Consider the following 51,815-nt stretch of genomic DNA (forward strand, 5'->3'; position numbering starts at 1 on the left):
TACCCTAGCCCGGATAGTCCCACTTTGTTTCCAACTTGATTGCCTATCAGGCAAGTCCTTTTGTCAATAGGGTTTGAGACGCGCTAACCCTGTTGGTTGATAGTCTCTAGATATGGTCGCGGTTGGTGAAAACCTTGAAGTGAAGCATCGACGATGAAGCAAACTTCGATATGCATACCATCAGGATCGGAAAATGACAAGTTAAGTACTGGGCCGAGGTCGGCAATCGCGCCATCACTCACACCTCGATCTATGAGTTTGCGGCGGATAATCTGAAATGCTGATTCTGTTGGGGCATTCAAAGCTAAGTGGTCGATGTGTCCTCGCCCAAACATATCCGGCAATCCAGAACTATGAATATTATTAGGCATCTCTGCTGCGTGAAGCACGCTCTGCGATCCAGCTAGCAGAAGTACGTGACGAAAGGCTGGGGTCGTCTCTTGAAAGATTACTGGCATCTCGAATACATCAGTATAGAAGTCGATAAATCGATCGATATCTGCTGTCACCACTGCAACATGGTGGATACCTGATACAAGGTTCATGGTGTTACTCCAGTTGGATTGTGCAATTTCCTTTCTATGAATAGGCAGCGATAACTTCTCTATGAGACGCTGCGCGTAGCTTGCTTAAGATTAGGGATACGTTAAGCGAGATTAGATCATTCAAACCTTTGATTTCTCGCATAATTAAGGTGCGATGCGCCCACGGACAGGCTAAGGAAACGTAGAGGTGATAGCGTCCTGCTTCTGCCTTAAACCCACTAGAACCATCGGCGGTTATGGGATCGCAAAACGTTGTTGGCGTTTCATTGAACCTATCATTGGGATCTGATTTATTCCCATCAGTTGTCCATTTGCCTTCGATCATCATTCCTGACGCCATAATTTCCTCCTAACACTAGGGCGTGTCTATAAACTTTTGAGGATTACTTCAGCATCACGTCTTTCCTTTTCTGAAGGATGTTAATTTCTTAAAAATTCTTGACAAAATCGACTTTGCAGACAGACTACAGTTCGGATAAGCAGGAGATTCCCCGTATCAACTCGTTGTCGCCAACCAAGCACGCAAAACCTCTGCCACTGTCCACGCTTGGGCAATGCATCCCCGTGGAGTCATCGGGGCATCACCATCAAAAATTTCGCTGAGACTACCAACACCGTGCGCGTTGAGGTGATTAGCCATTGGTTCCAAAAATTTACGAGCCTGCTCAGGATTTTTGTAGACGTGCAGGTGTGCTAAGACGAACGGCCCCAACAACCAACCCCAAACTGTCCCCTGGTGGTAAGCTCCATCACGTTGATACTGGTTTCCTCCGTATTTACCCTGATATTGGGAACGATCGGGGGCTAGCGATCGCAACCCATGAGAAGTCAGCAGCGTTCGCCCGCAAGCTTCCACCACACCCCTTTGCTGGGTAGGTGTAAGCGGACTTTCTGGTAATGACACAGCAAATATTTGGTTAGGACGTAACGACGAATCATCACCATCAGGACTGTCTAAAACGTCATAGCAATAACCTGTCTCGTCATTCCAGAAGCGAGAAAATCTATACTTAGCCCGGTCTGCCATTGCCTCATACTCTTGATGTGGTTTACCAAGTTGACGGGCAAACTTTGCCATTGTTCGTAAAGCATTATACCAAAGGGCGTTAACTTCAATCGGTTTGCCAATTCGGGGCGTAACTACCCAATCGTCAACTTTGGCATCCATCCAGGTCAGTTGTACACCTGCAACGCCTGCATAAAGTAAGCCATCGGCTGCATCGAGGTCGATGTTGTAGCGTGTACCGCGACAGTGCCAATTAATGATGTCTGCAAGTATGGGAAAGAGTTCACCAAGCAAAGTATCATCATCTGTAGCGCTGTAGTAGGCGCGGACTGCTTCAAAGTACCAAAGAGTGGCATCGACTGTATTATATTCTGGTTGCTCACCCGCATCGGGAAAGCGATTAGGTAACATTCCCTGGTCTACATATCTGGCAAAAGTGCGAAGAATTGAACGTGCTACCTCTGGGCGACCAGTGGAAATTGTCAAACCAGGTAGACTAATCATGGTGTCGCGTCCCCAGTCGCTAAACCAGTGATAACCAGCGATGATGGTTTTACCCTGCGGGTCTTCTGGTAATGAGCGATCGACAATAAACTGGTCAGCTGCTAATACTAAGTGGTCGATCCAGCTAGGTGATTCCTTAGTCTTGAGGGGTCGATTATTTTTCCAAAATCCTGTTAACTTCTGCTCTTGAGCGCGACGTAACTTTAATGCCGCTTCACCATTGAGATTTGGTTGTTTTTCTGTACTGGCTACAAACGCGATCGCTTCCCCAGGATTCAGTGTAACTTCAAAAGTCGCGGCGTGGAGGTGGTCTTCTTTATCTCTCAATCCCCGATAGCGTTCAATTGCCAAGTCAAAGCTATGATACCAATTGTGAACAACAGATGCACTAGCGCGTGAAATGCTGCGATCGCCTTTAGATGAATCACTCAGTAGATATAGTGGTACAGCACCCGGATAAGCAGTTACACAAATTCCTTGTTCTACCTCCTCTACAGACATCTGCCAACCATTGCTTTGAGTGTCGCTGTGATAATCGCGGTAGTTGACTATTGCTTTGAGCGTCAACTTTAGCGGTTGAGTGGCACGATGCAAAGTATATTGGACATAAGTTGTGTTCGCGCCTTGTTGCATCCACACCCGTTTTTCTAATAAGGCATCAGCAACAGCAAAACACCATACAGGAATTGTACCTTCCAGAGAAAAATGTTCAATATGCTGATAACCTTGCGGACTGACAATCCCATCTGCCCAACGATTAGTGTCTAGAGAATAAGAGCGGGTATCATACAGGACAGTTTCATCTAGTTTTGCCAGCAGTAAGGTACGACCTAGAGGTGGTTTCAATGCTGCTACCAATAGTCCGTGATAGCGCCGGGTCAATAAACCAGCCACAGTCCCAGAGGCGTAACCACCAATACCGTTAGTAACTAACCACTCCCGCGATTCTGCAATGTCAAGATTGCCGCAAATTTCCCGCCCAAATTCTATAGACATAAGTCACGTCGCTTTGCTCTAAATTCAAAAGTAACAATCGCCATCATGCTTTTCTCTCTGCGTTCTCTGTGCCTCTGCGGTTTAAAAGTAATTTCTTGAACCACAGAGACGCAGAGAACACGGAGAAAAGAGGAATTATTGTCCAAAAATTTTACTCACTTTGAAAGGATTACTCCTAACTTTTGTTAGATTGGAGACTACTCCTCAGTTATTTGAGATTCATTTACTAGAGGATTGAGGACGACTTCATTAGCAACACTATCAGGTTTACGGGCACGAATTGCTGGACGCGTAGGCGTAGCCCGTCGTAGACATCGCCTGTAACCTGCTCTTTCAGCTTTTTGGTGTTCGTAATCAATCAATCTGCCATAATATTCGTGCTTGCTTAAATTCATCGACAAGAAAATATGCTGGCGGATATTACCAAAACCTTTGCGGTTAAAAAACTTTAATGCTGAAGTATTCGTGGGGTCAGTATCTACCAGCATAAACCGCGCTCCATCTTCAATCATCCGGGCGACGACTTTATCAACCAACTTGTCTGCAACTCCCCGACGCTGATACTTCGGACTAACTCCCAGCCATAAAATATATCCATAAGTCCAGGATGCTTTGGTGATGATGGTTCCCAAAATGAATCCTGCTAATTCCCCATCTGTTTCGGCCACAAGACAGTATTCTGGATCGGTGTTGTAAAGTCCAATCACTTCCCATTCGTCCCAGGTGCGGTATAAATAAGGATATAAATCGCTGGTAAATAACCCTTCTCCCAAGTGGTAAACGGGAGCAATGTCATCAATTCCTAATTCGCGTACATAAATTGCTTCAGTTTCATCAAAAGTTGACATAAATTTAGAAATTGTGATTGATTTACATAGATGATTACGGACTTTTAGCGTTCTCAACTATTTCAGAAGATTTATTTTGTCAGCTAACACCACTATGTTAATTTTGGCGACAAGGAATTTTTAAAAAATGTCAATGGAACATAAAGCATTTGTCTTTGATTACGATGCGTTTATTCAAGAATTAGCTGATATTTTAGAAAATGCACTTATTGTTAACCAAAAAAACGAGTTAATTACTTTTATCGAAAATAACTTTTCATACCTTAAATATCCTGATGAAGGCGAACCTTTAGATTCTTCATGGAAAGAAATGCTCGATACAGAGGATATAAGCCAGTATGGTGATTTTGCAATTACCAAGTATTATAATCCTCAATGTGATATAGGACTTGGCTATGATTGGTTGCCTCTCTATGATATGCTATTCAATGAACTGGATAAAGATACGTCTCCCTTGTTAGGTAAAAATTTCGGCATTCCAGGAAACTATTTTAACCCTGGTCAAATGGGATCGTATTTTCAATCTCTTGAGCAAGTGAAAAATAACTTTGAATTGCTTAATTGGTTATTGAATGAAAAAAAAGAGCATTTACCGAATTTAGCTCTTTTAATAAAAATGCTTTCAAATGCTTTAGAGTAAAAAAAAGGGCTATACATTACTTTTTGATTTTTTACAAGAGTCTACAGGTATAAGTAATCTGTTTTAGCAACACAATCCTGCGGATCAAATCAAAGTGAGACTTCTTGAATGCTGTCAAAAGTTGGCAATGAATCTTTTATTGCTTCTTCAGTTGCTTGGATGCGTAGTTTACCGCCGTAGGCATCGCAACGTTTGGCAAACTGACAATAATCACAGTTTTTACTACCCTCCACTACTTGGGGAAACTGCTGGTTATTTTGGTAATTTTCTAACCAATTAGTTAACTGACTTAATAGTTGATTAAGTTTCTTTCCTGTTTGTGCGTGTTGAACAGTACTGTAATTAAATTTAATATTTTGCGGTTTGCCTTCAGATTGGACAAACCAATAAGTCATGGAAATCTTTTCTGGCAAATAGTCGCTAGTTTCTGCCAATACATACAGATAAAGCCGTGTTTGCCAGTTGGATTCTAACTTGCGTTTATTGGGTGGTTTAGGATATGTTTTCCAGTCGAGAATTTGCGCTTGTTGGTTATCTGCAATCAATAAATCATAGACAACTGTCAGCAAATAGTCCTGAACTTGCAGAGTGCGGTAGTGTTCGCTTTCACGGAAAGTTTGATTATCAGATCCAGCGGTTAAGATTTCTGGGGCTGCATCGGCAAAACCCAGCATCCAGCTTTGCAGTTGAGCATCTGCTTCTAGGAAACTATCAATTGGCAAACCCATTTCTCGTTGCTGCATTAGCAAGTGAAAACGACTACCCAAAGTTAGCCGTTCTTCTTGTTCTGGATTTGAGGGGGAATTGAGTTTTTCGAGGTAAGTATGTTGAAATTTACGCGGACAAGCTTCTAGTAAGTTAAGTTGTCCTTGAGACAGTCGCAGTAGTTGAGTGGAAGTTGACAGCATTCTTCTATTTTAGAAGTAAATTAGAATCTGCAACTCCCCTTTGGTAGACTATCTGTAAAAACAGTTATTTTTTATTGCCTTCACAGATAGTTCTTACGTCTGCTACTTCAACTCGTCTACAATCTTCTTCATCCTGGCGATTGGAATGTTTACTTTTTCCTTGGAACTTGATTGAGCCAAAGCTTAGGCCATAGTTATTTTAACTATGTCAAAATATGCCGGGTGATTAGCTTTGTTGACAATTGCCAAAAAAATTGACCCTGCCACTAAGATGACTAAAAGTGGCGAAAGTGTTTCTAAGAGGATGTCTGAAAAGTTTTTTTGTATACACCTAACCCTTGGAGATCCCCCTAAATCCCCCTTAAAAAGGGGGACTTTAAGACTTTTATTCCCCCCTTTGGGGAGCCAGCGCGGTCTTGGGGGTTTCCCCCATGAGCGACTGGCGTGGGTTAAAGGGGATCAACAAATATTTGATACTTCTCAGACATCCTCTAACTCAGAGCCGTTTTGTTGGGCATGATATAATCTCCAAATGAAAAGTTACGAAGCCTTTAGCTGACCTTCACTCAGCTAAAGGCTTAGTTTTAACCCCAAGACTCATAGATCATGGCGATCGCAAATAGACAGACTAGGGAAATCGCTATCCTCGCAACCCATGACCGTAGACTTGCGGATAAAAGCATCCCAACTATCGCATTTGCCCCAAAAGTGTGAGACACAACAAAAGCTATTCCCAGCCCCAGCAGCGCCAGCAGAAAATATTTGAGTCCTATACAAAACCACTTGAACAACAGATTATCGTTATCTTTTAGACTGGGTTTCATAGTTTTTTCCTGTTTTGAAAGTTGAATCTAGGTAGCAGTTTGCACTCCCCCGACCACACTAAAGAAACAGTGAATTTCCACAGCTTTGCTCCCACCAAATCAAGGTAGACAACAGTCCCACTCTATTCAGGAGTGGGAATACCAAAAAAGCTGGTCTTGATATTTGCAGATTATGAAAAATTAAGCTCTTTGATGAATTCCCAGAGCAATCTGGATATCAAAAATCAGGCGCTCAATGCGCGTAATCGCATAGAAGGCATACTACGCACATTGAACCCTCGAAATTCCTACAGGTAATTTGTATACAAATTGCCTTTTTCAGAATTTGCAGTTCCAGCCTTTGCCTTTATCTTTTGCTCACTAAGTTTTTTTAATTCACCCGTAACCTTACTAAGTCACCGTGGTTTCTACTGTTAAACTCACTATAAAGTAACTTGGTTACTTAGGTCAAGGTAAACTGTAGAGAAAATTATTTAAACAGCATAAGATACTACAAATCCCAATACGCTTGGGTTGAGCGTAAGCGTTATTCAACAAAGTCTCGATAATGTTGGGTTTCATTCCTCGAACGCCACTTGCTTCTCCCTAGGGGAGACGCTGCGCGAACAACAACGGGAATCCCCGCAACGCAGTGGCTCCCCAACCTACGTTAGTATAATTTTTAGGCTTAACTGAACTGTATTGCTACAAATCTGGCTGAAGTCTCCAAATGAATCCTCACTTTTGGCACTAAGGGACTTTCAAATAAAATAATACTCAACTATATAAGTAAGTGGGCAGAATAAAACCGAATTATGTGAAGAAAAGTAAATAAGGCTCAAACCCTTTTTCTCCCTGCTCCCTGCCTCCTGTTCCCTGCCTTATACTAACGATAATTATTTACGCCCACCTACTTATACCTCTTGTGAGGTGGGCGTCTCACTTGTCCCTAACTAGCCCACAGCTAACTTATGCGGCTTCGCCTTTACGGTATCACAGAGAATTCTGACAATTGAACCTTAAGTACTTGGCTAAAAAGGCTCAATTTGATATTGTTGATCGACATATCAAATTGATATATCAAAATGCTGAAGCTAGCAGTATTAGGTCTATTACAGCGAGAGCCTTTAAATGGTTATCGGCTCAAACAGCAACTAGAGATGTTTATGAGTTGCAGTATTTGTGTCAACTATGGCGCGATTTATCCTCTTTTGAAGCGCATGGAAGAACAAGGTGAAGCGATCCTATGTGCAGAACAAGTAGAAGAAGGTGGACAGTGTGGAAAGGTATATGAGATTACACACCTCGGCAAAACCACTTGGTATGAAGAGATGCTGGCATTTCCTCATGAAAGCTGGGTGAATATGCGATCGCGATTCTTTATCAAATTTTTTTTCTTTAGTCATTTATTACCCGAAGAACGAGTCGAGTTAATCGAACACCGATTGATGTTATGTCAGTTACGCCTTGCAGAGAAAAAAGCACTTGAAGTTACTGATGATTTATATCAAGCGAAAGTGCAAAAGCGCGCAGTTGAAGTGATCAAATCAGAAATTGAGTGGCTAGTTGAGCAACTCCAAACAGAACAACTTCAATTAGCTCAAACGCCAACCTCAGTCAGCTTGAACACAAAAAACTTTTGAAGTATCCTAACTAACTATGTGGATCGTCAAAATTGCTTTACGTCTTCCGTATACATTCGCGATCGCCGCTTTGATGATTGCGATCCTGGGTGCAGTCACGATATTTGGTACACCAGTTGACATTTTTCCCGCAATTAACATTCCGGTTGTCAGCGTAGTTTGGACTTACACTGGTACCACATCTGAGGAAATGGCACAGCGAATCGTCACCATTAGCGAACGCGCTATGACCACAACCGTTGGTGACATAGAACACATTGAGTCTCAATCTTTAAGTGGTGTGAGTGTCGTCAAGGTTTTCTTCCAACCCAACGCTAATATCGCCTCAGCAGTTGCTCAAATTACCTCTGTCAGCCAAACAATTCTCCGGCCTTTGCCACCTGGGATTACACCGCCATTCATCATTCAATACAATGCTTCTTCGGTGCCGATTATCCAGATGAGTGTCAGTAGCAAAACCTTACCGGAAGAAGCACTCTTCGACTATGCTACCAACTTCGTCCGCACCCAATTAGCAACAGTGCAAGGAGCGAGTATACCTCTGCCTTATGGTGGTAAACCTCGGCAAATTATGGTTGATATCGATCCCCAAGCGATGTTGGCTAATGGCATTTCTGCTCAAGATGTGACTAATGCTGTCAGTGCCCAAAACCTGGTTTTGCCCGCAGGTGATATGAAGATAGGCGATCGCGACTTCGCCGTACAAATCAACAATAGTCCAGATGTGGTGGCAGCACTCAACGACTTACCGATTAAGCAAGTTAATGGTACTGTCATTTCCATTCGTGATGTCGCGCAGGTAAGAGATGGCTTTGGTGTGCAATCAAACATTGTGCGTCAGAATGGCAGACGATCGAGCTTACTTAGTATCCTAAAGAGTGGCAATGCCTCGACGATAGATGTGATCGATCGGGTAAAAAAAGCTTTGCCTCGCATCCAATCCACCTTGCCCCCAGAACTGAATTTAGCGTTTTTATTCGATCAATCTATATTTGTGAAAGCTTCGATTCAAGGCGTTCTCAAAGAAGGATTGATTGCAGCCTGTCTCACCGCGGTGATGATTTTGATTTTCCTGGGAAGTTGGCGCAGCACCCTAATTGTGGCCGTATCGATTCCTCTCTCGATGCTAGTTTCAATTATTGTGATGAGTCGTTTGGGACAAACTTTCAACATCATGACCTTAGGTGGTTTATCCTTAGCTGTTGGTATTCTTGTAGATGATGCCACCGTAGAAATTGAAAATATCCACCGAAATCTTGGACAAGGTAAACCCATCAAGCGAGCAATCTTAGATGGGGCACAGCAAATCGCCACTCCAGCACTTGTAGCAACATTATGTATTTGTATTGTCTTTGTGCCGGTCGTGTTTTTAAGTGGAGTGGCAAAGTACCTATTTGTCCCCCTAGCAATGGCGGTAGTATTTGGGATGCTTGCTTCATATCTGCTATCTCGGACTGTAGTCCCGACAATGGCAAGCTATCTTTTACCATCTGAAGTAGACTGGCATAGAGAAAGCGAGGATCATAATGGTCATAGCGATAACCATCATCTAGATTCGCCAGTCCAAAACAATAATGGTCGCGACAACCACCATACTGATTCGCCAGTTCAAAACAATAATGGTCGCGACAATCGCCACAGCCATTCTTCACTAGTCGAAATCCATGATAATCGCGACCACCACACCCATTCGTCAGTTCAAAACAATAATGGTAACGACAACCACCAGCAAACAGAAGAGGCAGCAACGAAAACTGCCAAACCTGTGAAGAAAGATTGGATATGGCGGCTACATGAAAAGTTTAATCGACAATTTGAGAAATTTCGCAGTTGGTACTACAATGTCCTGACCTCAGCATTAAATCACCGCCGCATAGTCTTTGTGCTGTTTGGTGCTTTTATCGTCAGTGCAGGAGTTTTGTTGCCGTTCGTCGGTCAAGACTTTTTCCCTGAAGTCGATGGTGGTCAGTTTAGCCTCCATGTTCGAGCCTTACCTGGTACTCGTTTGGAAGAGACAGAAAAAATTGTCAGCCAAGTCGAAGGCGTTATCCGCCAGACTGTACCGAAGGAGAATCTCTCTCTGATTCTGGATAACATCGGCTTACCCACCAGTGGCATTAACCTTACTTATGGCTACAACGGTGCCACAATTGGGCAGGCTGATGCTGATATTCTTGTGTCTCTAAAAGAATCTGGTTCAACTTTTTCTTACATCAAACAACTCCGCCAGAGATTGAAAGCGACATTTCCCAGCTACACCTTCTTTTTTGAGCCTGCTGATATTGTGACTCAAATTCTCAATTTCGGTTTGCCTGCTGCTGTTGATGTGCAAATATCTGGCCCTCTGAAAAACTCAAAGGGCAACTTTGAAATTGCCCAACAAATCGCTGCCCGGATGACGCGCATTCCTGGGGCTGTAGATGTACATCTTCAGCAAGTTGTCGATGCCCCAAAATTACGTCTAGATGTAGATCGCACCGAGGCTCAACAACTGGGTATGACCCAGCGTGATGTTGCCAATAGTGTCCTCACTTCCTTAAGTTCAAGCGGTCAAGCTGCAATTAACCAATGGCTCGATCCTAAAAAAGGCGTGAGTTACACCCTTGCCGTACAAGTTCCCCAGTACAAAATTGACTCTATTGACAGCCTAAAAAATACGCCAGTTGGCAACGGTCAAACTGCACCCCAACTTTTAGGTAATTTGGCTAGTGTCAAACGCGACACAGTAATGCAAGTTGTGAATCACTACAACATTCAGCCAGTTTTCGATATCTACGCTAACTCCTCTGGTCGCGACCTTGGGGGAGTTGCCGGCGATGTAAATCGAATCATCGCTGATTATCAGAAAAAATTGCCTAAGGGAAGTCAGATTAATGTCCGCGGGCAAGTGCAAACGATGAACTCTTCCTTTCTGGGACTTGGTTTAGGACTTGTGTTTGCAATTGTACTGGTTTACTGCTTAATGGTGGTGAACTTCCAATCTTGGCTCGATCCCCTGATTATTATGATGGCACTGCCAAGTGCCTTAGCTGGTATTGTCTGGATGCTGTTTGTCACCCGCACCACTTTCAGCGTTCCTTCGTTAATGGGTGCAATTATGAGTATCGGTGTAGCGACATCAAACAGTATTCTAATGATCGCTTTTGCTAATGAGCAACGTCAGGAAGGGGAAAATGCCTATAAAGCAGCGCAAGCGGCAGGCTATACAAGGTTGCGTCCTGTGTTGATGACTGCCTTAGCCATGCTTATCGGTATGGTGCCAATGTCTCTCGGTCTTGGTGAAGGTGGTGAGCAGAATGCACCTTTGGGTCGCGCTGTAATTGGCGGCTTGTCAGCTGCAACAGTCGCGACTCTCATTTTTGTACCTGTTGTATACAGCATTATGCGGCGTCAACAACCTCGTCCTATCGATCGGGATGATGACGATTTAAATTTCTCAGATTCACAGACAGAATACTCGTTGTCATCATCTCAAGGCAAGTCATGAGCAATTCAAACTCTGCCCTATAGGCAGGTTACAAAGAACAAAATTGTCAAAGCCAATGATGGTAATGATTCTAGCTGCTAAATTTCTGCTTTCTTAGATAATACAGGACAGTTTACCTATGGATTCTCAACATCGTCCATCTCCTGATTCTGAACAACAAACGACTTCTAAAAAACACAGGCGCGGCATCGGTGCAATTGGTTGGGCTGTAATTGGTGCTGTTTTTTTTGGTAGCTTACTGGCCATAGGCATTCTACCCCGATTAAGCCAAAAGTCAGAATTACAAGCAGCAGTCAAGGAAGCAAGCACCCTACCCTCTGTCAACACGATCGCTCCCCGTCGTGCTACTGGTGCTACGAAAGTGGAACTACCTGGCAGTGTTGTAGCCCTGAATCAAACGACCATCTACGCTCGCAGTACTGGGTATTTACGGCGGTGGTACGCAGATATTGGCGATCGCGTCCGAGCCGGTCAGTTGTTGGCAGAAATTGATTCACCAGACACCGATCAGCAAGTTCTGCAAGCGAAGGCAGAGGTAGTGCAAGCACAAGCCAATGTATCTCAAACTCGTGCTAATTTGGCTAAAAGTATTTCTGATTTGAAGCAAGCCCGCGCTAATCTATTGATCGCACGTCAGAGCTGGCAGCGCTGGCAACTTCTTGTCAAGCAAGGTGCAGTACCTCAACAAGATGCAGATACAAAATATGCTACATATCAAGCTAATCTTGCCAGCGTTGAGGCAGCACAAAACACTATTAATTCTGATTCTGCCAACATCAAAGCAGCACAAGCTAACGCCTACGCAAGTCTTGCAAACTTCCAGCGTAATACCGTATTGCAGTCTTATAAGAAAGTCACTGCTCCTTTTGCAGGAGTGATTACTGCACGTAATGTCAATACAGGTGTTTTAATTTCAGCAGGTAATGGCAACACCAGTACCAGCAACACTAACACTAGCAATACCAGCCTTTATACTATTGCTGCTTATGACAATCTAAACGTAAATGTGAGTGTTCCCCAGAGTTTATCACAGTCACTTCAAACTGGACAAACAGCACAAATTACAGTCAGAGAGTTACCCCAACGAGTGTTTACGGGTAAAGTAGTACGTACTAGCAATGCCATAGATCCAACTACTCGCACTTTACTGACACAATTAGAAGTACACAATTTAGACGCGACGCTGCGACCTGGGATGTATGCCAATGTCAGATTTGCCATTAACCGCACCAATCCTCCTTTTGTCGTGCCAGATAGTGCCTTAGTTGTTAATGCCGGAGGTACGCAGGTAGCAACTGTAACCAAAGACCATACAGTGCATTATCAAAAAGTTGCCGTTGGGCGAGATTATGGTACTGAAGTAGAAATTACATCAGGTCTGACAGGAAATGAATCGCTCATTGCCACTCCTACGGTTGATGAGACAGAGGGCTTGCGCGTGCAGCCAGTTGCACAAACTAAGTAGACTGAATGTATCTAAGTGAGGTACACTAAACTCATCCGCGCGATCGCCCACCCCGTCAGAGAAAAAACGACAAAGCCCAAGAAAGCATTCCCAGAGCAGCAAATGTTTACCCCGAAATATTGAGGGGATACCAGATTGGCAGTAATGTTATCTCACTATGTGAGATAACATTGGTTTGTAATATGTCTTTGTGTGAGTATGAGTGTCATTCCCGAAAACCTTCTTTTGGCTTTAGCCGAAAAACGGTGCTTGTCTAACAGCGAGATCGAAGTGTTTTTATATGCTGTTGAGGGACGATCGCCAAATGCGATCGCTAAAAAATTGGCAATCAGCGCCGAGGCAGTACGCAAAAGATTAAGCGAAGTTTACAAGAAATTTAATGTTACTGGTAACGGTCCAGGTAAGCTCACTAAGTTACAGCAAGTTATAGAATCTGAGTATCAAGCATCTTTGCTGAATATTACCCAAAACTGCCAAGATTGGGGTGAAGCGCCTGGTGTCTGCGTTTTTTATGGACGTATAGCAGAATTGTCTCAGCTAAGGCAGTGGCTGATCGAGGATAACTGCCAACTAGTGGCAATATTGGGAATGGGCGGAATCGGCAAAACAGCTTTATCTGTGAAACTGGCAAAGGAAGTTCAGGAAAATTTTGAGTATTTGATTTGGCGAAGTCTCCGCAATGCGCCACCTGTTGCAGAGATGTTAGCGAACCTGATCGGGTTTTTATCCGATCAGAGGGAAACATATTTGCCAGAAACCATAGATGGTAGAGTAACGCTGCTGATTAATTATTTACGAGAGCGTCGTTGTCTTGTGGTATTTGATAATACAGAGACAATTTTCCAAGAAGGCGATCGCGCTGGACAATATAGACAAGAATATGAAGATTATGGTCAACTACTTAGACGGGTAGGGGAAGAACCACATCAAAGCTGTTTGGTGTTGACATCTCGCGAAAAACCAAAAGAATTTGCGCCTTTAGAGGGAGAAACATCACCAGTCAGAACATTATTATTAGTTGGCTTAGGAGAAACAGAAGGGCAAGAAATTCTCCAAGATAAAGGGTTATTTGGCTCCCAACAGGAATGGGCCAAACTTGTTGAGAAGTATTCAGGCAATCCTTTAGCATTAAAGCTGGTTTCTGAGCCAATTCGGGAGTTATTTGATGGTGATATCGCTGCTTTTCTGGCTGAAGGAGAGATAATTTTTGGTGACACCCGAAATTTACTAGACCAGCAATTTGAGCGGTTGTCAGAGATCGAAAAAGAAATAATTTATTGGCTAGCAATCAAGCGCGAGTTAGTTTCTCTCGACGAATTGCTAAATGATATTGTACGTCCTTTGCCCAAAAGGGAAGTGATGGAAGCGCTACAATCTCTACGGCGGCGATCGCTAATTGAACAAAGAACAGCACTTTTCACCCTCCAGTCTGTGGTCATGGAATACATGACTGACCAACTGATTGAACAAGTTTGTCGCGAAATTACCACTTGTAATATTAGATTATTTATGAGCCATGCTTTAATGGAAGCTACGGCCAATGATTATATTAGAAACACTCAGATTACCCTGATTATTAAACCAATTATAGATAGGTTATTAACTATTTTTAGATATGCTAAAAATATTGAACATCATCTATATCAAATTTTATTGTCCCTGCGACAGATTCCCCAAACACCAGGATATGCTGGTGGAAATCTGTTAAATATTCTTTGTCAACTACAAACTGATTTTAGCGGCTATGACTTTTCTAATCTGACTATTTGGCAAGCATATTTGCAAAGTGTGAATCTGCATCAGGTAAATTTTGCCAATACTGATTTAGCTAAATGCGTTTTTTCAGAAACATTAGTTAGTATTTCGTCAGTCGCATTTAGCCCGGATGGAAAACTTTTGGCTACAGGTGATGCTGATGGCAAGACTTACTTGTGGCAAGTTGAAGATGGAAAGCTACTTTTTACCTGTATTGGACATAGCAGTTGGGTAAAATCAGTAGCCTTCAGTCCCGATGGTCAAACTTTAGCTAGTGGCAGTGACGATCAAACAGTGAAGTTATGGGATGTTCGTGACGGTAAATGCCTGAAAACCTTGCAGGAACATAGCAATTGGGTCAGGTCAGTAGCCTTCAGTCCCGATGGTCAAATGTTGGCTAGTGGCAGTGAAGACCAAACAGTGAAGTTATGGAATGTCCACAGCGGCAAATGTCTGATAACTTTGCAGGGGAATACCAATCGAATTATGTCAGTTGCCTTCAGTCCCGATGGTCAAACTTTAGCTAGTGGCAGTGAAAAGCAAACAGTGAAGTTATGGGATGTCCGCAATGGTAAATGCCTGAAAATCTTGCAGGGGCATAGCAGTTGGGTAAGGTCAGTTGCTTTTAGTCCCGATGGTGAAATTTTAGCTACTGGCAGTGACGACCAAACTGTGAAATTATGGGATGTTCGTGATGCTAAATGTCTGAAAACCTTGCAGGGGCATACTAATCGGGTATGGTCGGTTGCCTTCAGTCCCGATGGTCAAACTTTAGCTAGCGGTGGTGACGACCAAAGTGTGAAATTATGGGATCTTCGTGATGATAAATGTCTGAAAACCTTCCAGGGGCATACCAATCGGGTAAGGTCAGTTGCTTTCAGTCCCGATGGTCAAACTTTAGCTAGTGGTAGTGAAAACCAAACAGTTAAATTATGGAATGTCCAGGATGGTAAGTCCTTGACAACCTTACAAGGGCATAGCAATCGAGTACGGTCAGTTGCCTTCAGTCCTGATGGTCAAATTTTAGCTAGCGGCAGTGAAAAGCAAACAATTAAATTATGGAATGTCCGTAACGATAAATTCCTCAAAATTTTGGAGGGGCATAACAGTTGGGTACGGTCAATTGCCTTCAGTCCTGATGGTCAAATTTTAGCTAGCGGCAGTGAAAAGCAAACAATTAAATTATGGAATGTTCAGACGGGACAATGCCTGAAAAAATTACAGGAACATACTAATAGAATTAGGTCAGTTGCTTTTAGTCCTAATGGTCAAATTTTAGCTAGCGGCAGTGACGACCAAACGGTGAAATTATGGGATGTTACTGATGGTAAATGTCTCCAAACCTTGAAAGGGCATACAAGTTGGGTAAGGTCAGTTGCTTTCAGTCCCGATGGTCAAACTTTAGCTAGTGGCAGTGAAAACCAAAGAGTGAGGTTATGGGATATTTATACAGGAAAATGTCTTCAAGTTTTGGAGGGACATAGCAATCGGATCAGGTCAGTTACTTTCAGCCCAGATGGTCAGACTTTAGCTAGTGGCAGTGATGACCAAACAGTGAAGTTATGGGATGTTTTCATGGGCAAGTGCTTCACAACTTTGCAAGGGCATACTAATCGAGTCTGGTCAGTTGCCTTTAGTCCTGATGGTCAGACTTTAGCTAGTGCTAGTGAAGACCAAACGATAAAATTATGGGATGTCTATAATGGCAAGTGCTTGAAAACTTTGCAAGGGGCTAATTGGGTAAAGTCAGTTGCCTTTAGTCCCAATGGGCAAACCCTGATTAGTGGTAGCCAAGATGAGACAATTAAGCTTTGGGATGTATCGACGGGTGATTGCCTAAGAATACTGCGATCGCCACGACCCTACGAAAAAATGAATATCACTGGGGTTACAGGATTAACCACAGCGCAGTTAATGACGCTAAAAGCTTTAGGGGCAGTGGAAAATGGAGAGCAAAAATAAAAGGTAAAAGAATGAATTTTGCCTTTTTCCTTCATCCTTTTACCTTTTTTATGTACCTGATGCTTATTTCATGTTAGCCCTTGCGTCCTTAACTGCGGCAAAGAAAAATAATCCTGTGAGTGGAATGCTCAATACCAGGATAATTGCCGTGGCTGTGACACCAAAATCTGGTTGTCCGTAACTGAGTTCAAAAATCGAACCGACAGCCGCGATCGCACTTACACAAGAACCACCCAGAAATAAACTGCTTTTTGGAGTTAAATACACTATTGCCCCCCCCTATGCTATTGGTTTCACCGCTTGATACGAGAAGCCATTCTTAGATAGCTCCTGGGCTAAAGTCAAGGAGTTTTCTACACGATCTACAAATACCACGCCGTTAAGGTGATCCATCTCGTGCTGAATGCAGCGTCCCAAGAGGTCATTAGCCTTTAATGTCCGGGGACGACCGTATTCGTCTTTATAGGCAATTTCTACGACTTCGGGGCGCTTCACGTCTAGATATACGTTGGGAATGCTCAAGCATCCTTCTTGGGCAACAGAGATGTCGCGGCTGACTTGTTTAATGGTGGGGTTAATCAACACTAAAGGCTGATTAGCTGCGTTCTCTGGTTCCAAGTCGATGACAATTAATTGTTTATGAATTCCCACTTGGGGCGCAGCCAAACCAATGCCATCTTTGCTGTACATAGTTTGCAGCATTTCGCGCACTATTTGGCGAAGTTCATTATCAACTTTAGCAATCCGCTTTGCAGCTTGACGCAGCACGCGATCGCCTAAATAATGAAGCTCCAAAGGTGGATTTTTTAACTTTTTTTTCTCGACAGCAATTTCAGAGGGCATGAGTCTCGATGGCTAGATGGTGCAAATTCTTACTATTTTCATTCTATCAATCTCAGTTAGAGGATGTTTAAAAAGTCCTAGAGTATACCAAAAACCCAGTTGCCATTCCTCTGTTTGCTTGTTTAACAGCAGCCTGACGCCAAGAGGGAGAGGCTGTCAAACCCTTATTTCATTGTCAGGAAGACTTGCTAAGGGGGTTACATTGTTAGCAATAATACTTTTAAACATTCTCTTAGACGTAGTATCAATCTCCAAAATAATTCTTGTGAAGTCACGTTGCACCATACTTGGAGCGATAATATTATCGAGGCTGACGTTGTTAAACAGTACTTTTAAAGCTTCTGAGCCTCACCTAATGTGAAATCGATTCTAAGTCGTTCGCCAGCTTATTTTGTATTCACATCTGATTGCAACTAGGATTATTTATACAATTTTTTTTGATAAAAATATTTCTCCAATCTATTTTTATTGATAGAAACCTAGTTAATAATTCAGGAGTCAGAACTCAGGATTCAGAATAGTTAAAGAATCAGCAGAGCCTTTGATGAATAAATATACCAATCATTCTAAATTCCTAATAAATTCTGACTCCTGACTCCTGGGTGCTGAATTCTTACAAAACCTATGCTTAACAATATTTTCTGGCATCCTCACCACATTCATTAACTAAATATAATAAACACTTAAAACGAAGACTAACTATCTGTTCATAAAGGGGGTTCAATTTGCACAAAGGTGGAATCTGAAACAGAGTCCGACCGAGAACTGTAACAGTTCTTTCAAAAGGGCAATGAGAAGGAATTATTTTGCACAATAGTCTGGCCAGATTAGAATTATGTATTTCTACGGACTCAAGCTGAGAGCGAATCTGGTTTAATAAAGTATTGCCCAAATTGGCTTTATTTAAGAAGCTCATAGTTCAACTTTCCTTTAATAAATCTGTTGCTCCTACCAAATTACTCCGAACTTCAGAGAAAAAAATCGTATAATTACCAAACTATTTTCCCAATTTTTGGAAGTCAAGTTTAAAGAACAGTAAAATTGCTTAGGAAGCAGAACAGCTAGCCAATTATTATCAATAACTGTTAAAAGCAATAGTGAGTATATCTGTGGCGAATGGTATAAAGATTAGGGAAATGATCGAGACAGCAGGAAGACAGAGGAAGAAAGTCGCAATGGATAAAAGCTGATGTATTGGCAAACTTTGTACCATTGACTATAAATAGTGGTGTTATTGACGCAAAGACGCAAAAGCTGAACTTAGTGCCTTGGCGTTAAGTTCAAATTTTGAGGTGATGTGTGTTTAAATCTTTTACGAAACTTGATTATCTGCTAAAAGAAACTTTCCTCGGTTTATTGCGGGGAGGTTGGATGAATTGGGCAGCTGTAAGTACTGTAACAGTGTTACTGTTTTTATTTGGCTTGAGTTTGCAAACCTCTTGGCAAGTTGAAAAACTCCTTTATCAGTTTGGTAGCCAGCTAGAAGTATCAGTTTATCTCGAACCGGATACTCAAATCGAAAATATTGAGCCACTAATCGCAAAAATGCCAGAGGTGGCGGGGATACAAACCATTACCAAAGAACAAGCTTGGACTAAGTTAGTTAAGGAAATGAGAATTTCTGATATTGAGGGTGCTACCCAGCAGCTAGGTGAGAATCCTCTGGTTGATGAGATGAAGGTGAAAGCACGTAATTCTCAAATTGTGCCAACCTTAGCAACACAGTTAGCTAAATTGCCAGGAGTTGAGACGGTGCAATATGTTGATGAAGCAGTCAAACGCATTGCTCAGTTGCACCGAGGTTTGAACTGGATTACTTTAACAATTACAATTATTCTGACTTTAACAGCGATCGCAGTGACTACCACCACAATTAGGCTGATTGTCATGGCGCGTCGCCAGGAAATTGAAATTATGCAGCTAGTGGGAGCGACTTCTGTTTGGATTTACCTCCCGTTTATTCTACAAGGAATTGCCTTTGGTTTGGTTGGTGGTGCGATCGCTTGGAGTTTCATTTCTGTGATTCAACAGTTTCTCGGTAAGTTGCTAGTCAATCAACCTGAGTTTATCCAAGTCATCACCAACAGGGTGCAACTCACTCCAGCAGAAATTTTATTATTGCCCCTGATTCTTTTGAGTTTCGGTGCAGGTGTAGGATTAATGGGGAGCTTATTTGCTGTCCGACGTTTTGTTAAAGGATAGTCATTGTCATTAGTCCTTTGTCATTGGTCATTTGTCCTCTGAACTTGGAACTTCGACCTCTGAACTTGGAACTTCGACCTCTGAATTTGGAACTTCGACCTCTGAACTTGGAACTTCGACCTCTGAACTTGGAACTTCGACTTCTGAACTTGGAACTTCGACTTCTGAACTTGGAACTTCGACCTCTGAACTTGGAACTTCGACCTCTGAACTCGGAATTTTGACCTCTGAACTCAGAACTCCGACCTCTGAACTCGGAATTTTGACCTCTAAACCCGGAACTTTGACCTCTGAACTCGAAATTTTCAAAATTTTAAAAGAATAACTGAAGTTTTGCTTGAACGAATATGAAATTAAACCTATATATCAACTTAACAAGGCTAATCAAATGACCAATGACAAATGACCAATGACAAATGACCAATGACAAATGACCAATGACAAATGACCAATGACAAATGACCAATGACAAATGACAAAATCACTATGAAATCACAATGGGAATGTTTTTTGCAGAATCTTGGTGTTTGGGAAGGTTCATTTACTAATTTTTCTCCCCAAGGAACACTTTTGAATGATACTCCTAGTCGTCTTTCCCTAGAACATTTGAACAATAACCAGAAAGTGCGCCTCACTCTGAGCCGTTCGGGACAAGATATAATCAGAGAATTTAATTCTGTGGGAGGGGGTCTGCTGTTTTTTGAGAATGGTTCATTTTCAGAAGGTTTAATTCAGCTAGGGCCATTTTCCGAATTTGGTGGAGAACTCGCTTTAGTTTATGAAAATCGCCGCTTGCGTCTGGTGCAACTGTTTGATAATACCGGTCAGCTAAAGGAATTAATCTTAATTCGAGAACATCTCGCTGGAACCCCAGCAGCAGAACGTCCAACTTTGCAGATAAATGATTTGTTGGGAGAATGGCAAGGACAAGCAGTAACAATATATCCAGATTGGCGATCGCCTGATACTTACTCTACAACCTTCAAATTACAACTCGATGATGCTGGGCGATTAATTCAAAGTACCTCTTTTAGCGACCGTACAATTACCTCAACTGCTACCATCAAAAGCCCGATTGTTCTCTTTGACCAAGATCCCCAAAAGCAGGTGCAAGTATTATTTTTACCAGATGGCGCTTCTGCAACATCACCTGTCAAAGTGCAGTTACGCCAACCATTTTTTATGGAAGCGGGTTGGTTAATCCAGCCAAACCTCCGCCGACGGATGATTCGCAGCTACAACGAGAAAGGTGAATGGGTTAGTTTGACATTAGTTACTGAAGAAAGAAAGCTTTGATATCGTGTCCGCTTGATTACTGATCAAATATTTAACTGTTGCCAAAATGTGGGTAATGACAAAGCTTTATTTATGTATATTCAAATAGCTGTAGTTGCGATCGCAGTCATCTTAATAGCTGGAGAAAATCTAGAGGCCGTTGCAAACTCGCAATCTTCTACTGAAGATGGTCTTAGTAGTATTGTGGCAACAAAACCGACATTAGAGATAGAGGGAAGGTATGCCAAATATGGTGATTATATCGGATTAACTCCAGTAGATACCCAGTCTGTGGAGTTTTCCCAAAGAATTGTCAAAGATATCCAGATTCGTTTTGTTAATAACAAAGATCAATTGCTCGATGACAAAGGTCAGCCGATCAAAGGGCGTACTCAAAAAGAGTTTATCGTTGGTCTGCTGAAACTAAAACCTGGTCAGGTATTCCGTGAAGATTTACTAAAAGCAGACTTGCAACGATTGAGAAGATTAGAGTCATTTAATGAAGTCAATGTTTATCGACAAGAAGATGCCAATAGCGTTAATCTCATTTATGAAATCAAAGAGCGTAACTTCCCTTCTCTAATTTTAGGAGGCGGTAGTAACGACGATGTTGGATTATACGGTCGGGTGGGTTATAGAGATGCAAATATCAGCGGTCTTAACGATAAATTAGATACAACTGTGCAAATTAGCGGTAAAGATGTCCAATTTAATGGTCAGTTCACTAGTCGTTATCGTCCTGAAGAACCAAACCGCTTAGGCTACAGCATCAGAGCTTTTCGTAGTCGTAATACATCGGGAACTTTCAACGAAGATATCAGATTGTCTAGCGGTGATAAAGTACGCGAGGGAAGATTTGGCGGTTCTGTGGGAGTTTTACGATCTTTTGATGAGTGGGATGCAGCTATAAGTTTGAATTACACCAGAATTAGCCTACGCGATCGCGAATATAATGTCGCACAGGTCGATAGATTAGGGAGTCCTTTATCTGTGAGCGGTACTGGCATTGATGACTTATTTACAGTATTATTTGCTGTATCCAGAGATCAACGCGATCGCCGAGAAAATCCGACTCAAGGATCAATCCTCACTCTCAGCACAGAACAAGCAATTCCGATTGGACTGGGCAATATTTCTAGCAACCGCCTACAGGGAGATTATATTCAGTATTTACCAGTCAGTTGGATAGGTAATGGTAGACCAACTGACAATCCAGAAATGTTGGCGATTAATTTACAAATTGGTACGACTCTTGGAGACTTTCCACCAGCTGATGCTTTTAATATTGGTGGACTAGATTCTGTCAGGGGTTACGGTTATGGGAAAGTCGCCAGTGGTCGGAGTTATGGTTTAGCTTCTGTGGAATATCGTTTCCCAATTTTTTACTCAATCGGAGGAGTTCTTTTTACTGACTTCGCCTCAGATTTCGGGTCTAGCGAAACCGTGCTAGGAGAACCAGGAGTGCTACGAGATAAACCTGGAAGTGGCTTTGGCTACGGCTTAGGATTGCGCGTCAAGTCATCCTTTGGGCTGATTCGAGGTGACTTCGGAATTAGCGATCGAGGAGAACTTAGATTTGAAGTTACTACAGGTCAGCGATTTTAACGGGTGGCAAAAAAACCTTAAAAAACTACTGAAGATTGCTTAATAACACACTCAGGGCCATTTCATTCTAAAAAATTGCTTGAGTGTGTCTAGTCCAAAAGGACATAATCAAGATATTGGAGATTACTTGCACATTTGTAACGTGCGGCGATCGCTAGCAGCGATGGAATTTAACCGATAAAAATCTTGCAGAGCCAGGGAGTAAGCATAAGAATTTGACTCATCATCACTAACCTGGGGCAGTCTATTGCTCGTAGCTACCTGATTTGATTGCTCAGAATTGGCTTCATTTGACGAAGTATTAACCGTCATTGCCAATTCTCCTGATGGGTTGATTGTACCCTGAAAACAATTCAACTCTGATTGGGGCATATACAATGCACCCTTTACCTTGTCCTGCTGCTTTTGAAATATGATATAACCTTGACCAAGCTGGTTTGGTTTTGGAGATTGACCATAAAGGTAAATCCCATCTTTTACAGGAAAATTTGCTTTTGGTAAAACTCCTGCGCTTTTTGTAGTTCCCCCATCGCCTGGAACCATTGCTGTGATTATAGGTGCTGTGTTTCCGCCTCCAGAAGCCGCATTAAGTTGACTTCTTTGCTCTCGAACTTTTCTAAGCTGCGACAAAAGAGAGTTTTCGGAGGTTTTGTGAATCTGAGCCGATGAAAATCGAGAATCTGTAAATGATGTTACTTGAGTTTGCTTGGATATAAGGCCCAAACCGAGAAGTAAGCCTAAGCCCGCGAGGGGAATTCCCCACTTCCGGGGAGATAATAACTGATGAAGGTTGTTAAGCACCCTACTTCTCCTGTTAAAAAACTAACTAAGTTCTCTAGAACTTACTTAAATCATAACCAAGTCTTAATTGTCAAAGACTTTATTCACGACTTATATTACTATTGTCCAAAAAATAAAACTGTCAAAAACAAAAGTTTTTATTGAATTTGCTTCTACAATCTTAGATTAGCATCAGTTAGAGTCTTTATAACAGGAGGCAGGAGGCAGGGGGCAGGAGGCAGGAGGCAGAAGGCAGGAATAACCCACGTTTAAAAGCGTGAGATTGAAGTAAGAAGAATTGTATCTCGCTACACTCTATTGAATACAATTCTTCTTTTAAAACTGGATTTTATACCCAGAATTAAAGTTTTCATATTATGTGCGGCTAATTAGTTATAGATTCCCGAATCTAAGCAGAAAGCCCAAAAATACCTGCCTCCTGCCCCCTGCCCCCTGCCCCCTGCCCCCTGCCCCCTGCCCCCTGCCCCCTGCCCCCTGCCTACTTCAAGAAACTTGTATATCTTGTAGCTTTGCCACCATTTCTGCACGCGCCGAAACCTTCAACTTCCGAAACATCCTCTTCAAAGCTTGTTTGACGGAATTTTGCGTAATCCAAAGTTTTTCTCCAATTTCCGCATTCGTTAACCCCTGTGCCACTAACTCGGCAATTTCTAACTCACGCGCTGTTAGAGGACTTACTAAAAGGGAATTGGATATTTTGGGTTTTGTCCGTAGGGTTGCCATTTTTGCTGACAAATGAATGCATAAAGCGCTCAAGTCAGCTAAATCATTGCCATTAAAGGCAGGATTTCCCTTGTCACGTGCCAAGTTAAGGGTTCCTACAAGACGACCATCGCAAACAATTGGCCCAGTCATCACGTGTTCGTGGTCGGAACGCGAACAAAAATGCTTCCAGTCTCCTGGCGATAATAATAACTGTTCGTGGGCGGGAGCATGACGCTCAACCACGTAGCGCCCCACTGGATTGCTCTCTAAGCATACTGCCGGAATGCCTGGAACATTAATCTCAGTGGTTGGCTGCTCATCTAGGAGATAAATACCCCAATTTTGCACGCCAAAATGCTCGCTAATTTGATCCGTGAGAGCAAGTCTTAACTCTTGCTCATTCTGGACATTAGCGATCGCATGAAATACAGCGTGTAGAGAATTAGCCATAAGTGTACCCAGTTGGGGACTATCCAAGCCTCAACAATTACTTCTATGCTAATACCAAGGAAACTAAAACGCTAATTACAGTAGCGACTAGGAGAAGCACATGACAGTTACACAACTCTCTGCTCAGGAACTTTTCCGGGCTGCTTATGAAAACCGCTATACTTGGGACAAGAATTTCCCTGGTTATACCGCAAATATTACCTTTAAGCATGATGATAAAGTGTTTACAGGCAAAGTTATCATCAGTGCCAATCTCAAAGCCGAAGTTTTGGATGTAGATGACGAGTCAGCCCAGAAAGCAATTCATGGTCAAGCTTGGGAGATAGCAATTCACCGCATCCGCCGCAGCTTTGAAGACACCCACAGCGCCAATACGTTTAGCTATGGTAAAACTGACGAAACTGGTGCGGTTGAGCTTTTAATGGGTGGTAAGGCTGAAGGCGATAAATACAAAGTCCGCAATAATGAAGTCTGCCATGTTCACCGTCTAATCCACGGTACTTTTGTTACCATTGACACCTTCAGCAGTCACGACACCGGGGAAGGTTATCTATCCCGTACCTATGACTCTGTGTACCATGACCCCAAAACTGGGGAACAAAAGGGCGGTAGAAGCGAATTTATTGATGAGTATGAAAAAGTTGGTGACTATTTCATCCTAAATCGTCGGGAGATTCGCACCGAGACAGCAGGACAATTTTCTACTCAGGAATTTATTTTCTCTGACATTAAATTGTTGGAACCTGTTGCTGCTTAAGTTGTATTCTGTAATCTAAAAATTAGCGATCGCTCTTGAGTTAAAGGGAGCGATCGCTTTTATTTTTTGGGCATTCCATGCGTAGCTGTAGCCCATCCTAGACATCGCTCAATCACGTTAAGATACTTTATTAGGTGTTCCTAATCAAGCGGTAATCTACTTATGAGTCAACTTGAAAACATTCAAGCTGAGTATGAAAAGTTTCCTGAAGCATTTGAGAGTGTAATTATTAGCACTGTGAGCGCACAAGCAATACCCAATGCTAGTTATGCTCCCTTTGTAATGGATGATTCCAAAAATATTTACATTTACGTCAGTGGTCTTTCGATTCATACCAAAAATCTTTATGCCAATCCTCATGTTAGTGTCTTATTTATCGAGGATGAAGCTAAAAGTAATCTAATTTTTGCCCGTCGTCGTTTGAGTTTTGATTGTACGGCAACTTTGATAGAGCGTGAAACTGACAATTGGAATCAAATTGTTGAGCAATTTCAAGGGCGGTTTGGTGAAATCATTGAGGTTTTGCGTGGCTTATCTGACTTTCGGATTTTCCGGCTAACTCCCAGTGAAGGTCGTTTTGTAGTTGGTTTTGGGGGAGCATATCAAATCAGTGGTGATAACCTCCATCAACTTGTTCAAATCACAGGAGATGCCGATAAAAAACAAGGGTAGATTATGAATTATGAATTATGAACTGTAATAATTCAGCACCCAGGAGCCAAAAGTTAGAATTTAGAAATAATCCAGTGTAATTGATACAGCGAATTTCAAGTTAGTGAGGTGCACAAGCTAAATTTAAAAGCCAGGTATAAAACCTGTTTTACTTTTGAATTCTGACTTCTGCTGTATATTGATTCATCAAATGTTCTCCTGATTCTTGAAATATTCAGACAAATGTATTTTGATTCCTGAATTAGTTTGACTGTATGCAAATTCAAATAAACTAAACTTTTTAATTTTATGCTTCAGTTTCAACCTCCTGGCTTTGGACATAAAGTCATCCATACATTCTTGGGGGCAATGGTTTACTATACCCAAACAAATGCACCTTGGGCGATTGCTGACACTGAAGATTTACCCCCATTACTATTTCTCCATAACTTTGGTGGGGGAGCGTCTGCTTATGAATGGTCTAAAGTTTACCCAGCTTTTGCTTCTAATTACCACATTTTAGCCCCCGATCTTATCGGCTGGGGAGAATCAGCCCATCCAGTCCGGGATTATAAAATTAGGGATTATCTCAGTACGATCGCAGAGTTTATCATCCAAACTTGTCGCCAGCCGGTAACAGTGGTAGCCTCATCTCTCACAGCCGCTTTTGCTATTCGCCTAGCTATTGTTCAACCCAATTTATTCAAAGCACTGTTTTTGGTTTCCCCTTCTGGATTTGATGATTTTGGGCAGGGTGCTGGACGTAGACTTCCGCTTTCGGTAATTAATGCGCCTCTGTTGGACAATTTTATTTATCTGCTTGGTGCTGAAAATGAAATTGCAGTCCGAAATTTTTTACAAAGTTTTCTCTTTGCTAAGTCACAACGAGTATCCCAAGAGATGGTAGAGGCTTATTTAACCTCGGCACAACAACCTAATGCCAAGTTTGCTGCTTTGGCATTTTTGCGGGGCGATCTTTACTTCGATCTGAGTTTATATATCCAACAACTAACAGTTCCCACCGTCATTTTTTGGGGAGAAAAAGCACAATTTACCAACATTAAATTAGGACAACGCTTGGCAAATCTAAATCCAAGGGCAATTCGAGATTTTTATGCGATCGCAGATACCGGAATATTACCTCATTTGGAAATGCCAGAAGTTTTTATTGGTCTATTGCAGCAGCATCTTTAAGAATTAGGAAAGATTTTTCTAGTCAACCTAAATAATCTAGTTACAATAGACAACGACTGGAATCATACACCAAAAAACCGATCAGTATGTAGTAGTTAAATTAATTGCGAAAGTAGTCACCATACACTCTATTTAGCACCGTGATGGATTCTAATGTCTTGATAGCACATCCTTCAAGCACGACGATCGCGCTCGTTGGTGCTGGCTTTAGTGGTTCTTTAGTAGCGGCTCACCTGTTAAAAACTGCCAACCGTCCCCTGTTGATCAAGCTGATTGAGCGCAGTCATGACATTGGCAAGGGAGTTGCCTACAGCACCGACACCATCAGCCATTTGCTGAATGTATCCGCAGGCAAGATGAGTGCCTTTCCCGACGATCCCGGTCATCTGCTGCGCTGGTTAAACTATAACCGCAGTGAGTTAGGGACATTTCTGCCCAGTGACTTGAATGCCAGCAGCTTTATTCCCCGTCAGATATTCGGGCTTTATATCCAGTCGATTTTGGAGGAAGCTGAAGCCACGGCATCGAGTAACGTCCGGCTAGAGCGCGTCATCGATGAGGTGGTGGCAGTAGAGCCACAAGCCAAAGGCGCGATCGTCTCCTTGAGTAGCAGCCGTACTTTCGTGGCAGACAAAATTGTACTGGCACTGGGAAACGCACCTTCCGCCCCTCCTGGATCGCAACCCTCTGAGGACAATGACACCCCCTACCTACGTCATGCCTGGTCAGCCGAGGCGTTGGCAGAACTGAAGCCTGATGCGCCTGTATTGCTGATTGGCACTGGACTGACGATGGTGGATATGGTAGTGTCACTTCACGCTGGCAACCATCGGGGCAAAATTTATGCCGTGTCTCGCCGGGGATTGTCTCCGCTACCGCATCAATCGACTAAACCCTACCCCGCCTTTTTGACCCCAGACACCGCGCCTAAAACAGTTCGCGGCTTGCTGCGGCGCATTCGCAGTGAGGTGCAAACGGCAGCAGTGCAGGGCTACAACTGGCGATCGGTGATTGATTCCCTGCGTCCGATCAGCCAGCAACTCTGGCAACGACTGCCCCTCGTGGAGCAAAAACGGCTTTTGCGCCATGTCACCCCCTATTGGGATGTACATCGCCATCGAATTGCCCCTGAAATTGGGAAGGTTGTCCAGGCAATGCTGGATTCTGGGCAACTAACTATTACCGCAGGGCGCATTCAGGGCTATGAAGCAGCATCTGACGCGGTGGCAGTGACCGTTCGCCAGCGCCAAACGCAAAGGAATCAGGTCTTGCAAGTCAGCCGCGTGGTGAATTGCACCGGGGTACAGGCAAATTATCAGCGATCGCCCCAATCCCTAATTGCCAATTTACGCACCCAGGGATTGATCCGCCCCAACGATATTGGCTTGGGTTTGGATACTACCCCTGATGGTGCTGTATTAGATGCTCAGGGCAAACCTTCAAGCCTACTCTATACCTTGGGCACTCCCCGCAAAGGCAATTTGTGGGAAACGATCGCTGTCCCAGAACTGCGCGAGCAGGCTCAGGCATTGGCGGCAACTGTGTTGCAGTCGCTACCGGTGCGGGTGCGTCCCGTTTCGCCCATTTCTCGCACCACTGAACAAGACTATAGCGACCGACCCGCCATCCCCCAGTCAACGCTATTATTTCGCCAATTCTTTGACCCGGAATCCAGCACCTACACCTATCTGATTGCCGACAGTCAGACTAAAGATGCGGTGCTGGTAGATACAGTATTGGAGCAGGTTGACCGGGATTTACAAGTGCTGGATGATTTGGGGTTGAGTCTTTGCTACTGTTTGGAAACTCACATCCATGCTGACCATATCACTGGTGCAGGCAAACTGAGACAGCAAACCGGTTGTCAGGTGATGGTGCCCCAAAATGCCACTGCTAGGTCTGCGGATTACTCCCTTGCCGATCGCGAAACCCTAATCGTGGGGGCGGTGCGGATTGAGGCGATCGCTACACCAGGGCACACCGACGGCCATCTGGCTTATTTAGTCAACAATACCCATCTGTTAACGGGGGATGCTTTATTGATTCGCGGCTGTGGACGCACAGACTTTCAATCGGGCGATGCGGGTACTCTGTACGAGACAGTGACGCAACAGTTATTTACTCTCCCAGAGGACACCCTGGTTTATCCTGCCCATGACTATAAAGGGCGCATTGTTTCTACTATTGGTGAAGAAAAACGCCTCAATCCCCGATTTGCCAATCGCAGCCGCGATCAATTTATCGCAATCATGAGCCATCTGGGTTTGAGCTATCCCAAAAAGATGAACGAAGCCGTACCCGCCAATGAATACTGTGGCGATTTCATGCCCGAAGGGAGTCTGAGCAATGGTACGAGTTTGGCGATTGATGTAGATCGTGAAAAAGTAGAAAAAACGCTCTCAACTAATACTGAAATTTATGAGGACTACTTTGCTATGTACATTTAGGAGTATCGTGGCTACCTAGAGAGTAACTGCGCGTTTAATGCTTTAGTAATGCGATCGCCAGAAGATTCTAAGTGAGCTAAGGTGTAAATATCAAGACTTTCACCAAGTTGTTTGAGTCTGACATCAATGGCTTTTTGCAGTTGGCGCAATGCATACCAAGCCAATGTCCGACCATCTTCAGGTGTATTAGCAGTACCCAACATCATCTGTAACAAAATATTCAGATGTTCCCGTTGCAATGAACGGCGGATGCTAGAAATTGGCTTTGGTTCTCCTGGGGCAAAAATTTCTGTCCAGATGCCTGTTTGCAGGGTGTCAAACAATTCTGGTATGGAAAGCGCTTCTCCAGGCAGAGTTTTTAATTCTATATCTTGTAACCGATTCAGGCGATCGCTGTCTAATAGCGATCGCAATATCGCACTTTGAAAACTCAAAATGCGATCGTGAATTGGATAATCAAGGCGGTTATTAGGTGCAGAACTACCCCAGTGTTCCCAACGTGACGGTGCTAGTTGATTGAGCAATTGTGGTGAAAAGCTGAAAGCATCTTCAGCAAATACATACTCTTGTAATTTTGTCAACGCTTGACGTTGTTTTAAAAGTGAAACTGGTACAAATGCCCAAGCATCATCACTAGTATGGAGACGCCGAAACGATTGTCCACCAATGTATTTAGAAAGCAAAGTGGCGTTCCGAAAATAATATTTAAGTACTCTATTAAATTTAAGGCGTAGATTACTATAGCTTTCTCTTTTCGATAGATAACCCCGATCGAGACGCTGCCACATAAAACGAGCATTATCCATTTGCCACTGTGAATAAAGTAGCACATCACTACTCATATCCCAGACATTTGCCAAAGGATTGATATCCCAGATATCTTCATCAGTTGCGTAAGATAATTCTGGTTGAGGCGATGCCAGTGCAATCTGGTCTAAAAAACTTTTTTCTGATTCTGGAATCGTTACCTCAAGTGCTGTTGATGGAAATTTTTTATAACCATACTCAATTGCCCATTCGTCATAAGGCCCAATAACTTTGGGGAAATAATCACCTTGCTGTACTCCCTGTGGTGCTATATTCACAGGTACATAGTCCATCACCGAACCTACTAAACCTTTGGTATGAGTAATTTCAGTATTATTTAATTCTTGTGGCGCTAACATGGTGCTGCCATAAAAGTTGTGGCGCAAACCCAGAGTGTGCCCGACTTCGTGAGCGATGAGAGAACGCAAATATTGATGCACATACTCCTTCATCGTTTCACTACTAGGTGTAGTGTTTGGCAACATTGACAACGCCAGTGCCCCCATAGCTGCTTGATTTGAAGACTCCATACCATAGCAGGACTCAGAAGAGAAAAACAGAGCAGAGTCAGATGATGCAAAGAATCTATCCAGGTATTTCCCTGCGTCATGTCCATTCATCTTTTTTGGACATGAATTTGCCTCCATTAATGTATGATATTCTTGCTGAACTAAACGCACCATATTGGCATCCACAATAATATCTGCATCCAATATTTCCCCGGTGAATGGGTTGATGCGCATCGGGCCTTTGGCAAAACCTGCATCTAAAGAATTGAACCAGCGAATAGTGTTGTAATGTACATCTGCTGGTTTCCAATCAGCATCATCTGGCATTTGCTGTACTTCAATAGCATTTTGAAATCCGGCTTTTTCAAATGCTTTGTTCCACATCAAAACGCCTTCACGAATTGCATCGCGGTATTTTAGTGGTACAGCATTTTCAATCCAATACACAATTGGTTTTTTGGGTGGAGATAAGGGGGCGTCAGGATTGGATGGTTCTAGATGCCAGCGATTAATATAATGTACAAATGATTCGTGAGCATTCTTGTTAGAGAAATCTTGGAAAGCAGTTGTAAAATATCCAACTCTGTCATCAGCAAGTCTGGGAATATAACCATTGTTTTCTCTAAGTTGAGAAAAACTGTAGTGTACTTTTAGAGAGAGTGCCCTGCTATCAGGTACGGTGATTAAATTTGATCCTTCTAGTGATGAAAAACCGTAAATCGAATCAATCTCTACGTTTTCTGGGAAGCTGTTAACATCACCAAAATATGACTTGCGTCCATCCAAGCGGTAATCGGCTTGCAAAGAGTATCTTAATAGAGGAGTTAATCCAGGAAAATCCTGCATTAGCAGTTCATTCAGATTAATTAGAATATTTTGATTTTTGGGATTGATAGTGGCTATTTCGAGTGAATAAAGAACTGAATCGCTAAATGAACGAGCAAGCGATCGCTGTTCTGGTATACTGTCTGTACGGAATTTTACATTACGCACAACAAAATGCAATCTATTATTTATTCTTCGGAAGTAAAAGATAAAATCAGAAAGAGGTAATCCACTATAAATCCCACTTTCCCCAATGCCTGATTCCAATGTCACTATAGCTAGGTAGTCTTTATTTAACTGCTCTGGTTTAAGTTCTAAGTAAACTTTTCCCGAATCTTCACTGCAATAAAGTGTGAAGAGTCCTTCTAGTTTATCAATCCGATTAATAATCCCATTAAATCGGCAAAAATCTTCCTTTTTAATCTCAGCAAGATTCTTGTCAGCACTTGCTACGTTTTCAACTACTGGCAGTGGATTTAATTGCTGTATATCAATATTAGAAGTATTTGAAAGTTGGTTTGCTCCTGCATAATCATTTGATAGCAACAAGCTATACAGTAATACTATACAGATTGCTAATTTCGTTATCCAGTATTTCATCCTTTGGCTTTCCACCTGAAGCAGTTCTCGTGTTAAAGAAAAATGTCGAGTAGTTTTTCGTCTGTAAGCCCTTCAAATATCTAGGGATTACAATATAAATTCACTCAGTCAGATAAACAATGCCTCTAGTACAGCACAGCATAAATCCAGCTACCATCTTAATTAACTAGACAAATTGTTCAAGCAACTTGTTAAAGGTAGGCAAACTTCCGCCAGACTGTACTAGCCTAAAAGTCGTGTAACTGTTGATTGTTATTAGTAACTATTTAGGAATTATCCATAAGCATCTATCTTTTAAGGTTGATAGTTTTTACAACCAAAGATATATGTTTTTTTTTACTTCTACCTGTATTAAAAACCAAATGTTGTATTAAAAATGTATTTAGTGCTACATTTAGCAGCCAAAGGAATCTCAAGCATGATTTATAAACAAAGAGTAATACTGATAAAAAAGCTATTATTGAGCATTTAAATACTTTTTTTCGGATGAATTTTGGAAATTTATGCTAATCTCAACCGTTTTCTCACATAGTCAATTGTTCTCAATGGTCTTCAAAGCGTTATTCCCACGCAAAATCAGCTTTTTTGCCTAATTATTGACCTTTTGCTCTAGGCAACTACAAACCAATTTTGAGTGATTTGCAGTTATTCTGTGTACAAGCAAAAGTGAGTAGACTAATTTCTACCGCTTGGGTGATGTCAAAATCAAGCAATCTATGAAAAATATCGTGGTTAACTAAATATTGCAGTTAATACACATCTGGCAAAATTAAATATGCGTTATCCAGAACCCTTGTAGAGAGCTAGCATTGCTAAGTTTCTAGATTCTTTTTCACCTCTATGAATGGTTTGATTTAGTTGATTTGCTTGCGGATGATTGGTATAGTCTCATCTAAGATATTTCATAACTGAGATATGCCTTTTGTTAGAAGGATAATTATTTTTTTATAGGTAATCTTTATTTGTACTCCAAAAAACAAACTAATTCGGCATGATAAATTTGATTTCTAGGACTATTAGTCAAATCGGTTCTCTCCTTAAAGGACTTCAAATAAAAGGTTTTTTGGCTGTTGTCATAGTTGGTTTTCTAGTGCTGACGACGAATGTTGCTCCTGGGCAAAATAACACAGGCTTAAAAGAAAGAGTTAGCGAACAGATACAGCAAAATGATTCTCAAAGACCGAGAACAATCGGGGAGTGGAATAAAGAAGCTCGTGAAACCAAAGGTTCTCCTGGTGAACGACTTAAAAAGATTGGAGAAGAGTCAGCAGAAGCCTTTAAACAATTTGGATCTGGCTACGTAGAAGGTGCTCAGAAAACTGCTAATGATGTAGGGGACAGTGCAGCCCAAACAGGCAAAAAAATACTTAACTAAGTTCGACGTTAAATGCATTCCAATCTTTACTTGGCAGTAAGTACTAATAACTTTTCGCCAATAAATGAGTAATATTAGGAAGGCTGGTATCTAACCAACGAACTCTTCTAATATTTAGGTAAAGCGTTCATCCTTACTGATGATAAATTGTAGCATTTCGTCAGTTGCATCAAATATAGGTTTTTAGTAGGGGCGTACAGCTAGCTGTATACCCCTACTGCGTGTTATAATTTCACGTCCGTTTGATTACTATTAAACTCCAAGAACCCCAAAGACTCAAAACTATACTTTGTTTACCGTTGCTTTGGCTTATTAGAGGCTGCGACCTGTTGGTTTGACTAGAAGCAGTAACCCACCTACAAGAGGATTGCAATGCAGAGCCTTCCAACAAGATTTAATCCACAGTTGGTTGCTTCTGTCAATGCGTAAGTCATAAATTTAGCCCTTTCAAAGATTAATAAGTAGTGCTTTTTTACCTACTATTATAATCAAGCTAACATCTATCCAAGGAAATACCTTTTAATTTGGCAACAGATTTATAATTGCTAACTCTTTCATTTGGCACTTGTCAAGCATTATTTTGGCTTTGAACGATCTTCTTTATGATTTTAAGACATCTGTCTTCAGTAGGGTAAAACTCCAAATGTACATTTGATAACATTTTTAAGAATAAATAATTGCGATTTGGAGTTAATTATGACATCTACCCAAACCAACGATCCAACTATTCGCGAACACGTTCAAGCTTGGCAAAATTTAAATGTAGATCAACAACTTGCTTTGTTTTGGTTTATCTATAAAGAAATGGGGAGTTCAATTACTCCAGCTGCTCCTGGAGCCAGTACTGTTTCTCCAGAAATAGCTGAAGGTTTATTTAATCAAGTTAAGGAATTATCTCACGAACAACAATTACAAGTTCAGCGTGATTTGATTAATAAAGCGGATAGCCAAATTTCTCGTGAGTATGGCTCTTTGGGTGATACTACAAAACTCCTATTTTGGTATCGATTATCTCAAGGGATGGATGATGGTACTATAATTCCTGTACCTAATGATTATCAACTTCCTTCCGAAGCTAAACTATTATTTGGTAAAATTCAAGGATTAGAGTTTGAACAGCAAATTACTCTTTTCCGTGATTATGTTTCGCCAATGGGTGCTGAAGCGAAATCAGGTGCTGAAATTTAGTACTCTTGAACTTTTGAGGATGCTTAAGGGTATCTATTAAGTTATTTATACCCTTCTCTTAAAGCTTGCTAGATTCGCCAGTCGCTTAATATAAAGCTAAATTTTGATGACTGGCGTATTTAGAAACTTTTATTTTATTACTTTGAGATGTCTATGACTTCTATAAATATCAAATTTGTAAAACAAAGTGGATCAAAATTTGCGAATTTGGATACAGAATATCGCTTAATAGTTATAGGTTTATTGTATACTGAAACTACTAATGCAATTCCAGCGATCGCTAAAATAATTAGCTTGAAAGATTGAGGATGTGGATAAGTTTAAGTTGATTTTAATAAGCTAGCAGAATTAACATCTAAAAATAACGTTGCTTGGGGTTGTTGACGGAGAATAGAAGCCGGACAGTTTTTACCGACAGAACTTTCCAGCATCTCTTTTACTACATTCGCTTTACGTTTTTCTGGAGCAAGACAGATAATTTTTTTAGCTGAACAAATTGTTGGAATGGTGACAGTAAAAGCATACTGTGGCACGGTTTCTAAACTCGGAAAGTGACCTGTACTTACTTGTTGCTGACGGTTCACAGTATCCAGTTTGACCAGTTTAACACTGTAAGGATCTTGAAAATTTGCTACAGCTGGATCGTTAAAAGCTAAATGTCCATTTTCGCCAACACCAAGACAGCATAAGTCAATCGGTTGTACTTGCAATAATTTAGTGTAGCGATCGCACTCTGTTACTGGTTGTAATGTATCACCTTCTAGATAGTGAAATTTTTTAGGATTAACTCGCTTCTCTACACGTTCTCGCATATAACGCCGAAAACTAGCAGAATGGTCAGCAGTAATTCCCAAATATTCATCTAGATGGAACAGAATAATCCGTGACCAATCTACACCACCCAATGCAATCAAAGCATCAAGAAATTTGAGTTGGGAGTTACCTGTGGCTAACAACACAGCAGCTGTATCCTGCTGCTTGAGAACTTGCTGTAAATACTTTTGCACGATTTCGGCAACATCCTCGGCCATTTCGACTTCAGAGTTGTAAATCTGCACTAATAAATCATCAACGCGAAAAAAGTTTGTGGCGGCTACCATTTGCTTACGAAGAAGGTTATCAATTATACGGCAGTTTCCCCTGAGGCTTTACCTGTCTGCCCTTATATGCCCTATCCAGTATAGATTTTCGGATTTAGCAGAATAATTCGCGACTTTTTGCCCTGTATTAATGAAGGAACAATCACCAAGGACAAAAAAACAATGTAAACTATTTAAATTAAGTTAACAATTATTTACATTGTACCCAAAAATTATGCTGGCTGCAATTCTCTTTGACCTAGACGGGACTATTGTCAACACTGACCCTATACACTACCAAGCTTGGCAGAAAATGCTGTTAAATTACAGCATAGAAATAGACGAAACATTTTATAAATCCCGAATTAGTGGAAGGCTAAATCCAGAAATTGTTAAAGACATTCTGCCACAATTATCAGCAGTAGAAGGGCAAAGATTTGCAGACGAAAAAGAGACGCTTTTCCGCAAACTCGCCCCACATCTCAAACCGCTAAGTGGATTTTCTGAACTACTAGCATGGACAGATGCACATCAATTAAAACGTGCATTAGTAACTAATGCCCCTAGATTAAATGCAGAATTTATGCTAGAAGTTTTGGGGATAAAAGAAGCTTTCCATACAATTGTTTTAGCAGATGATTGTATTGCAGGTAAACCCGACCCTGTGCCCTACCAAGTTGCCCTGAATAAATTGGGGATTACTGCAGAAGAAGCGATCGCTTTAGAAGACTCTCCCTCTGGTATTCGTTCAGCAGTGGGCGCAGATATCCGCACCATTGGCATCGCCTCTACCCACGATCCGCAAATTTTGCAGTCAGTCGGTGCATTTATGGCAATTCCAGACTTTACTGATTTGCAATTGTGGACATTCCTAAACTCACTTATAGAGCAAGATTCAAGTGCGATCGCTTCTAATTTTTGAGGACATTGGGCAGAGATGCAAAGGGGCAAAGGGGCAAAGGGGCAAAGGGACAGAGGGGAAAGACTTACTGCTACTTCTCCCCTGCCCCCTGCCCCCTGCCCCCTGCCCCCTGCCCCCTGCTCCCTGCCCCCTGCCCCCTGCCCCCTGCCCCCTGCCCCCTGCCCCCTGCTCCCTGCCCCCTGCCCCCTGCCCCCTGCCCCCTGCCCCCTGCCCCCTGCCCCCTGCCCCCTGCAAAGTACTTAGAGGGTTTGTAGTGAGTTAGCGCGTTCTGCTCTACGAGACGCTTCGTAAAGGGTTTCCCCCATGAGCGACTAACTTTCCCGTTGGGTAAGCAGTTTAGTGTTTAGAAAATAAAGACTAAAGTCTTTACTACGAGCCTATACTTATTTTTCAGCCAGAATCGCGTAAATTTCCCGTTTAACTTGCTCTAAAAGCTCACGCACCCGATTTATTCGCTCCATATTCCCACTACGAGCAACCTGCACCACCGCAGCAGCTAACTCTGTAGCGGCATTCCGCAACTCAATAAACTCTTGGGGCTTACCTGTAACAAAACTTTTGAAGGTATCCCAAGGAGTGTCTGAAGGTTCTTGTTGGGCACGTTCTGCCAATAATTGTTTACCCTCATCCGTAATCGTATAAATTCGCTTGCCTCCTTCCTGCGCGCTCTTGAGATAACCACCTTCTTCCAACAACTGGAGTGTTGGATACACTGAGCCAGGACTGAGGCGACGGAAACCACCATAGCGAGTTTCCATCTCTTTAATCAGGTCGTAACCATGACTAGGATGCTCGGATAACAATTCCAGCAGAATGAACTTGATGTCACCCCGACGAGTCCGATATTCATCTCCCCAACCACGACCAAACATTTCATTGCCAAAGTGTTTGTCATGATGTCTACCATGATGCTTGTCATGATGAAACCAAGACCTGACAAGCAATGAATCCTCTTCGCTAACTCCTGCCCATGCAGGTGCGCCAAAACGTGACCGAAAATGTCTAAACATAAGTGAATCTCAAATCAACTTTCTCTAATATACGATATATCGCGATATATTCCGATATATCGGAATAAAATTTTGATGAAGATTTGTAACGAAAGCAACTTCGACTAGCTAAGAGTCTGCACTTGTTGGACAAAAGACTCTACCCATTGCAAAAAAATGCTTAATCGTAGATTAAGCATTTTTGCTCAACTCTGAAGTAATAGATGGCTCACACAGTAATTGATAAACGATATGCCAGAGAAATAGAGACAAGTAAACGACAATATAGTGGTAATGAGCATGGTGTAATCCCAGGTATTGGATTAATAAATTGTATATATATCAATCATGAAATCGGAAAATTTTGGGTAGTTGATTATCGTATTTATCACCCAGATAGTGATGGTAAAACAAAAATAGAGCATATGACAGAGATGATGCAAAACCTTGTATATCACAATAATTTGCCTTTTAAAGCTATCTTAATGGATAGTTGGTATACGACAAATAAATTAATGTTATATATTGATGGGTTAAGCAAATATTATTATTGTCCTCGAAAACGTAATCGACTTGTTGATGATACAGGAGACAAAGAAGATTATAAAATAATTGAATTGTTATCTGGGGATGAGAAAGAGTTAAAATTAGGTAAAATAATTAAAATAAAAAAGTTTCCAGGTGCAAAAAGAGTGAAACTGTTCCGAGTAACTGTCTCAACAGACAGAACGGATTTAATTCGCAAATAAGTAAGTGGGTCAAATTAAATATAAAACCTCACCCTGCCTCCGGCTTCTTTCTCCTTAGTAAGGTTACGGTCTACACACATCTTGGTAATGAAGCCCAAACCCTGGATTTACCCCTTTAATCCTCCCTTGACAAGGGAGGAAATATCAGGTTCTCCCCCTTAGCAAGGGGGAAATTATATCAAGTCCGGTTAATCACTTATAATTACCGGATCTGTGCAAAAATCGCAAAAGCCTCTTTCCCCCTGCTCCCTGCCCCCAGCAAGAACTGCGGTATAAATGATAAGTCTTTGACTGGACATGATATTAGAGGGAGTGAGAAGGACTTGTGTGTACACCTTAGCCTTACTAAGGAGAGGGATTGAGGGTGAGGTTTTATCTTATGTCTAATTACGCCTACCCACTTACCTGAAATACGCTGTATGTATAAATACGAGATATTATTAGTTAATATTTTATTGAGATTGGTGCTAATTACAGATGTGAATATAAGAATTTATTGCTAATTTAAATTATTAAAACTAATTTTGTCAATTTATAAAATACTTTATTTTTTTGTGTAGATTGTGAATTTAATTTGGGAATACTAAGTGTAAGAAAAGTTAAAATTATACAGAAACTGATGATTGCTTAACTTTTTCTACTAGCATTCGCTGCTAAATAATCTAAATTCATTTTTTGAACCACAGTAGGGAACTAATCGGGTTCAATCGAAGCTGACTAAGTTCTCTCAAAACTTTCATTGAACCCAACAACAGTTGATTTACACTTGCTTGATTCGTATACCAACCATCTAAATCAGTTTTTAACTGCTTATTACAGCAATAAAACTAGTAGATGCCGATATCCCCTTTAGTTAAGAATCACTTTAGGTTCAATACTATATCGGATAATATAAACCTGCCTGGATTCAAGGGAGTGAAGGAAAAAATAGTCTCCCTTTTAAAGAAAGCCAGTGTGTTGGAAACTTTCCTAAATTTATAGGGACAGGTGTCAGCAAAGCTTACCACCAGTTTTCTATTTAAGAAAAGCTGATTAAATATTTTTGTTTTGGTTGAGATAACAATGTTAGTAACTGACAGTGGCGAACGTGGTAGTGGCAGATAGGACGAGTGTAAAGTTCTCTCTCGATTATTTGCATAAATTTTTGAGTGTCGCGGTCAAAAAAGTGAAATCCCTCGTACTTTAGTCGGGAGATGAGCTTAAATCGCGGCAATGACTTTGCTAACGGCACAATTGAATGGTGTGAGTTCAAATTGACGAGTGCCTTCATGTCCATAAGTCAAACTCACGCTCAGATAACTATCTGGCTTGTAAAGTAATCGTTCCGCCCATTCAATTGCCACAATTCCTGGTATGACTTCAACACCTTCCCAGTAACTCTCTAAATTTAGGGTTGCAACTTCTTGCGGTTCTAAGCGATATAAATCTAGATGGTAAAGGGGAAAGCGCCCTTCCATGTACTCATTAATCAGCGTGAAAGTTGGACTGACAATGGGTTCAGCAATTCCTAAACCTTTACCAATGCCTTGAACTAAAGTAGTTTTACCAGCGCCTAAATCACCTTCTAGTAAAATTACACTGCCAGGTGCCAGGGATTCGCCAAGAGTAATACCTAAGCGCAGTGTCGCTTCTGTATTTGCAAGAAAAATTTTCATGATTGAGGTATTGGGCATTACTGATTAGTCTAAAAAAATAACAAATGACAAATTTTCATTTTCCTTAATTTTGAATTTTGAATTTTGAATTTTGAATTCCCCGAAGGGACTGACCTCTACCGTACCACCGCAATAACACTTGTGCTAGTTTCTGGGGATTGTGACGTACAAAACCTGTTTCGTCTTCATACAAAACATTAGCTGGAACAATGCGTCGCCCTAATTGAGTTACGGCTTCTCTATCGAGGAAAACCGGATGGGAGTTTTGTTGGGCGTAACGGATAAGTGATTGCTCCGAAGGGGATTTTTTGTGTATCAGTACAGCATCGAATAGCCGTCTTTGTCCACAAGCAGCATCAATTGCTCTGATGTGGTCGGCAACAGTGTAGCCTTCAGTTTCTCCTGGTTGAGTCATTATATTGCAGATATAAATACGGGGGGCATCTGTTTGAGCGATCGCATCGGCAATTTCTGGTACTAATAAATTAGGAATTAGGCTTGTATAAAGGCTACCTGGGCCAATAATGATGTAATCAGCTTCTTTAATTGCCTTAATAGCTGCTGGTACCGCCGGAGGATTAGCCGGAATGCAGCCAATTTTGACAATTTTACCGCCAGCTTTGGGAATACTAGACTCCCCCTCAATACGACGACCATCGGCTAATTCTGCCCACAGGCGAACATCACTGAGAGTCGCTGGTAGTACTTGTCCTCGCACCGCTAGAACTTTAGAACTGGCTGCAACTGCTTGTTCTAAATCTCCAGTAATATCACTCATTGCCGTTAAAAACAAATTGCCAAAACTGTGACCAGTTAACCCATCTCCAGCCCGAAAACGGTATTGAAACAATTCTGTTAATAACTTTTCTTCATCTGCTAGTGCGGCCAAACAATTGCGAATATCCCCTGGTGGTAACACTCCAAATTCTTGACGCAAACGCCCAGAAGATCCACCATCATCGGCAACAGTGACAATTGCAGTAATATTAGCGCTGTAGGTTTTCAGCCCCCTCAACAACGTAGAAAGTCCCGTACCACCACCAATTACCACTATTTTTGGGCCTCGGTACAATCGACGATGGGCCAGCAAGACATCAATGAGTTCCTCTCCGCCTTCTGCTCTTAGTACCTTAGTAATTGAGCCTACGGTGCGAGTTTGCCCCCAAAGCACTAACAGCAAGCCGCCAAGCAGCACCAAAGGCCCACTAATATAGTTCGGTAAGAGGTTGGTGATGACTCCCAAGAAACCTCTAACCAACTCAATCATCCAAAAAATTGGGGTCAGCTTAATCCAAATGGCTAACCCCAAACTCGCCAGCAGTACACCCCCAACACTAATCAATAACCAACGTTTTACCGATAGTCCAGGGGATAACCATTTGAACCACTGGTTAACCCGATAAGAAGTACGAGAACGCGACTGCTTTTGCAGGGCGTTGAGGGCTTGTCTGAGAAAACCAATTGACATACCTGATTTGGAGCAGTGCTACAAACAATAATTAACAGAAAATCTACACCACTTGGTTTAAAACACCAGGCGTGAAACTATTATATTTGTCAATCCTATTAGACTAAGAGCAAGTCGTGAAGATTGCCAGTATTCCTAGTTAAACAATACCCTGGCTTGGTAAAAGTGAATTTCATGGAAAAACGAATTTTAGGATTAGATCCAGGACTGGCAATTTTAGGATTTGGGGCAATTAGCTGCACACAAAATCTCAAAAAGGTGCAAGAGACTACAGTAAATATGCTGGATTTTGGAGTAATTAAAACGTCAGCAGATGTAGAAATGGGACAGCGTTTATGTACCTTGTTTGATGATTTACACACCGTGATGGAGGAATTTCAACCAGATTTAGTAGCGATCGAGAAACTATTCTTCTATCGTATGTCAAGTACAATCCTGGTTGCACAGGCGCGGGGTATAGTCATTTTAGTGTTAGGCCAGCGTCGTCTTCCTTATGTAGAGTTTACTCCGGCTCAAATTAAACAAGCTTTAACAGGCTATGGTAATGCTGATAAGTCCGAAGTGCAAGAAGCGGTGGCGCGGGAGTTGGATTTAGATGAAATTCCTAAGCCAGATGATGCTGCAGATGCTTTGGCAGTGGCTTTAACGGCTTCTTATCAGCTGTAGTTATGTACACAAACAATAAAGTTTTTTTCAAACTGGCACATAAGTACAAATACTTGAAACTTGCTTCATGGGTTACAATCGCCACGAAAGCGATGTTATCCAATCTCGATCCTTTGGTTGGCTATACTACTGTCAGTAGCATCCCTTTTATGGTGCGTGAAAAATCACCCTACCAAGTGGACTTTGACTATAAGTTCTTAACCAGCAAGTCAAAATTCATGAATGTAATGGGGTATACAGGGAAAGTGGTTGCCAAAAACCATGCAATCTCCGATCGAGACTACGATGCTGCAATTATTCCTATCAGCGTTGGCAAAGAAGTGACTGATATTGTGAGTGGTAATAAAGCTGTATTCAAAGACGAAATTTTTAACTTTGCAGTGGACTATGCAACTCAAGTTGAATTTCAGGAGTGCCTCGGCTTAGAGTAACCCCATAGATAAATCTAGGGGATTGATCTTGGACGTATTATTTCTTGTTGCACTCTCCTCGAAATAAATATTTATTTCTTTTTCTTTGGCTTAAAAGCCGTGGCTTCAAACATAAAGTGCTGAGTGCAATTATTACTTTTTTACTCAGCACTCGTTACTCAGCACTCAGCACTGTTTTGGTGACTAAGTAAGTCGGCACAATAAAACCAAACTGTATGAAGAAAAGTAAATAAGGCTCAAATCCTCTCTCCTCCTGCTCTGAAAAATGAGTACCTCAAATAGTGGTCGTGCATAGTATCAACAATGCCCACTTCTCATTACTGTTGAGAAGGTCTAAGTCTATCCCGCCAAGATGGTTGTGACGGTGAAGAACTTGAAGAACCTGAAGAACCGGAACTATTTGCGGGAGACAACTCTCGCCGAGTTCTTCGAGGTGGAGGAGAATCAGATTCTACTTTTCTAGAGCGTCGCCGTGGAGTAGATGATTCTGAGGAAGAGTTATTAGAACTTGATTCGCTGCGATCGCGCCTTCTCCGTCTTGGGGTATAATCGCTTGCTTGCTGTTCTTCTTGAGAATAGCTCTTCCTTCTTCTACGTCTTCTAGATGAACCACTCTCCTCAGAATTAGAATTTCTCGCTCTTTCCCCTTCTGAATCATCATCATCATCGGCAATAGAACGATTCAGCACTTGTTTGGGCTTGATGGACTGGGCTTTGATAGTGCCTTTGCGACCTTCTAACTTGGGTCGTTTGGGAAACTTTTCTATGGGCATCCCCTCTACCGCTTTTTCCATAAATTCGTGCCAAGTGTAAGCGGCACTACTACTACTGCCATAAGTAGGGTGGTTGTCATCGTTACCTAGCCATACCCCTGTCACCATTTGAGGAATGTAGCCAATAAACCATAAATCGCGGGCTTCGTCGGAGGTGCCAGTTTTGCCGGCAACTGGTCTATTATCTAATTGGGCAGCACCACCAGTTCCCGCTTCGACGACGTTGCGTAGCATCCAAGTCATGATGGCGGCACTGTCAGCGTCGAGGGCCCGTTTTGACTTGAAATTAGCTGACCAGATGACTTTGCCTTGGCGGTTGAGGATGCGGGTAATACCATGAGGTTCTGCGTGCAATCCCTGAGTCGCAAAACTGCCATAAGCGCTAGTCAACTCTAGCAGATTGACTTCATTTGAACCAAGAGCCAAGGAGTAGGTGGGCTTGAGTTCAGATTTGATCCCCATATCATGGGCAAGTTTAATCGTGGGTGTAAATCCCACATCAATCAACACCTTCACCGCAACAATATTAACAGAGCGGGTGAGGGCATCTCGGATGTTCATTGAACCGTGGAAGTTTTCACTATAGTTTTTTGGTTCATAGCCGTCTACGACAAAGGGCGCATCTTCGTAGCTATCGTAAGGGCTTTTACCGGTAGCGATCGCAGTGGCATATACAAACCCTTTAAATGTCGATCCTGGCTGCCGTTGTGCCTGGGTAACTCGATTAAACTGATTTTTACCAAAGTCTTTTCCCCCAACCATTGCCTTAATTTCACCGTTGCGGGGGTCTATGGCCACCATTGCAGCTTGCTTAAAGTTTTCCCAGCGTCCTTGATTTCGTAATGTTTTCGCAACTGCCTCTTCTGCCACTTTCTGCCAACTTGGGTTGAGCGTGGTTTCTACTACTAGACCCCCACTTTTGAGCACGTTAGGAGAAACATACTTGGGCAATTCTTTTTGGATGAAGCTGGTAAAGTAGGGTGATTCTACTTGGACTCGTTTGGGTGAACTGCTTTTGAGGGCTAATGGCTCCTGAACTGCTGCCTGTCTTTGCTCTGGTGTAATTACTTTATCTTCTTGCATCCGTAGTAATACCAAGTCCCGCCGCCGTTTTGCCGCTTCAGGATTTTTGTCTGGGGCGTATAAGCTAGGAGCAGGAGCTAATCCAGCAATCGTTGCCATTTGGGCGAGGGAAAGTTGGTCTGGCGACTTACTAAAGTATACCCAGGCTGCATCTGCTACACCATAAGCTCCAGATCCCAAATAAACCAGATTCAGGTAACGCTCTAAAATCTGATCTTTGGTTAATTCTTGCTCCATTTTTTGAGCTAGGCGGACTTCTTTGAGTTTGCGCCAGATTGTCTGTTCTTGTTTCAAAAACAGAATCCGCGTTAGCTGTTGGGTGATGGTGCTACCACCTTCTACCACACCTTGCGATCGCAAATTATTCAAACTCGCTCTGACAATCCCTTGCGGATCGACTCCGTTGTGTTGCCTAAATCTTCGATCTTCTGAAGCGATGAAAGCTTTTTTTAAATTATCTGGTATTTGTTCTAGCTTTAGCTGTTCTCTGGTCGCTTCACCTTGTTGTTGTAATATGGTGCCATCAGCAGCTTTAATGGTCAGTGTTTGCTCTCGAAACACAGCATTCAACTCGGACTGATCTGGCAAAGTCCGATCTATTAAACTGATGCCGTAGATGAAGGCAACTATCCCACCACCAACACCCAAACCTGCCCAAAACCAGAAGCGGCGATAGAGTGGTTTTTTGCCAGTTGCCCGATTGGCCCTCATCCTAGATGGTAAAATTTTCATTTTGCTCAGTAACTGCCTCGTTTGCGCCAGATGTGCTGGTGGTAAGCTCTCATTTGTTCCTCCTTGTCCAAAGTCACTCAAATTAGTTGGTCTTCGCTTGAACCAGGAGGTAAGCTTCCCCACGTCAGTTCCTCGCTCAAAGTAGTAACCATATAACCACCATCAATCAACTTTGGGGTTATAGCACTACCATTGTGTTAGTATAATATCCTATAAATAATTAACTGAATTAACTAGAAAATAATGTTTTTTAAATTTGGTTAATTTAGTTTTATAAAAAATGCTGCAATTTTGATAACTACTGCGAATATAAAAGCTATAGACAATTATCCGCAAAGACAGCCCGAAAACGGCTTATTTCATGAAAGTATAATGTCTACACCGAGATACGACGAACCAAAGCTAAGACGAAGCGCCGTTGCTCTTGGTAGTAATATCGGCGATTCTCAGACAATTTTATCAGCAGCTATAGAGACTTTAGCCCAAACGCCAGGTATTGTTTTAGAAGCCAGATCCCATTGGTATCAGACCAAAGCTGTCGGGCCACCACAGCCAGATTACCTCAATGGCTGCGTCACATTGCAGGTAGAAACACTCCCCCAGCAGTTGTTAGAAATTTTGTTAGGAATTGAACAACAATTTGGGCGCGTGCGTCAGGAACGCTGGGGGCCACGAATTCTAGATTTGGATTTGTTATTATATGATGACATTATCGTGGATACACCAAATCTCCAGATTCCCCATCCACGAATGCGGGATCGGGCCTTTGTGTTAGTCCCACTGGCAGAAATTGCCCCAGATTGGATAGAACCAGTTTCCGGGTGTGTTATTAAAGAGCTGCTCAAAGGGGTAGACTGTTCTGATGTACATTTATGGATGGACAATTAAAATTACCATCCTTAAAAGTAGAAGAACACTGATTTTACCTCTGTATTCACAGATAATCAGATTTTACTATGCCATTAGGTAGAGAATTACCACAACTGCTGAGACAACGCCTGTTTCATAAAGGACGCAAGTTTGATTTTGAAGTTAATCGCTTGCGTTTGCCGAATAAATCGGAAGGAGAATGGGAATGTATTCGTCACCCTGGCGGTGCTCTAGCTGTACCAGTGACAGCGGAAGGTAAACTTATACTGGTGCGCCAGTACCGTTTTGCAATTCAGGGACGGATATTAGAATTTCCGGCGGGAACAGTGGAAGAAAGTGAAGAGCCTTTAGAAACAATACAGCGTGAAATTGCCGAAGAAACTGGCTATAGTGCCCAAAAATGGGATAAATTAGGCGAATTTTTCCTAGCTCCTGGTTATTCTGATGAAATTATCTATGCTTTTCTGGCACGAGATTTAGAAAAATTGGAGACACCACCAGCACAAGATGGAGATGAGGATATCGAAACTGTATTTATGACTCCTGAAGAACTAGAAAAAGCTATTCTGGAGGGAGAGCCGGTAGACGCTAAATCAGTTTCTAGCTTTTTTCTGGCGCGTCCGTTTTTAGGTTAACATCCTTATGCTGCTAGAGTTAGCGATTGCAGATGCCTACGGTGCAGGCTTTGAATATGCAGACGAAACGATCGCTAACAACGATTTGAGTCGATACGTCGAACATCTGGGTTTTCGACTCAATCCTGGTAGCTATACTGACGATACCCAGATGAGTATTGCCATTTGTAGAAGTGATTGTCAGTAGACCGAAAGTTCTGCGATCGCCCCAGAACAAGCCCAGCTACAGCCAAACATTTATAAAGTCATTCAGCAATTCGGAATACGATCGCTACATTTACTATACAACGATTCATCTATGTGCAAGTTAAGAGAATGCGATGGAAATCTAGAACAATTTATCGAGCAGCACTATGGTTCGTTATACCGATTTTGTTAACGATACCAGTTTCACTGGTTGTCATTAATATTGTTCCTCTATTTTTCTGTCGAGCACCTTTGGTCAACTCGAAACGCAAAACCTTCGATGTCATCATTGTACTTGGCAACCCAGCAAATTCAGACGGCAGTATTGGTGAGATTGCGCGGCAAAGAGTTCTCAAAGCTGTAGAACTCCTTCACACTGGACGGGCGAAATACATTTTGTTTTCAGGTGCAGCCGTCTATAATCACTATGTTGAAGCCGATGTGATGGCAAGTTTCGCCCACTCTATAGGAGTTCCTAGAAGTGCTTTAGTGACAGACACACAAGCAAGAAATACTTACCAGAATCTATTCAATGCAACCGAGATCATGGTTAAGAATCACTGGTCTTCGGCTTTGATTGTTACGTCGCCATACCATGTCAGGCGTACTGCATTTATAGTGTCCCACAGAGGCATCGATTATCAAGTTGTTCCCTGTGAAGTACCCCTTGCAGCATGGATTTCGCAATTGCTCATAGGTCAGTGGGAAAATTACCTGTTGACTCGATTAGCATTTGGTGGATACTCAAAATCCATAGGATTGACTTGTGCTTTGAATCAAAACTTGAGAAAATTCTGAAGCATAAATAGAGCAGGAGTTAACGCAATACAGTTCGGTTAAAGGGGAAAGGTTTTGAATACATCCTTTACCCAATACCTTTTCCCCTTTCTCCAGACCACACTCGATTGTAAAAAATGTTTATCCGAACCGTATTGGGAGTTAACGCTTTATTCAAGCTTTCAGCTAATAACTAACATCAGACTTTGCATCAAAATATGAACGTGTGTTTAATTTCTGAATCATAACCAGATAATGAGTTTAAAAAACTAAAACTTTCACTATATTATAGATAGAGCGATAAATCGCTCACTACAAACTAAGATTTTATTTTATGTTGAATTCTACTGGTCTGTCAAACCCATTTTGACGGCTGGAGAGACACGATAAATTGCCGTCTCTACAGAAAATTTATTTGTCAATTATTTCTTGACAGAGTACTACCTACTTAAAAAGGCTGATAGCGCACTGAAAAATTAAAGCCATTCTCTTGCAGCGAACTACCGCGATCGCTTGTGCCAACTAATGGTATACCATAGTCTGCACGCAATACCAAACCGTTAAAAGGTTGCCAGTTCAAGCCCAACCCCAAGCTGGCAATGGTTTGCGGGTCGGCATTAATACCGCGATTATTCCAAGCTGTACCGATGTCAAAAAATGGTATTAGCTGTAGTGTTTCCACATTTGATGCCAGGGGAATCCGAACTTCTACACCTCCAACTACCCCATTGTCAGCAACAATTTGATTTTGATCGTAACCGCGCACTGTATCAACTCCTCCAATGCTAATTTTTTCCAACGAAAGTAAGGAATCAGGAGTAAGTTGAGTGTTAACTTTGGCTAGCATCAAGATGCGGGGAGATAGCCGTTGTACCCATTGAAATTGTCCCACCCAAGAGAAAAAACGCCCATCAGTACCACTATCGTTAATGGTTGCGTCAATTGCATCAATCCCAAAACTAAATTGCGATCGCGCTGCTAGAACACTGTTAGCATTACGTTGTAACCAATCTTGAGAAAAGCGGATTACCGTAACTCTTGATTCCCCATCTTCGGGCCCTTCGGTAAAGGAGAAGGGGATATCATTGAGGATGTAGGTTTGACTGCGCCGTAAATCGAATGCTAACGAGAGAGCAAATTCTCTGTTTGGCGTATGGATTAGCGGTTGACGGACGTTAAAAGAAAGAGTTTCGGCTTCGCTGCGGATATTTAAGTCACGAAATTCGCTTTCAATAATGCGGCTAGCGCTGTTGCTGTAGCGGACACCAATGGTTCCATCTAAGGCATTGAAGGGAATAGAATAATTGATATCGTAAATGTCTAAACCTTCGCTACCACCATATTCAGCACTAAATTTATCCCCAAATCCTAATAAATTATCATGAGCAAGAAAAACACTTCCTTGTTCTGAGCCGACGCTAGTTGATTGGTTGTTTGCAAAGGTAACTCCAAGATGGAATGGTGGCGATTCAGTAATTGTCACCTGTAAAATATTATTTCCGGGAGTGCTACCTGCGGTTAACTCAGCATTAACTCGTTGAATCACCGGGTCAAGTTGTAATAATTGTAGCGCTTGTTCGAGACTTTTTTGATTTAAAGGCTTACCTGCAAGGCGTTTAATCCGGGAACGCACATATTCAGGCTGCAATCTTTGTAACCCTAAAATGGAAATTCCTTCGAGTTCGCCTTCGACAACTTGAATTTGCACGACACCGCTAGCAATATTTTGATTGTTGGAAATAAATGCACCACTGGTGATATAGCCATTATCAACATAGAGTTTAGTGATTTGCGATCGCAGTTGCAATAACTGCTCAAATGTGATGTTTTTATTTTCTAAAGGCTGTTTTAACTTGATGATTTCATCTCCTAAAACAGAATAGCCTGTAACTTGAATTTCTTTGACAAAGAACTTTTCACCGCTAGGAAAAGCTGTATCGGGTAGATTTTCCTGTGGGGGTGATGGGAGTATGGGGACAGTTGGTGTCGGTGGTATGGGTGGAAGAGTTGGTGTAGGTGATGGTTGGGGTAGAGTTTCTTCGACTTTCCCTGGTGTATCGGGGGGAATTGTGACTCCTGATGGGGGTGTCGATTGTGCAAATACTGCAAGTGGAGTGATGCTAATGCAGGTAAGTAATATGAAAAAAAGCTTTTGAAACCGAAAGTATGAACCCATTGTTTATATATGATAGGTAAAATTTGTAAAAGAATTTTTGCAAGTCACTATCGGGTATCTGAGAGGATAAAATACTCAGATATCCAACTTATGTTTAATAATTAATCAAGCAGACATGATGTTATATCATGTCCAGATTCATAGTTAATCAAGCAGACATGATGTTAGTAGATTCTTTAAAATTGTGTTCCCAGGCTGAAGTCTGGGACAGGATATTATTATTTAATTAAAATACCATAATAGTTCTCTTGATGATTGCATAAAAGTGCAAATCATCAAGAAACGATTTGGAAATTTCTAAGATTATTGATGGTCGCCTCCATGACCATAAAAAGTTATTCCGTAGGTACTGCAAAGATCGGACTGACGCATGACATCATAAGTACCATCGCTATAAATGGCTTTGACATCATAGGTACAATGATTACTATTATTGCTAAAGGTAACGGTGTCAGATGAACCGTTAACAATGTCTGAATTGAGAATATTACTACCCCAATATTTAGATTTTGTTGAGGATACATACAATTGAGTAATTTCTAACTCATTGTTGTTGTAAACTAAAAAATCGCGCTCGTCTGCAAGAGCATTTTGGTTGGTTAATGGCACTATTGGTAATGCCAAAGCTGTTGCTAAAAGTGTATTGCGAAATAGTTTGTCAAACATCATAAACCTCTCAATCCGAGTGAATAAAAATTACAAAATTTTTCTCAGCAACGGTTAATCAATGATGGTTTTGGTTGTTTTTCGATTCATTAACCGTTTCTTTAATACTCAGATTAAGGGATATGACTAAGTAATGCATTCACCATTTATGCATATATAGTTGCATGAATTGTATGGTGCGATCGCATGATGGTGCGTAGCATTTTGCAGAAAACTGTGTATGCAATTTTTCCGATATGTGCAATATTTATTTTGAACAACTTCGACTCAAGATTAATTGCCCATTTGGTAATCGATACAATCCTTGTGGTTCAATTATTGGGTCGCCTTTTTTCCAAGGGCGTGGTGTTGGTTCCACACTACGCACATCACCAGTTGTGTAGGCGGAAATTAATACATCTCCCGGACTATTGCGTAAAGCACCAGAACCTGTAATTGTAAAAGAGTTTTCTTGTCGCTTAGTGCTGCGTGAAATGCAGCTATTGGCAATTAGTGCGTTGGTATTGATGACGTTGGGTGATAATTCGGTGAAGCTGTTTTGGATTGAACTATTGTCAGGGGAATTAATATCAACAGTTCCTGATAAGCCGACTCCAGAGGTCGCTGTAATATATTTGGAAACATCGCTGGGTTGAGTACCAACAAATGCACCTTGGGAGTTGACTACAACTCGACCACCGCGAGAATTGTCTGAGTTAGCGCTGATACGGCTATTTTCTAAAGAGATCAAGAATTTTGTTGTATATATATTGATATTGCCACCAAAGACATTTTCGCCTGTGGCATTGGTAGTAATGCTGCTGGTATCACGAAGGGTTAAATTTTGGGTGTTGAGGTTGATGGTGGCTTGTTCTCGGTTGGAATCTTTATTTGGGCTGCGGGTGTTGGCGTTGAGAGACGCTTTGTTGTCTAGGTTGATGCGATCGGCGTTAATGGTCATAATACCTGCGTTCCCTGTTCCTCTGGCGTTGACCAAGACTTCTGCACCATCTCTTACCAGAAAATTTTGGGTATTAACCTTCAAGTCTCCAGCATTTCCAGTGGAGTTGGGTTCAGCAGAAGCTAACAAGCCACTAGGAAAACGACCATCAGCAGACCTACCAATTAGTTGGACTTGACGTGGAGCATTAACAGTCAGATTTCCAGCTTTTCCTGCACCAAA

General features: G+C 41.9%; 41 protein-coding genes and 2 pseudogenes. 22 read left to right on the plus strand and 21 right to left on the minus strand.

Going from position 1 to position 51,815, the window contains the following annotated elements; translation table 11 throughout:
* Positions 1-83: 83 nt before the first annotated feature.
* The 4 genes from V7K41_RS18230 to V7K41_RS18245 all read right to left on the minus strand — a co-directional run bounded on the left by V7K41_RS18230 (position 84) and on the right by V7K41_RS18245 (position 3,899).
* Complete coding sequence (locus tag V7K41_RS18230) at positions 84-545, minus strand: VOC family protein (RefSeq protein WP_334850366.1); 462 nt, start codon at positions 543-545, stop codon at positions 84-86.
* A gap of 34 nt (positions 546-579) precedes the next feature.
* Entirely contained in the window at positions 580-885 is a 306-nt protein-coding gene (locus V7K41_RS18235) for a hypothetical protein (RefSeq protein WP_334850368.1), read from the minus strand.
* 156 nt (positions 886-1,041) lie between these two features.
* A complete protein-coding gene (locus V7K41_RS18240; RefSeq protein WP_334850370.1) occupies positions 1,042-3,051 on the minus strand; it encodes an amylo-alpha-1,6-glucosidase in 2,010 nt (669 codons plus the stop codon).
* Between the two features lie 197 nt (positions 3,052-3,248).
* Positions 3,249-3,899: a GNAT family N-acetyltransferase gene (locus V7K41_RS18245; protein ID WP_334850372.1), complete on the minus strand. Its 651-nt coding sequence runs from the start codon at positions 3,897-3,899 to the stop codon at positions 3,249-3,251.
* Positions 3,900-4,026: 127 nt separating this feature from the next.
* On the opposite strand from V7K41_RS18245, the gene V7K41_RS18250 reads away from it, so the two are divergent.
* A complete protein-coding gene (locus V7K41_RS18250; RefSeq protein ID WP_334850374.1) occupies positions 4,027-4,539 on the plus strand; it encodes a hypothetical protein in 513 nt (170 codons plus the stop codon).
* Positions 4,540-4,628: 89 nt separating this feature from the next.
* On the opposite strand, the gene V7K41_RS18255 is transcribed toward V7K41_RS18250, so the two are convergent.
* Together V7K41_RS18255 and V7K41_RS18260 are read right to left on the minus strand one after the other, a co-directional pair.
* Complete coding sequence (locus tag V7K41_RS18255) at positions 4,629-5,447, minus strand: PD-(D/E)XK nuclease family protein (RefSeq protein ID WP_334850376.1); 819 nt, start codon at positions 5,445-5,447, stop codon at positions 4,629-4,631.
* 584 nt (positions 5,448-6,031) lie between these two features.
* Positions 6,032-6,271: a hypothetical protein gene (locus V7K41_RS18260; protein WP_334850377.1), complete on the minus strand. Its 240-nt coding sequence runs from the start codon at positions 6,269-6,271 to the stop codon at positions 6,032-6,034.
* 1,064 nt (positions 6,272-7,335) lie between these two features.
* Here V7K41_RS18260 and V7K41_RS18265 point away from each other — a divergent pair.
* The 4 genes from V7K41_RS18265 (at position 7,336) to V7K41_RS18280 (ending at position 16,562) form a co-directional block, all read left to right on the plus strand.
* Entirely contained in the window at positions 7,336-7,893 is a 558-nt protein-coding gene (locus tag V7K41_RS18265) for a PadR family transcriptional regulator (RefSeq protein WP_334850378.1), read from the plus strand.
* Between the two features lie 16 nt (positions 7,894-7,909).
* Positions 7,910-11,380: an efflux RND transporter permease subunit gene (locus V7K41_RS18270; protein ID WP_334850380.1), complete on the plus strand. Its 3,471-nt coding sequence runs from the start codon at positions 7,910-7,912 to the stop codon at positions 11,378-11,380.
* A 118-nt stretch (positions 11,381-11,498) separates the two neighbouring features.
* Entirely contained in the window at positions 11,499-12,845 is a 1,347-nt protein-coding gene (locus V7K41_RS18275; RefSeq protein WP_334850382.1) for an efflux RND transporter periplasmic adaptor subunit, read from the plus strand.
* 198 nt (positions 12,846-13,043) lie between these two features.
* Positions 13,044-16,562 carry an NB-ARC domain-containing protein gene (locus V7K41_RS18280; protein WP_334850384.1) on the plus strand — a complete coding sequence of 1,173 codons (3,519 nt, stop codon included), beginning with the start codon at positions 13,044-13,046 and terminating at the stop codon, positions 16,560-16,562.
* 63 nt (positions 16,563-16,625) lie between these two features.
* Here V7K41_RS18280 and V7K41_RS18285 read toward each other — a convergent pair whose 3' ends face one another.
* The 3 genes from V7K41_RS18285 to V7K41_RS18295 all read right to left on the minus strand — a co-directional run bounded on the left by V7K41_RS18285 (position 16,626) and on the right by V7K41_RS18295 (position 18,321).
* Entirely contained in the window at positions 16,626-16,829 is a 204-nt protein-coding gene (locus V7K41_RS18285; protein WP_334850386.1) for a hypothetical protein, read from the minus strand.
* Between the two features lie 12 nt (positions 16,830-16,841).
* The gene (gene def / locus V7K41_RS18290; RefSeq protein WP_334850388.1) at positions 16,842-17,405 is read right to left on the minus strand and encodes a peptide deformylase; all 564 of its coding nucleotides are present in this window, start codon (positions 17,403-17,405) and stop codon (positions 16,842-16,844) included.
* Between the two features lie 628 nt (positions 17,406-18,033).
* Positions 18,034-18,321, minus strand: coding sequence for a Mo-dependent nitrogenase C-terminal domain-containing protein (locus tag V7K41_RS18295; protein ID WP_334850390.1), 288 nt, complete (start codon positions 18,319-18,321; stop codon positions 18,034-18,036).
* 383 nt (positions 18,322-18,704) lie between these two features.
* Here V7K41_RS18295 and V7K41_RS18300 point away from each other — a divergent pair, with 383 nt between their 5' ends.
* Complete coding sequence (locus V7K41_RS18300) at positions 18,705-19,607, plus strand: cell division protein FtsX (protein ID WP_334850393.1); 903 nt, start codon at positions 18,705-18,707, stop codon at positions 19,605-19,607.
* Positions 19,608-19,634: 27 nt separating this feature from the next.
* Here V7K41_RS18300 and V7K41_RS18305 read toward each other — a convergent pair whose 3' ends face one another.
* Positions 19,635-19,916, minus strand: coding sequence for a hypothetical protein (locus tag V7K41_RS18305; RefSeq protein ID WP_334850395.1), 282 nt, complete (start codon positions 19,914-19,916; stop codon positions 19,635-19,637).
* 177 nt (positions 19,917-20,093) lie between these two features.
* Here V7K41_RS18305 and V7K41_RS18310 point away from each other — a divergent pair, with 177 nt between their 5' ends.
* Both V7K41_RS18310 and V7K41_RS18315 read left to right on the plus strand, forming a co-directional pair.
* Complete coding sequence (locus V7K41_RS18310) at positions 20,094-20,903, plus strand: DUF3598 family protein (protein WP_334850436.1); 810 nt, start codon at positions 20,094-20,096, stop codon at positions 20,901-20,903.
* A gap of 72 nt (positions 20,904-20,975) precedes the next feature.
* Positions 20,976-22,487, plus strand: coding sequence for a BamA/TamA family outer membrane protein (locus tag V7K41_RS18315; RefSeq protein WP_334850396.1), 1,512 nt, complete (start codon positions 20,976-20,978; stop codon positions 22,485-22,487).
* Positions 22,488-22,610: 123 nt separating this feature from the next.
* On the opposite strand, the gene V7K41_RS18320 is transcribed toward V7K41_RS18315, so the two are convergent.
* Positions 22,611-23,288, minus strand: coding sequence for a hypothetical protein (locus tag V7K41_RS18320; RefSeq protein WP_334850397.1), 678 nt, complete (start codon positions 23,286-23,288; stop codon positions 22,611-22,613).
* A 483-nt stretch (positions 23,289-23,771) separates the two neighbouring features.
* Positions 23,772-24,443, minus strand: a complete 672-nt coding sequence (locus V7K41_RS18325; protein WP_292775006.1) for a LuxR C-terminal-related transcriptional regulator — start codon at positions 24,441-24,443, stop codon at positions 23,772-23,774.
* A gap of 100 nt (positions 24,444-24,543) precedes the next feature.
* Here V7K41_RS18325 and V7K41_RS18330 point away from each other — a divergent pair, with 100 nt between their 5' ends.
* From V7K41_RS18330 to V7K41_RS18345, 4 genes are all read left to right on the plus strand, one after another.
* The gene (locus tag V7K41_RS18330; RefSeq protein ID WP_334850399.1) at positions 24,544-25,200 is read left to right on the plus strand and encodes a DUF3386 domain-containing protein; all 657 of its coding nucleotides are present in this window, start codon (positions 24,544-24,546) and stop codon (positions 25,198-25,200) included.
* A 162-nt stretch (positions 25,201-25,362) separates the two neighbouring features.
* On the plus strand, positions 25,363-25,872 hold the full coding sequence (locus V7K41_RS18335; RefSeq protein ID WP_334850401.1) for a HugZ family pyridoxamine 5'-phosphate oxidase: 510 nt from the start codon (positions 25,363-25,365) through the stop codon (positions 25,870-25,872).
* A 288-nt stretch (positions 25,873-26,160) separates the two neighbouring features.
* The gene (locus tag V7K41_RS18340; protein ID WP_334850403.1) at positions 26,161-27,045 is read left to right on the plus strand and encodes an alpha/beta fold hydrolase; all 885 of its coding nucleotides are present in this window, start codon (positions 26,161-26,163) and stop codon (positions 27,043-27,045) included.
* A gap of 143 nt (positions 27,046-27,188) precedes the next feature.
* Complete coding sequence (locus tag V7K41_RS18345; protein WP_334850404.1) at positions 27,189-29,492, plus strand: FAD/NAD(P)-binding protein; 2,304 nt, start codon at positions 27,189-27,191, stop codon at positions 29,490-29,492.
* Positions 29,493-29,503: 11 nt separating this feature from the next.
* Here V7K41_RS18345 and V7K41_RS18350 read toward each other — a convergent pair whose 3' ends face one another.
* Complete coding sequence (locus V7K41_RS18350; protein WP_334850406.1) at positions 29,504-32,233, minus strand: zinc-dependent metalloprotease; 2,730 nt, start codon at positions 32,231-32,233, stop codon at positions 29,504-29,506.
* A 991-nt stretch (positions 32,234-33,224) separates the two neighbouring features.
* Between V7K41_RS18350 and V7K41_RS18355 the strand changes: the two genes are divergently transcribed.
* Positions 33,225-33,608 carry a hypothetical protein gene (locus V7K41_RS18355; RefSeq protein ID WP_334850408.1) on the plus strand — a complete coding sequence of 128 codons (384 nt, stop codon included), beginning with the start codon at positions 33,225-33,227 and terminating at the stop codon, positions 33,606-33,608.
* A 696-nt stretch (positions 33,609-34,304) separates the two neighbouring features.
* On the plus strand, positions 34,305-34,796 hold the full coding sequence (locus tag V7K41_RS18360) for an orange carotenoid protein N-terminal domain-containing protein (RefSeq protein WP_334850409.1): 492 nt from the start codon (positions 34,305-34,307) through the stop codon (positions 34,794-34,796).
* A 320-nt stretch (positions 34,797-35,116) separates the two neighbouring features.
* Here V7K41_RS18360 and V7K41_RS18365 read toward each other — a convergent pair whose 3' ends face one another.
* On the minus strand, positions 35,117-35,896 hold the full coding sequence (locus V7K41_RS18365) for a glucosamine-6-phosphate deaminase (protein ID WP_334850411.1): 780 nt from the start codon (positions 35,894-35,896) through the stop codon (positions 35,117-35,119).
* Between the two features lie 214 nt (positions 35,897-36,110).
* On the opposite strand from V7K41_RS18365, the gene V7K41_RS18370 reads away from it, so the two are divergent.
* A complete protein-coding gene (locus V7K41_RS18370; protein ID WP_334850413.1) occupies positions 36,111-36,797 on the plus strand; it encodes an HAD family hydrolase in 687 nt (228 codons plus the stop codon).
* Between the two features lie 383 nt (positions 36,798-37,180).
* Here V7K41_RS18370 and V7K41_RS18375 read toward each other — a convergent pair whose 3' ends face one another.
* Complete coding sequence (locus tag V7K41_RS18375) at positions 37,181-37,807, minus strand: PadR family transcriptional regulator (protein ID WP_334850415.1); 627 nt, start codon at positions 37,805-37,807, stop codon at positions 37,181-37,183.
* Between the two features lie 212 nt (positions 37,808-38,019).
* On the opposite strand from V7K41_RS18375, the pseudogene V7K41_RS18380 reads away from it, so the two are divergent.
* Positions 38,020-38,526 (plus strand): annotated as a pseudogene (locus tag V7K41_RS18380) (IS701 family transposase); the annotation flags it as partial.
* A 1,208-nt stretch (positions 38,527-39,734) separates the two neighbouring features.
* Here V7K41_RS18380 and tsaE read toward each other — a convergent pair.
* Positions 39,735-40,190: a tRNA (adenosine(37)-N6)-threonylcarbamoyltransferase complex ATPase subunit type 1 TsaE gene (gene tsaE / locus V7K41_RS18385; protein ID WP_334850418.1), complete on the minus strand. Its 456-nt coding sequence runs from the start codon at positions 40,188-40,190 to the stop codon at positions 39,735-39,737.
* A gap of 64 nt (positions 40,191-40,254) precedes the next feature.
* A complete protein-coding gene (locus V7K41_RS18390) occupies positions 40,255-41,658 on the minus strand; it encodes a gluconeogenesis factor YvcK family protein (RefSeq protein WP_292778124.1) in 1,404 nt (467 codons plus the stop codon).
* A gap of 174 nt (positions 41,659-41,832) precedes the next feature.
* Between V7K41_RS18390 and ruvC the strand changes: the two genes are divergently transcribed.
* Positions 41,833-42,324: a crossover junction endodeoxyribonuclease RuvC gene (gene ruvC, locus V7K41_RS18395; RefSeq protein ID WP_104908654.1), complete on the plus strand. Its 492-nt coding sequence runs from the start codon at positions 41,833-41,835 to the stop codon at positions 42,322-42,324.
* 2 nt (positions 42,325-42,326) lie between these two features.
* Positions 42,327-42,755, plus strand: coding sequence for a DUF2252 family protein (locus V7K41_RS18400; RefSeq protein WP_334850421.1), 429 nt, complete (start codon positions 42,327-42,329; stop codon positions 42,753-42,755).
* A gap of 317 nt (positions 42,756-43,072) precedes the next feature.
* Here the strand turns inward: V7K41_RS18400 and V7K41_RS18405 are convergent, their stop codons facing one another.
* Positions 43,073-45,343, minus strand: coding sequence for a transglycosylase domain-containing protein (locus V7K41_RS18405; protein ID WP_442943217.1), 2,271 nt, complete (start codon positions 45,341-45,343; stop codon positions 43,073-43,075).
* Positions 45,344-45,715: 372 nt separating this feature from the next.
* Here V7K41_RS18405 and folK point away from each other — a divergent pair, with 372 nt between their 5' ends.
* The 4 genes from folK to V7K41_RS18425 all read left to right on the plus strand — a co-directional run bounded on the left by folK (position 45,716) and on the right by V7K41_RS18425 (position 47,832).
* Positions 45,716-46,231, plus strand: coding sequence for a 2-amino-4-hydroxy-6-hydroxymethyldihydropteridine diphosphokinase (gene folK / locus V7K41_RS18410; protein WP_334850425.1), 516 nt, complete (start codon positions 45,716-45,718; stop codon positions 46,229-46,231).
* Positions 46,232-46,299: 68 nt separating this feature from the next.
* Positions 46,300-46,848, plus strand: a complete 549-nt coding sequence (locus V7K41_RS18415; protein WP_334850427.1) for an NUDIX hydrolase — start codon at positions 46,300-46,302, stop codon at positions 46,846-46,848.
* 7 nt (positions 46,849-46,855) lie between these two features.
* Positions 46,856-47,035, plus strand: coding sequence for an ADP-ribosylglycohydrolase family protein (locus tag V7K41_RS18420; protein ID WP_334850429.1), 180 nt, complete (start codon positions 46,856-46,858; stop codon positions 47,033-47,035).
* 128 nt (positions 47,036-47,163) lie between these two features.
* Positions 47,164-47,832 carry a YdcF family protein gene (locus V7K41_RS18425; protein WP_334850431.1) on the plus strand — a complete coding sequence of 223 codons (669 nt, stop codon included), beginning with the start codon at positions 47,164-47,166 and terminating at the stop codon, positions 47,830-47,832.
* 427 nt (positions 47,833-48,259) lie between these two features.
* Here V7K41_RS18425 and V7K41_RS18430 read toward each other — a convergent pair whose 3' ends face one another.
* The 3 genes and pseudogenes from V7K41_RS18430 to V7K41_RS18440 form a co-directional block, all read right to left on the minus strand.
* Positions 48,260-49,987 carry a ShlB/FhaC/HecB family hemolysin secretion/activation protein gene (locus V7K41_RS18430; protein ID WP_334850433.1) on the minus strand — a complete coding sequence of 576 codons (1,728 nt, stop codon included), beginning with the start codon at positions 49,985-49,987 and terminating at the stop codon, positions 48,260-48,262.
* Between the two features lie 303 nt (positions 49,988-50,290).
* Positions 50,291-50,656 carry a hypothetical protein gene (locus V7K41_RS18435; protein ID WP_334850434.1) on the minus strand — a complete coding sequence of 122 codons (366 nt, stop codon included), beginning with the start codon at positions 50,654-50,656 and terminating at the stop codon, positions 50,291-50,293.
* A gap of 244 nt (positions 50,657-50,900) precedes the next feature.
* Positions 50,901-51,815, minus strand: a pseudogene (locus V7K41_RS18440) (hypothetical protein); the annotation flags it as partial.

Origin of the sequence: Nostoc sp. (assembly GCF_036917415.1) — a bacterium.
Taxonomy (GTDB): Bacteria; Cyanobacteriota; Cyanobacteriia; order Cyanobacteriales; family Nostocaceae; genus Nostoc.

Bases quoted from the DNA above. Each gene is read 5' to 3' on its own strand.
- V7K41_RS18230 (WP_334850366.1), bottom strand. From the start codon at position 545: ATGAACCTTGTATCAGGTATCCACCATGTTGCAGTGGTGACAGCAGAT.
- def (WP_334850388.1), bottom strand. From the start codon at position 17,405: ATGCCCTCTGAAATTGCTGTCGAGAAAAAAAAGTTAAAAAATCCACCT.
- V7K41_RS18400 (WP_334850421.1), top strand. From the start codon at position 42,327: ATGTACACAAACAATAAAGTTTTTTTCAAACTGGCACATAAGTACAAA.
- V7K41_RS18255 (WP_334850376.1), bottom strand. From the start codon at position 5,447: ATGCTGTCAACTTCCACTCAACTACTGCGACTGTCTCAAGGACAACTT.
- V7K41_RS18355 (WP_334850408.1), top strand. From the start codon at position 33,225: ATGATAAATTTGATTTCTAGGACTATTAGTCAAATCGGTTCTCTCCTT.
- V7K41_RS18390 (WP_292778124.1), bottom strand. From the start codon at position 41,658: ATGTCAATTGGTTTTCTCAGACAAGCCCTCAACGCCCTGCAAAAGCAG.
- V7K41_RS18265 (WP_334850378.1), top strand. From the start codon at position 7,336: ATGCTGAAGCTAGCAGTATTAGGTCTATTACAGCGAGAGCCTTTAAAT.
- V7K41_RS18350 (WP_334850406.1), bottom strand. From the start codon at position 32,233: ATGAAATACTGGATAACGAAATTAGCAATCTGTATAGTATTACTGTAT.
- V7K41_RS18370 (WP_334850413.1), top strand. From the start codon at position 36,111: ATGCTGGCTGCAATTCTCTTTGACCTAGACGGGACTATTGTCAACACT.
- tsaE (WP_334850418.1), bottom strand. From the start codon at position 40,190: ATGAAAATTTTTCTTGCAAATACAGAAGCGACACTGCGCTTAGGTATT.
- V7K41_RS18235 (WP_334850368.1), bottom strand. From the start codon at position 885: ATGGCGTCAGGAATGATGATCGAAGGCAAATGGACAACTGATGGGAAT.
- V7K41_RS18420 (WP_334850429.1), top strand. From the start codon at position 46,856: ATGCTGCTAGAGTTAGCGATTGCAGATGCCTACGGTGCAGGCTTTGAA.
- V7K41_RS18245 (WP_334850372.1), bottom strand. From the start codon at position 3,899: ATGTCAACTTTTGATGAAACTGAAGCAATTTATGTACGCGAATTAGGA.
- V7K41_RS18240 (WP_334850370.1), bottom strand. From the start codon at position 3,051: ATGTCTATAGAATTTGGGCGGGAAATTTGCGGCAATCTTGACATTGCA.
- V7K41_RS18425 (WP_334850431.1), top strand. From the start codon at position 47,164: ATGCGATGGAAATCTAGAACAATTTATCGAGCAGCACTATGGTTCGTT.
- V7K41_RS18315 (WP_334850396.1), top strand. From the start codon at position 20,976: ATGTATATTCAAATAGCTGTAGTTGCGATCGCAGTCATCTTAATAGCT.
- V7K41_RS18250 (WP_334850374.1), top strand. From the start codon at position 4,027: ATGTCAATGGAACATAAAGCATTTGTCTTTGATTACGATGCGTTTATT.
- V7K41_RS18310 (WP_334850436.1), top strand. From the start codon at position 20,094: ATGAAATCACAATGGGAATGTTTTTTGCAGAATCTTGGTGTTTGGGAA.
- V7K41_RS18275 (WP_334850382.1), top strand. From the start codon at position 11,499: ATGGATTCTCAACATCGTCCATCTCCTGATTCTGAACAACAAACGACT.
- V7K41_RS18330 (WP_334850399.1), top strand. From the start codon at position 24,544: ATGACAGTTACACAACTCTCTGCTCAGGAACTTTTCCGGGCTGCTTAT.
- V7K41_RS18260 (WP_334850377.1), bottom strand. From the start codon at position 6,271: ATGAAACCCAGTCTAAAAGATAACGATAATCTGTTGTTCAAGTGGTTT.
- V7K41_RS18365 (WP_334850411.1), bottom strand. From the start codon at position 35,896: ATGGTAGCCGCCACAAACTTTTTTCGCGTTGATGATTTATTAGTGCAG.
- ruvC (WP_104908654.1), top strand. From the start codon at position 41,833: ATGGAAAAACGAATTTTAGGATTAGATCCAGGACTGGCAATTTTAGGA.
- V7K41_RS18280 (WP_334850384.1), top strand. From the start codon at position 13,044: ATGAGTGTCATTCCCGAAAACCTTCTTTTGGCTTTAGCCGAAAAACGG.
- V7K41_RS18345 (WP_334850404.1), top strand. From the start codon at position 27,189: ATGGATTCTAATGTCTTGATAGCACATCCTTCAAGCACGACGATCGCG.
- V7K41_RS18295 (WP_334850390.1), bottom strand. From the start codon at position 18,321: ATGAGCTTCTTAAATAAAGCCAATTTGGGCAATACTTTATTAAACCAG.
- V7K41_RS18435 (WP_334850434.1), bottom strand. From the start codon at position 50,656: ATGATGTTTGACAAACTATTTCGCAATACACTTTTAGCAACAGCTTTG.
- V7K41_RS18270 (WP_334850380.1), top strand. From the start codon at position 7,910: ATGTGGATCGTCAAAATTGCTTTACGTCTTCCGTATACATTCGCGATC.
- V7K41_RS18340 (WP_334850403.1), top strand. From the start codon at position 26,161: ATGCTTCAGTTTCAACCTCCTGGCTTTGGACATAAAGTCATCCATACA.
- V7K41_RS18325 (WP_292775006.1), bottom strand. From the start codon at position 24,443: ATGGCTAATTCTCTACACGCTGTATTTCATGCGATCGCTAATGTCCAG.
- V7K41_RS18415 (WP_334850427.1), top strand. From the start codon at position 46,300: ATGCCATTAGGTAGAGAATTACCACAACTGCTGAGACAACGCCTGTTT.
- folK (WP_334850425.1), top strand. From the start codon at position 45,716: ATGTCTACACCGAGATACGACGAACCAAAGCTAAGACGAAGCGCCGTT.
- V7K41_RS18405 (WP_442943217.1), bottom strand. From the start codon at position 45,343: ATGAAAATTTTACCATCTAGGATGAGGGCCAATCGGGCAACTGGCAAA.
- V7K41_RS18375 (WP_334850415.1), bottom strand. From the start codon at position 37,807: ATGTTTAGACATTTTCGGTCACGTTTTGGCGCACCTGCATGGGCAGGA.
- V7K41_RS18335 (WP_334850401.1), top strand. From the start codon at position 25,363: ATGAGTCAACTTGAAAACATTCAAGCTGAGTATGAAAAGTTTCCTGAA.
- V7K41_RS18430 (WP_334850433.1), bottom strand. From the start codon at position 49,987: ATGGGTTCATACTTTCGGTTTCAAAAGCTTTTTTTCATATTACTTACC.
- V7K41_RS18360 (WP_334850409.1), top strand. From the start codon at position 34,305: ATGACATCTACCCAAACCAACGATCCAACTATTCGCGAACACGTTCAA.